This window comes from Kribbella sp. CWNU-51 (assembly GCF_054073265.1).
Genome location: NZ_JBSXMZ010000016.1, coordinates 1 through 55,573, shown reverse-complemented (window position 1 = coordinate 55,573; position 55,573 = coordinate 1). Strand labels below are relative to the sequence as shown.

Below are 55,573 nucleotides of genomic sequence, written 5' to 3'. Positions count from 1 at the left end.
CGAGGACCGCCACGATCATGCCGAGCAGAGTGCCCAGCACGACCGAGGCGGCCGCCAGGATGAGGGTGTTGACCAGTCCCACCTTGAGCATCTCGGGCAGGACGTCCTTCATCGACCCCCAGTCGAGGAAGGTGTCGTTCAGTGTGGACCAGATGTCCATCAGCCGGCTGCTGGGGTGGTGCTCGCCTTGGGCGGGGCGACGTTTCCGCTACCCGGCTTGAAGTTCGGCGGCACGGCGCGACCCGGATAGTACTGTGCGACCAGCTTGGTCCAGGTGCCGTCGGCGATCACCTCGTCGAGCGCCTTGTTCACCGTGTCGCGCAGCTTGTCGTTGCTCTTGGCCACGGCGAACGCCATCGGCGCGTCGCTCAGCTCCTTGGCGGCCAGGATGACCGTGCCGCCGCCTTGCTCCTTGGCCATCTTCTCGCCGATCTCGGCCGGGCTCACCCAGGCGTCGGCCGTACCGGCCTTGAGCTGGCCGAGCGCGGCGTTGTAGTTCGGCACGCGGACCGGGTTCAGGTTCTTGGTCGTGGCGTAGTCGTCCTGGACGGTGCCCTGGACCACGACCACGCGCTTGCCCTGGAGCTGGTCGAACGACGTGATCCCGGAGTCCTTGGTGGTGTTCAGGCCGAGGTAGCCGAAGTCGTACCCGTTGCTGAAGGCAACTGTCTTCTTGCGCGCCTCGGTGACCGTGATCGACGAGCTGCCGAGGTCGAACTGACCGCCGTTGACCTGCGAGAGCAGCGCGGAGAAGTCGGTCCCGACGAACTCAGGTTTCAGGTTCAGCTTCTCCGCCACCGCGGTGATCAGGTCGTTGTCGAACCCGGTGAACTTGCCGTCCTTCACGTACACGTTCGGCGGCGCGTCGGTCAGCGTCCCGATCCGCAACGTCCCGGCCTTCATCAGCCCGAGATCCGGACCACCACCCGCGGCCGAGTCCTCATTGCTGCCACAGGCAACCATCGAGACAGCCAACGTGACCACGACCCCAACTGCAACAACCCGCCGAACAGCGCCCAACGCGCGCACAAGCCTCTCCTCACAACGTCAACGAACGCAGGGCAATCCACCCCGCCGACGCCACCCAACACCACCCGCGAACCCGGCATTCCACCCCGACATCCACTGAGATGCCGCCACAATATCCACCCGGCTTGTGCTATATCAACGCCCAGCTCCACGCAAAGCCCGGCCGTCCTAGGCCCCTCAACCGTGCCCAACCTCACACAAAGCCGTTGCCCTAGGCCCCTCAACCGTGGCTTGTGCCCGCAGTGGGACCATCGACGGCGGCTCCTCAGCCGTGGTGTTTCTCATAGTGGGCGAGGGCGTCGGCTGTGCGTCCGGTCCCGTAGGCGAGCAGTAACTCGGCCACGGCCGGCGAATGCTCCGCAGCCGCGGCGGCCGCCGCCTGGATCTCCTCGGCGGAAGCGACCGCGCGGAAGAGGTCTTGGATCTCGCGCACGACAGCCCGCGCGGGCTGTGACGTGTTCGCGGTCAGGTCGTGCGGGACAGCCGGCGCGGGCTGACTCGTCGGTGCCGGCAATCCGGCGGGCGCCGCGAACGGTGTCGCCGAGTCCGTGACCTGTCCTGGCAGGTGGGCGGACGATCGCGGCAGGTGTGTGGTGGTGGGGTCGTAGGCGCCGGTGGCAGCGCGGATCCGGTCCAGGTCGCCGGGAATGTCTTCGGGATCGATCTCACCGGCCACCGCCAGGTCGGCGAGCTGCGAAACGGCGCGAAGGCGCGACACCACCGCGGGGTTGCCGATCTTCACCCGCTGCGCGCTCATCAGCTGCGACAGCATCGGCGCGGACAGTCCGATCACCTGCGCGAGGGCGCTCTGGTTCAACCCGAGCGGCCCGGCCACCCGCCGCACGACCTCACCGAGCGGTTCGCCGTACAGGTCGATCTGCTGCTGGATGTTGTGTGCTGTCTGGTCCATCGGTGAGCTCCCCTCTCGCCGGCCGCCGTCCGTGGTCGACTGCAAACATCTTCGCAGTTGCGAACGCAAATTTCCAGTCCCAGTGTTTGCAGTTGTGGATTTCAGGCGTGGGACACCTGACTTGACATTTGCGATCGCAAACTGCCAAGGTTTGCGGCAGCGAATCTCACTGGAGGAAACGATGACGGCTCTGCAGGGACACCGCCGCCCCGCGGTGTGGGCGCTCCTCGCCATCACACTGACCGCCATACTGGCCGGTCTGACGACCGGGACCGCCCTGGCCGACCCCGATCCAGCCAGCGGCAAGCTCGTCCTGGTGCTCGACTCGTCCGGCTCGATGAAGGAGCCGGCCGGCGACGGTCAGACGAAGATCGCCGCGGCTCGGACCGCGCTGACCCAAGTGGTGACCAAGCTGCCGCCGACCGCGGAGGTGGGCCTGCGGGTGTACGGCGCGACCGTGTTCAAGCGCACCGAGCCCGGCGCGTGCACCGACACCCAGTTGACGGTCCCGATCGGCACGAGCAACCGGCCGCAGCTGCAGGCCGCGATCACAAAGTACAAGCCGTACGGTGAGACTCCGATCGGCTACGCGCTTCAGCAGGCGGCCAAAGACCTCGGCCCGAGCGGCCAGCGCACCATTGTGCTGGTCTCCGACGGCGAGGCCACGTGCGCGCCGGATCCCTGTGTGGTGGCGCAGTCGATCGCCAAGCAGGGCATCGACCTGAAGATCGATGTGGTCGGGTTCCGCGTCGGCGGGAAGGCCCGGACCCAGCTGCAGTGCGTCGCTCGCGAAGGCCGGGGTGACTACTACGACGCCGACTCGACCATCGACCTCGAGGCCGGGCTGGATCGCCTGTCCACCCGAGCCTTCCGCCCGTTCCGGATCTCCGGTACGCCGGTCCAGGGTGCGCCGCAGCAGGATGGTGCCCCGGTGCTTGCCCCGGGCCACTATTCCGACACGTTCGGGGTGGACAACACCTCGAAGCACTACCTGATCAAGCGGACCATGACCGGTTCGACGCTGCGGGCCGGGGTGAGCTTCCGGCGTCCGTCAGGTGGCAGCTTCGTCATCCAGACCGAGGTGAAGCTCAACACACTCACCGGTGAGCAATGCGGCTGGAGCTACCCGAGAGCGTTCGACGGCGACCAGGGCCTCGCCACAGGGACCGCCGCAAGCTGGTCGAAGTACAAGAAGAAGGACGATGAGTGCGCCGAGTCCGACCAGTTGGTGCTCACTGTGAACCCGGGCAAGGACTTCCGGGAGATCAAGGGAGTGCCGTACGAACTGCGGATCGACGAGGAGCCGCCGGTGGATTCGACCACCAGCCTCCCGGCGCCGGCCGCTGACCCGGTCTGGGTTCCGATGGCCGGTTCGACCCCGCGCGAGATCGTTCCCGGCTCCAGCTTCCCGGATGCACCGCTGCTCCAGCCCGGCAGCTACAAGACGACGCTGATGCCGGGGGAGCTGCAGCTCTACAAGGTCAAGGCCGACTGGGGTCAGCGGATCCAGGCGCAGATCACCGTGCCGGAGATGGCCGGTGCCATGGCTGAGGCCATCGATGGGATCCGCTACCTGGACACCGCGCTGATCTCGCCCATCGGTGAGGACGTGTACGCCGTCTTCGCCAAGAAGGTGCCCGGTGGTTCGTACACGAAGGCTGTGCTCACCAAGCGTGGCCTCGTGAAGGCAGTGACGACCAAGGAGATCCGCTACCTGAACCGGAACGGAGCCAACAACCAGGACACCGGCACCTCGACCCCGGGCGAGTACTACATCGCGGTCTCGCTGACCCGGAAGACCGACGACAAGGCCTTCGCGATCCCGCTGACCCTGACCGTCGGCCTGCAGGGCACCGCCGGCACCGGAAAACCGGAGTACGTCGACGGCGCAACGCCGGTCTCCGGTGACTCGATCACCCCGTCGCCAACCGCATCCCCCTCAGAGACCCCGAGCAACGGCTCTGGTGACGGCAACAACACCGAGGCCGGCGGCCCGGTCCAGGGCAGCGCCGACTCGGGCGACGGCACTCCGGTCGGCCTGATCGCGGGTCTCGGCGGAGGCGGCCTACTCCTCCTGCTGCTCGGGGCGTTCGCGGTACTCCGCCTCCGCAAGAAGCCGGCCGCCGCCCACCCAGCCGCACCCTGGCAGCCCGCCCAACAGCCCTACCCGAACCAGCCCCCGCCCCAGTACCCGAACCAAGCCCCACCGCAATACCCGAACCAGGGCGGCCAGCAACCGCCGCACCACTAACACCCGCACACGGCCCGGATCACCCCCAGTGATCCGGGCCCTGCCATCTCCAAACCAGCACGACCACCCGCCCCACCCAACGCCGTCCACCCACATCGGCGCACCGGCGATGGCCGCCGCAGACCCGGCCGAGGCTGGACTGCGGCCGTCCCGCTGACCGGTCGCTGGAGCTCCATCTGCTCATCGCGGCGGGGCGGTGGGCTGGGGGTGGTGGGCGGGTGGGGCGGTAGGTTCTGGCTGGTGGAGGCGTTTGCGGGAAGGTATCGGCTGATCGACCTGATCGGGACCGGCGGGATGGGGTCGGTCTGGCGGGCGTGGGATCTGCGGCGGTCGGCGTACGTGGCTGCGAAGGTTCTCGGTCAGCATGATGCGGTGACGTTGCTGCGGTTCGTCCGGGAGCAGTCGTTGCGGATCGAGCACCCACATCTTGTCGCGCCCCACGGCTGGGCTGCTGACGACGACAAGGTCGTGTTCGCGATGGATTTGGTGCGTGGCGGGTCGGTCGCCACGTTGCTCGGTGATCACGGTCCTCTTCCGCCGTCGTACGTCGCTGTCCTGCTCGATCAACTCCTGCATGGGCTCTCCGCAGTCCACGCCGCGGGCGTCGTGCACCGTGATGTGAAACCCGCCAACCTCCTGCTCGACGTGACGGGTACGGGGCGACCGCACCTTCGGCTGTCCGACTTCGGTGTCGCGGGCCTGCTCGACGAACCGCGAATGACGCGCCACAGCACAGTCCTCGGCACTCCGGGCTACCTCGCACCCGAGCAGCTGGCCGGTGCCGACCCGGACCCACGCCAAGACCTGTACGCCGTCGGCGCCGTCGCAGCCGAACTCCTCACCGGCGAACGCCCCGGCACAGACGGCAAGGTCCCTGCTGTGGACGGTCCGCTCGCCGACTTCATCCGCCGGAGTACGGCGTGTGATCCGTCCGACCGCCCCGACTCCGCGACGAGCGCCGGCCGCCTACTCGCCGCCACCGGCGTACTCCCACCGGCCGGCACCACACCCTGGTCCGCCGACCCCGACTCACCCGAAGTCTTCGACCAACTCCCGCCCCTTCCACCCGCGTGGACCCCAACAGGCCCAGCCCCACACCCGACGCCCTCCCGCCCCGCAACCCCACGGCCCACTCCACCCGCGCCCGAAGTCCCGCGCCCGGCCCCCGCCGCGCAGGCATCACCCGCCTCTGGAGGACAGGCACCTGTCTCCCGTGGACACTTGGCACCGTCCGGCGGGCGGGCGGCGCTCGGAGCCGGCGGGGGTGCGGGGACGGGCGGACCGGCGGCACTCAAGGCTGGCGGGGATGTGGGGTCGGATGGCCGGGCGGGGCGGGTGCTTCGGTGGACGGCTGGTGTGAGTTTTGTGGGGGCGGCCGGGTTGCTCGGGGCCGCGGCTTGGCTGCTTCTGCGGTGAGCGTCGAATTCCAGTTGCGGTCGATCGGTGGAGTGAAAGACTGCGGGTGATGAATTCGACGACGGTCAGCGCGCGTGTGGCGGGTGGTGATCGGGTTCGGGTTCGGCGGCTGGTTGCCGCGCTTGCGGTGACGACGACGGTTGGGTACGGCGTACTCACGTATGCGTTCAGCGTGTTGCTCGGGCCGATGAGTCATGAGCTGGGGATCTCAACCACCACCGCGGTCGGTGCGTCGACGACCGCCGTACTGATGAGTGGTCTGATGTCGATCCCGGTCGGGCGGTGGCTCGATGTGCGGGGTGGGCGTGGGCTGATGACGTCGGGTTCGGTGCTGGCGTCCGTGGCCGTGCTGGGCTGGTCGCAGGTGCAGAACAGTGTCCAGTTGTACGGCGTCTTCGTGGCGATCGGGATGGCGTCGGCGATGGTGCTGTACCCGCCGGCGTTCGCGGTGGTGGTTGCGGCCGCCGCTCCGGCATCGCGGACGAACGCCATTCTCGGCATCACGTTGGTCGGTGGTCTGGCCAGCTCGATCTTCCTGCCGTTGACCGGTCGGCTCGTCCACGGGTACGGCTGGCGTACCACCCTCATCCTGCTGGCCGGTGTGCTCGCCGTGACCACGATCCCGCTGCACGTGGTCGCCGTACGACGGATCAAGCCCCAGGCCACTCCGCGGACGGAGTTGGCTGAGAGGAGAGGGGCACCCGCCAGAGTGCTGCGTGATCCGGGGTTTTGGCTGCTTGCGGGGGCGTTTGTCGTGCACAGTGCGGCACTTGCCGTGATCTCGGTGCACCTGGTCCTGTACCTGGTGAGTCTCGGGCATCCGCCGGCGCGGGCGGCTGCGCTGGCCGGGTTGCTTGGGTTGTTGTCGGTGACCGGGCGGTTGGTGACGAGTTTGTCGGCTCGGTGGTTGCCGATGGCGACGATTACGGCGGGGATTCTGTTCGTGCAAGGGGTGGCGATCTCGCTGTTGCCGCTGGTCGGGCGGCAGGTGGCGGGGGCGGTCGGGTGTCTGGTGCTGTTCGGGCTTGGGTTCGGGGTGTCGTCGATCGCGACGCCGGCGATCCTGCTGGACCGGTACGGCGCCACCGGGTTCGGCACCATCTCCGGGCTGCTCACGACGCCGACCACGATCGCGAAGGCGCTCGGGCCGCTCGGCGGCGCGGGGCTGGCGAACGCGTTCGGGTACCGCCCGCTGATCCTGACGGTCGCCGGTGGGTGCGCCGTCGCGGCCGTCGCGCTCGCGCTCACCCGGCGGCTCACACCCCGGCGGGGGCCCAGGATGTGACCGTCGCGCCCGCGGCTCACAACCCCGGCGGAGACCAGGATGTGATCTAGGTCGTAGTGGGAGTTGCCGGGGAGGGCATACTTGAATCACGAGTGAACCCACTCGCGTGCTCCGGGGTCGGTGTAATTCCGAGCCGGCGGTGACAGTCCGCGACCCGGCCGCTGCGGTATGGCGGCCGGTTGACCTGGTGGAATTCCAGGACCGACGGTGAAAGTCCGGATGGGAGGCGCACGCGATCGGCGGGTGCGCTCTGGCGTCCGGTAACGCGGCCCGCGATGGGCGGCGGAACCCGAGTCCGAAATGGACCCCCCCGGACGGCAGTGCGTGAGCGCCGGTTGTCATGGCCCCGGAGTTCGTCCGTGACGACGAGGGGCCGTAGTGAGCAAGACTTCGCCGATTGACGTCGCCTGGATGCGGCGTGCGATCGAGTTGGCCGCGAAAGGTGTCGGCAGTACCCACCCGAACCCGGTGGTGGGCTGCGTGATCACCGGCCCGGACGGGCATCCGGTCGGTGAGGGGTTCCATGCCGTTGCCGGTGGCCCCCATGCCGAGGTCGAGGCGCTCCGGATGGCGGGACCACGAGCCCGCGGCGGTACGGCGTACGTGACCTTGGAGCCCTGTAATCACACCGGCCGGACCGGGCCGTGTGCCGACGCGCTGATCGAGGCCGGGATCACCCGCGTGGTGTACGCCGTACCCGACCCGAACAACGAGGCCGCCGGTGGCGCCGAGAAGCTGAGCCGCAAGAACATCCAGGTCGAGCAGGGCGTCCTGGAAGCCGAGGCCGAGGCGGTCAACCACGTCTGGCTGCACAGCGTGCGGATGGGGCGGCCGTTCGTCACCTGGAAGTTCGCCACCACACTCGACGGGCGCAGTGCGGCGCCGGACCGGAGCAGCCGGTGGATCACCGGCCCGATCGCGCGCGCCGACGTGCACCGGCACCGGGCCGAGTGCGACGCCATCGTCGTCGGCACCCAGACCGTGCTGGACGACGACCCCGAACTCACGGTCCGCGACGAGAACGACGTACCGGCAGCTCGGCAGCCGCTCCGCGTCGTGGTCGGCGACCGTGAGATCCCGCCGACCGCGAAGGTCCGCAACGACCGCGCGGAGACCTTGCTCCTGCCCACCCACGATCCCGCCGAAGTGCTCCGGCAGCTGGACGACCGGCAGATCCGGCACCTCTGGCTCGAAGGCGGCCCGACGCTGGCCGCTGCGTTCCTGCGCGCCCAGCTCGTCGACCAGATCGTCGCCTACATCGCCCCGGCGGTGCTGGGCTCCGGGTACGCCGCGATCGGGGACCTGGGCGCGGAATCGATCGACCACCTGCGGCGGTTCAAGTTAGCGGACGTCACCCGCCTCGGCGACGACGTCCGGCTGATCCTGACGCCGCTCGAACCGCAAAGGACACCCTGAATGTTCACCGGAATCGTCGAGGAGCTCGGCACCATCGAAGCCCTCGACCTGCTCGAAGGTGACGCCGCCCGGCTCACCATTCGCGGCCCGTTGGTGACCGAGGACGCCGGCCACGGCGACTCGATCGCGGTCAACGGCTGCTGCCTGACCGTCGTCGAGACCGGCGACGGCACGTTCACGGCCGACGTGATGCGCGAGACGTTGCAGCGCACCAGCCTCGGCCAGGCCGCCAAGGGTTCGCGCGTCAACCTGGAGCGGGCCGTCGCCGCGCACGCCCGGCTCGGCGGGCACATCGTCCAGGGCCACGTCGACGGCGTCGGCACGATCGCGAGCCGGACGCCGTCCGAGCACTGGGAAGACGTCCGGATCGCCGCGCCCGCGGACATCCTCAAGTACGTCGCCGAGAAGGGCTCGATCGCGATCGACGGGGTCTCGCTGACCGTCACCGACGTGGACGACGCGACCGGGACGTTCGGGGTCAGCCTGATCCCCACCACGCTCGAACTCACCGTGCTGGGCGCCAACCAGGTCGGTGACACCGTCAATCTCGAGGTCGACGTGATCGCCAAGTACGTCGAACGACTGCTCAACGGAGGCACCAAGTGAACCCGATCGACTGGCTACTGCATTCGCAGGTGGTGATCGCCGGTTCGGCAGTCCTGGTCCGGGAGATCGTCGGCAACGGCTTCGGTCTCGCCAGCGCCCTGTTCGGCATGCGCCGGCGCGTCGCGGCCTGGCCGATCGGCATCGTCGGCAACGTCTTGCTGTTCACCGTCTTCGTCGGCGGGGTCTTCGACACACCGCAGGACAAGGACCTCTGGGGTCAGGCCGGCCGCCAGGTGTTCTTCGCGATCATCAGCGTCTACGGCTGGTATCGCTGGTACCAGACCCGGCACCACGGCGCGACCACGGGCGTGCAGCCGCGCTGGGCGACGACGCGGGAGCGGCTCGAGTTGCTCGGCATCGCGGTGGTCCTCTACGCGATCGCGTACGTCGTCCTCCGCGAACTGGGCTCGTGGGGTCCGCAGTGGGACGCGTGGATCCTGACCGGCTCGATCCTGGCGACGTACGGGATGGCTCGCGGATTCGTGGAGTTCTGGCTGATCTGGATCGCAGTGGACGTGGTGGGCGTACCGCTGCTGGTGCAGGCGAAGTTCTACCCGTCGGCGACGATGTACGTCGTCTACGGACTGTTCTGCGTGCTCGGCTTCGCGTCCTGGTGGAAGATCCAGAACCGCGAACGCGTCGGCACGCCCGAACCAGTGGTGGTGGGATGACATGGGTAACGTGCTGAAGCTCGACACGATCGAGCATGCGATCGACGAGATCCGGGCCGGACGGCCGGTGATCGTGGTCGACGACGAGGACCGCGAGAACGAGGGCGACCTGATCTTCGCGGCGTCCAAGGCGACTCCGGAGCTGCTGGCATTCCTGATCCGGTACAGCTCAGGCGTGGTCTGTGTGCCGATGGAGGGCGCCGAGCTCGACCGGCTCGGCGTCCCGCTGATGACGCCGCACAACCGGGAGCGGATGCGTACGGCGTACACGATCTCGGTCGACGCCCGTGACAGCATCAGCACCGGGATCTCGGCGGCCGACCGGGCCCGGACGATCCGGGTGCTGACCGACTCGGCCTCGGAGCCGTACGACCTGGTCCAGCCCGGCCACGTGTTCCCGCTGCGCGGGCGCGAGGGCGGCGTACTGGTCCGGCCCGGGCACACCGAGGCGTCGATCGACCTGGCCCGGATGGCCGGGCTGACGCCGGCCGCGGTCATTTCCGAGCTGGTGAACGACGACGGCACGATGAAGCGCGGTCCGCAGCTGCGGACGTTCGCCGACGAGCACGGGCTGGTGCTGGTGTCGATCGACGATCTGATCCGGTACCGGCGCCGTACCGAATCGCAGATCCAGCGCGTCGCGACGACCACGCTGCCGACGCAGTACGGCGATTTCGTTGCCCACGGCTACCGGAACACGGTGGACGGGTCGGAGCAGCTGGCGCTGGTTCGCGGCGAGATCGGCGACGGACCGACGCTGGTGCGGTTGCATTCGGAGTGCTTGACCGGTGATGTGTTCGGCTCGCTGCGGTGTGACTGTGGTCCGCAGCTCGATGAGGCGATGCGGCAGGTTGCGGCTGAGGGCGGCGTCGTCGTGTATCTGCGCGGTCATGAGGGACGCGGGATCGGGCTGTTGCACAAGCTGCAGGCTTATGAGCTGCAGGACGCGGGCCGGGACACGGTTGACGCGAACCTGGATCTCGGGTTGCCGGCGGATGCGCGCGACTACGGCACCGGCGCGCAGATCCTCGCGGATCTGGGCGTGAAAGAGGTGCGGTTGCTGACCAACAACCCGGACAAGCTCGCCGGGGTCCAGGGGTACGGCATCGACGTGGTCGAGCGCCGCAGCATCTCGATCGACCCGACCGAACACAACCTGCGGTACCTGCGGACGAAGCGCGACCGGATGGGTCATCACCTGCCCGGCGGCGTGCTCACGGAAGAGAACGGAGCCGGCTGATGTCGGGCAGTGGAGCACCAACCATCGAGGTCCCGCGCGCGGACGGGGCCCGGGTCGCGATCGTCGCGGCCCGGTGGCACCCGAAGGTCACCGACGCTCTGGTCGCGGGTGCGATCCGCGCGCTCGACGACTCCGGCGTCACCGACTACACGGTGGTCCGGGTGCCGGGGTCCTTCGAGCTCCCGGTCGCGTCGCTGCACGCGGCCAAGAACGGGTACGACGCTGTGGTGGCGCTGGGCGTGGTGATCCGCGGTGACACTCCGCACTTCGAGTACGTCTGCCAGGCGGCGACCGAAGGTCTCATGCAGGTCGGCGTGAGTACGGGCATCCCGATCGGCTTCGGCGTACTCACTTGCGACAACGACCCCCAGGCCCTGGACCGAGCAGGCCTCCCCGACAGCCGCGAAGACAAGGGCTACGAGGCAACCCAAGCAGCCCTCTCCACTCTGGTTGCCATCCGCGAGTTGTAGCGGTCAGTCGCGGACCGGATTGGCCGAGTCGTGGCGATTGGCGGCAGTGCGATCGATCGAGTCGTGAATCGGTGCTCGCGATGAGGCATTCTCGCCGACCCCGATCCACGACTCGTGCCCGAAAGGATGCGCGGTTGGGCGGGTAGCGCGTGGGAACGGCCACCGCTACTTGATCCGGGTGTGTTGCATTTTCCAGTTGGGGAGCCAGGTTTTGCCGCCGTCGGTGGAGAAGGATTGCTCCCAGGCGGCCTTGTCGACGCCTGGGGTCCAGCGGAAGCGGACGTCGATGGGCTGACCGTCCCAGACGTCCGGACCCTCGAAGGTCCCGGTGCCGTCCTCGGCGAAGGAGCCGATGACGGGGGTCTCCAACTGGCCGCGGAGGCTGTTGATCCAGTGGATGGCCCAGGTCTTCGACTCGGGGTTGTAGATGCGGAGGGTTGCGCCGCGGAAGCCCTCGGTCGGGAACCAGCCCTCGTCGAAGCTGATCGCTCCGTCGAAGTACGTCGTGACTTCCATCTCGGACTGCATGTCGTACCACTCGGCCGGCTCGCCCAAGACAGGCTTGCGGCGGCTGTTGTGCATGTCCCAGCGACCGACGAGGAAGTCGAAATCACCGGTCACCTTGGGGATCTTGAGGGCGGGTGGGGGCGTGGACCGGCGGGTGAAGTCCATGATCCAGTTGGTTTCCCAGGTCTCGCCGCCGTCGTTGGAGTACGCCTGCTCCCAGTGCGCGGTCTCCGCGGTGATGTCCGACCACTCGTAGCTGCAGAGGATCGGCTTCCCGTCGAGCTCGTCCTCACCGACCAGCCGGCAGGTCGAGCCGTCCTCCGACCAGCCGCCGCGCACCGGGGGATAGAGCTGCATCGTGGTGCTGTTGATCCACCAGATGCTCCACTCCTTGGCGATCGGGTCGAACAACCGCACCGACAGGCCGTACGACCCTTTCGTCGGGAAGCGCACCTCGTCGATGCTGATCGCCCCGTCGAAGTACGTGTGTGCCGTCGTCGTGCCGTCGTACTGCAGCCACTCGTCGCTCCCGGCGAAGGCTTGCTTCAAGGTTCGGTGCCGGACGTCGAAATACCCGTTGAGGAAGTCGAAGTCGCCGGTCACCTTGGTCCATGTCGTCATGCAGCCAAGCTTCGCCGCCATACCTGACAGGTCATGGCAGTGTTTGCGGCTAACCTCGGAGCATGCGTTCGAGTCGGTTGCTGTCGATCCTGCTGTTGCTGCAGACGCGGCGGCAGTTGACCGCGCGTGAGCTCGCCGAGGAACTCGAGGTGTCGCTGCGCACCATCTACCGCGACGTCGAGGCGCTCGCGGCGGCCGGCGTTCCGGTGTACGCCGATCAGGGGCGGGCCGGCGGCTATCGGCTGGTCGAGGGGTACCGGACGAGGCTGACCGGACTCACCGAGCAGGAGGCGGCCGCGCTGTTCCTGGTCGGCCTGCCCGGCGCGGCCGCGGCGTTCGGGTTGACCGCCGAGACGAGCGGGGCCGAGCTGAAGCTGCTGGCCGCGCTGGCGCCGGACCAGCGGGATCGCGCCGGGCGGCTGAAGAACCGCTTCCACCTCGACCTGCCCGCCTGGTACCAGGACGCCGAGAACTCGCCGCATCTCGCCGCCGTCGCCGACGCCGTACTGCACGACCGCCGGATCAAGGTGCTCTACCGCCGATGGGAGGAGCCGCGGGAGGTCGAACGTGTGCTGGCGCCGTACGGGCTCGTGCTCAAGAACGGCAGTTGGTACGTCGTTTCCGCGACCGCGAAGGGGATGCGCACGTACCGCGTCTCGAACATCCTCGAGCTGACGCCGACCGAGGAGGAGTTCGAGCGGACCGAAGGGTTCGACCTATCGCGGTACTGGCAGGAGCATCTCGATCAGTTCGACCAGGTCCGCTTCACCGCGTACGCCGTACTCCGGGTGTCGGCGCGGTTGGTCGGGCGCATGCACGACATCTCGTTCCCGCAGTTGGTCAAGGCGGTCGCGGCGGCTGAGCCGGCGGAGGACGGCAGTGTGACGGTCACACTGCCGATCGAGTCGGTGCCGAACGCGGCGGCTGCGTTCTGCCGGTTCGGTGATGCCGTCGAGGTGCTGGAGCCGCCGGAGTTGCGGACCGAGCTGGCGAGGCTCGGCCGCACGCTGTCCGACCTCTACTCCTGAGCCAGCTGGTCGTTGGCCCGCTCGCCCGCCTCGCTGCTGCGGCGGAGGAAGCCGGCGATCAGGTCGAGCTCGGCCTCGCTGTAGCCGGCCAGGACGTCGTCCATCGCGCCGATCATCGGCTGGTAGAGCCGGAACACCTCCATCCCGCGGTCCGGCAGGACGCGGATGGTGACGCTGCGGCGGTCCGCCCGGGCGCGGTCGCGGGCGATCCAGCCCGCCCGTTCGAGCCGGTCGAGGATGCCGGTCAGCGTGGCCGGGTGCAGTCCGGCCTGGCGGGCCAGGGCGCTCGGCGTCAGCGGGCCGCTGCGCGCCAGGACGTCGAGGCAGTCGAGGTCGACGTCCTTCAGCGCCAGCTTGCCGCCGACCTGGTGGTTCAGCAGGGCGAGCTGGATCCGCAGATCGCGGAGGGCGGCCTTGATCTCGTTCCCGGCGCGGCGACGCTGGCGCTGTGCGTGGCGCGGGTCACCTGTTTCTGTCTGTTCCATATCTTATGAGTTCCGTACTATATGAGTTACAGAGCAGATTTCACGGTAGCGCATGAAGGAGTCCGGAATGAAGATCACGGTGTTCGGGGCGACGGGCGGGATCGGCGGTCACGTCGTCCGGCAGGCTCTCGAGGCGGGGCACAAGGTGACGGCGGTGGTGCGTACGTCGTCGGCGTTCGACCTGGAGCATTCGTCGCTGGAGGTGTTCCGGGTGCCCGGGTTGGGCGAGGCGGAGCCGCTGCGGGATGCGGTGGACGGGAGCGAGGCGGTCATCTCCGGGGTGGGGGCGCGCGGGCGCAAGGACGGGCCGGTCGCGTCGGAGAGCACGCGTTCCATACTGGCCGCGCTGTCAGCGGTCGGCGTACGGCGGTTTGTCGCGGTGAGCGCCGCGCCCATCGGACCGGTGCCGGCGGATGAGAGCTTCCTCAACCGGCGGGTGGTGTACCCGGTGATCAACGCCTTCGCCGCCGATGTGTACGCCGATCTGCGCGTGATGGAGGCCGACATCATGAGCAGTTCGGCCGCGTGGACGATCGTCCGGCCGCCGAAGCTCACGAACAAGGCGCTGACCGGCACGTATCGGACGGTTGTTGGCGGGACGGTCACGCGGGGGTATCTGATCTCGCGGGCCGACGTGGCTCACCTGATGCTTGCGGTGCTCGACGATCCGGCGACGATCAACCAGCCGGTCGGGTTGGCGTACTGATGACCCCGGTCGTGCGTGGGGTGAGTCTGCTGTTCAGCGGGCTCTTCGCCGGCTTCTTGCTGTGTGTGCTGGTGCTCGAGAACTCGTTGCGCGGGTTCGATGCGTCGGTCTACACGCAGGTCCGGCTGGTCGAGCTGGACCGGCTGGACACGCTCGCGTCGGTGACCCTGATCCCGGCGATCGTGACCACGGTCGTGCTCGCAATCCGGGCCCGAGGCAACGATCGACGGCTGGTGCTCGTGGCGATCGCGCTGCTGTTGGTCGTGTTCACGACGACGCTCGCGATCAACCTGCCGATCAATGCGGACCAGTCGTCGTGGTCGGTGCAGAACCCGCCGGCCGACTGGTCCAGCGTGCGCGACCACTGGCAGCTCGCACACCTGATCCGCACCGCCGCCGCCCTGCTCGCCTTCGGCTCGCTGATCGGCTCCGCGCTCACCCACCGAACCCCCGCGAACCACCCCACCCCCCACACCGCCGTACCCGCATAGTCCCCCACCCCACGTGCCGATTCGACCTTGAGCACCCACCAACCATTTCGAGACGCCGAAAGTGGTTGGTGGGTGCTCAAGGTGGAGCCGCGGGACGGATCAGCGAAGTACGCCGGCCGACCTCAACCGCTCGATGATGAGGTCGTGGGGGACGGCTCGGGCGCTGTTGCCGCGGTGGCCGGTGGTGGTGTGGGCCATCGTCAGTGAGTTGAGGAGGGCTTCTTCGACGGACTCGGTGACGGCTTGGAACGGGCCGCGGAGGTCGCGGTCGGCGTAACTCGGCCTGCGGTTGGTGGTGAAGGCGATCGCGTAGTCGCCGCTGCCGGGGGCGTAGTCGGAGCCGACGCGGGCGAGCGCGAAGATCGCGCGGCGGGCCAGGCGGCCGAGTTGGCGGGCGTCGAGCGGGAGGTCGGTGGCGACGACGATCATGCAGGAGTTGCCGTCGGCGTCGAGCGGCCGAGCCGGGATCGGAGTGCCGAGGACCGCGAGCAGACCGGAGAAGTTGGACTGAACCAGAGCACCGACCGTGCCCACGCCAGCTCCGAGGGTGCGGGAGGCAGTGCCGATTCCGGCCTTGAAGCCGAGGGCCGACGTACCGGTGCCGGCTCCGACGCACCCCTCGGCGGGGAGGTCGGGGGAGGCCGAGTCCAGGGCGGTGTGGACGTGTTCGGGGGTGATCGGGCGGCGGCGGATGTCGGAGAGGTAGCCGTCGTTGGTCTCGCCGACGATCGGGTTGAGGCTGGTGGCGTTCGGGTCGCGGTCGAGGAGCCAGGTGAGGAAGGCGTCGGCGACGCGGAAGACACTCAACGTCCCGGTGAGCAGGATCGGGGTCTCGATCACGCCGAGTTCGTCGACCTGGGTGGAGCCGACGAGTTTGCCGTACCCGTTGCCGACCGCAACCGCCGCCGGCAGCCCCTCGACGTACCCGTCCGGCACGATCGCCGTCACCCCGGTGTTGAGATCGCCACCGGAGATCGTTGTCTGCCCGACCCGCACCCCAGGTACGTCGGTGATCGCGTTGAGCGCACCGGGTGGGAGGGTGCCGACGACGGCGCCGAGGTCACGGACTCTGCGGGGAGTGTGCATGCGCACTATCGTCGGCCAGGTGCTCGAACACTTGACCGGTCGGGTCTGGCTCTACCCCCACGACCCTGACCCCGACGCGGTCCGCCCGTCCGTAGCCGTCATCGCCGACGACCGTGGCAGCGTCCTGATCGACGCCGGCAACAGCCCCGACCATGCCCGCGACATCCAGTCAGCCATCGCGACCGCCGGGCTGCCCGCGCCGAAGTGGCTGGTCTACACCCACCACCACTGGGACCACACCTGGGGTGCCTGCGCCTGGCCGGGCGACGTGACCGTGGTTGCCCACGCCGCGTCCGTCGAGCTTCTCCGCGCCGAGGCCGATCGCCCGTGGAGCCATCGCTACCTCTACGACCAGGTCAAAGCCAACCCCAAACTTGGCCCCAGCTTCCGCGCCCGCGCCCTCGCGGTCCCCGACTGGGCGGATTTCCGCATCGTCCTCCCGCACCAGACCTTCGACGACACGCTCACGCTGCCGACAGGCGTCGTACTGCGTCATGTCGGTGGCAACCACGCACTGGACTCCCTGGTGGCGATCGATTCCGGCGTCATGGTGCTCGGCGACGCCTTCTACCCACCGCCGTTCCACCTGCGCGCGCCTGACGACACCCTCGACTACGCGATGGTCAAGGAGTTCCTGTCCGAGCGCCACTCCCACTACGTCGACGCCCACTCACCACCACGAACCCTGTCAGCCGCCCTGGTGGGGCAGTAGCGGCGACTTGTCGCCGACGAACCACAGGTGGCCGAAGGGATCCAAGAAGGTGCCCTGCCGGTGTGGGCCCCAGGGCATCGCGTGGATGCGTACCGGGTCCTTCCTCGGGTCTGCGCCGGCGTCGACGGCGCGCTGGATGAAGGTGTCCGGGTCGTCCACGAAGACCTCGACCCGCACCGTCGGGAGGCCGACCGCCTCAGGCGTCGCCCAGCCGTTGTTGCCCGGCTCGCCGAGGAAGAAGGCCGCGCCGCCGACGCTCAGCCCGATCACGCTGCCCAGGTTCCACAGCTCCACGGCGCCGAGCGCCCGCGCGTACCACTCCGCCGCGGCCGGTGCGTCCGGCACCGCCAGCATCACCGAGATCTGCACTTGTTCGTCCACGACTCCAGTAACCCACAGAACGGGTCCGCCTGCCGGACCTGAGGACGATCCCGCCGCACCGGCCCCGTAGGCTGGGCGCGCGATGAAGAGATTTGAGGAGCTGTTTGCCGAGCTGGGCGAGAAGGCGGCGACGCGGCCGGAGGGTTCCGGGACCGTGGCGGCGCTGGATGCGGGCGTGCACGCGATCGGCAAGAAGCTGGTCGAAGAGGCCGCCGAGTCCTGGATGGCTGCCGAGTACGAGAGCAAGGACCGGGCCGCGGAAGAGCTGTCACAACTGCTCTACCACGCCCAGGTGATGATGCACGCGCTCGGCCTGGACCTCGACGACGTGTACCGACATCTGTAGGAGACGCCCCACAGACCCACCGGTTCACCTCACCATCGAAAGGGCAGTGCCATGCTGCGCGTCGCAGTACCCAACAAGGGCTCGTTGAGCGAAGCCGCCATCGAGATGCTCACCGAGGCCGGCTACAAACAGCGCCGGACCACCAAGGACCTCACTCTCACCGACACGGCCAACGAGGTCGAGTTCTACTACCTGCGCCCGCGGGACATCGCCGTGTACGTCGGCGAGGGCACCCTCGACGTCGGTATCTCTGGCCGCGATCTGGTGCTCGACTCGCACGCGGACGCCGATGTGATCATGGGCCTCGGCTTCGGCTCGTCCACCTTCCGGTTCGCCGGTCGGCCGGGCGTCGCCGACTCCGTCAAGGACCTGGCCGGCAAGCGGATCGCCACGTCGTACGCCGGGGTCCTGCAGGATCACCTGGCCGAGAACGGTGTGGACGCCGCCGTGGTCCGCCTCGACGGCGCGGTCGAGTCGGCCGTCCAGTTGGGCGTCGCGGACGTGATCGCCGACGTCGTCGAAACGGGTACGACGCTGCGCCAGGCCGGACTGGAAGTGTTCGGCGACCCGATCCTGAAGTCCGAGGCCGTGCTGATCAAACGGCACGGCGTGGAGACCCCGCCGAACGGGATCCAGCAGTTGGTCCGCCGGCTCGAGGGCGTTCTGATCGCGCGCAACTACGTGATGATGGACTACGACATCCGCGCCGAGGACGTCGACGCGGCGACCGCGGTCGCGCCCGGCCTCGAGTCGCCGACGGTCTCGCCGCTGCACCGGCAGGGCTGGGTCGCCGTCCGGGTGATGGTCCAGCGGGCCGACGCGCAGCGGCTGATGGACCAGCTGTGGGAGGTGGGCGCACGTGCCATCCTCACCACCGACATCCACGCCTGCCGGATCTGACATGACCGACCGGCTGTTCACCTTCCATCCGCGGATCGTGGCGCTGATGGCCGGTCTGATGGGTCTGTCGCTGATCGCCGTGTTCGGGGTGATCTGGTTCCGGCTGCCGGCGGATGCGCGGGAGTCGTTCAGCTGGTTCCAGCGGCTCACATTGCTGGCGTTCTTCGGTGCGATCGCGTGGATCCTGTACCGGATGACGACCCTGCGGGTGACGGCGTACGCGGATCATCTGCGGATCCGCAACGTGTTCAAGTCGTACACGCTGTCGTGGGACGAGATCTCCGCCCTGCGGTTCCGCTCGGGCGACGCCTGGCTCCAGCTGTTCGATGCCGACGGCAACCGGCTCGGGATCCTCGCGGTTCAGGCCGCCGAAGGATCCCGAGCGAGCCGGGCCGCCAAGGAGCTGGCGGCGGTGGCCCGCGAACACGGCGCCGGCCCGGCCACCAGGCACCCCGAGATCTAGGCCGACACCCGGAGCGTCGTGGTGTGCGACTCACCGGGCTTCAGGACGATCAGGTCCTGCCCGGTGATGAAGGCGTTCGGCGGACAGGTCATCGGCTCGACGGCGAGCGCCGTACGTCCGATCGCGGCGCCGGTGTAGAGCTGCAGCCACGGCGTGTCACTGGTCAGGACCGCCTTGGCGCCGGTGTCCGGATCGGTCAGCCTGACCGACCACGAGCCGCCGCCCAGACCGGTGAACGCGTTGTCGATGTCCAACTCTCCGAGCACCCGGCCGGCGGCGAAGTCGAAAGGCGAGCCGGCGACCGGGGTGAGTCCGATCGGTGTCATCCGCTCGGGTGACACCTCCAGCCACTCAGCCGCGCTGAACTCCAGCACGCACTCGTCGATCCGGCGGCCCACGCTCAGGTAGGGATGGGTGCCGTACCCGTACGGTGCGTCGCTCGCTCCGACGTTGGTGGCGGTGGCGTCGACAGTCAGCCCGTCGTCGCTCAGCCGATAGGTGAGCCGGAGGTCGAGCTGATGCGGGTATCCCGGCTGGCCGTGGAGCCGGTGGCTGGCCTCGACCACGGAAGGGTCTGTCCCGTCGTCCACGCGCTCCCAGTTCGCCCAGCGAGTCAGGCCGTGGATCGCGTTCTGAAGGGTGGGCTCCGTCAGAGCGAGCTGCTGGTCGACGCCCTGGAAGGTGTACTTGCCGTCCGAGATCCGGTTCGGCCACGGGAACAGCTGCTGGCCGATCCCCGCATGCGCCGGCTCGTCCTCGCCGTACCCGAGCACCACCGGCCGCCCGTCGTACGTGAGCCCGCGCAACCCACCGCCGACGCTCACAACGGTCCCCTCGTAACCGCCGGCCCGAATCGTCCACTGCTCACCAGAAGGCAACACGCTCATGGGACCCATCCTCACAAATTTCCGGTCGACGGTGTCCATCGGAGGGGACCCCGTTCGTGGTGATGCTGTAGACACGCTGACAGGAGGTTCTGATGAAGTACATGCTCTTGATCAACGCCGGTGAGCTCGACGCGAGCGGGGGAGCGGTCGGGTGTGAGCCGGAGGACTGGATGCGGTTCGACAAGGAGATCAACGACTCGGGCGTCGTCGTGGCGTCGGAATCGCTGGCCGACCTGGTCACGGCCACCCGGGTGCAGGTCGCCAACGACGGGAAGCGGACCGTCACCGACGGGCCGTTCGCCGAGACCCGGGAGGTGCTCGGCGGGTTCTTCGTGATCGACGTACCCGATCTCGACGTCGCGCTCGACTGGGCGGCCAAATGCCCGGGATCGCGGGCCGGTGGCTCGGTGGTGGTCCGCCCGGTCGCGGAGTTCTGACGTGGACCAGGTCGAGGCGGTCTTCCGGGAGGAGCGCGGCCGGCTGCTGGCCGCGCTCGTCCGGCGGTTCGGCGACCTCGACCTGGCCGAGGAGGTCGCCTCGGAGGCGATCGAGGCGGCGCTGGTGCGCTGGCCGGTCGACGGCGTACCGCCGAACCCGGGCGGCTGGCTGATGACCACAGCCCGGCGGAAGGCGGTCGACCGGTTGCGGCGCGACCAGGTGTACGCCGCCAAACTCGCCGTCCTGCAGGTCGAGGCGGACCGGGCCGCGCCGCCGTCCGTGGACGGCCAGTTGCCGGACGAGCGGTTGGAACTGTTCTTCACCTGCGCGCATCCGGCGCTCGCGCCCGAGGACCGGGGTGCGCTGACCCTGCGCTGCCTGGCGGGGCTGACCACGCCGGAGGTTGCGCGGGCGTTCCTGGTCCCGACCGCGACGATGGCGAAGCGGATCGTCCGGGCGAAGACGAAGATCCGGGAAGCGCGGATCCCGTTCCGCGTCCCCGGCCCGGACGAGCTGCCGGAGCGCCTGCCCGGCGTCCTGCAGGTGATCTACTCGGTTTTCACTGAGGGATACGCCGCCAGCTCCGGTCCGTACCTGCAACGCCTCGACCTCGCGGAGGAGGCGATCCGGCTGGCCCGGATCCTGCACCGGCTGCTCCCGAAGGAGCGCGAGGTGACCGGGCTGCTCTCCTTGATGCTGCTGATCCACGCCCGCCGGGACGCTCGCAGCGGACCCAACGGCGAGATCATCCTGCTCGAAGACCAGGACCGCGACCGTTGGGACCGCGCCATGATCACCGAAGGCCGGGACCTGGTGGTCGCCGCCCTCACCGGCGGCTCGGCCGGCCCGTACTCCGTCCAGGCCGCGATCGCCGCCCTCCACGACGAGGCCGCGGATTTCGCCGGCACCGACTGGCCGCAGATCGTCAGGCTGTACGACGTCCTGCTCGCGATCGACCCGTCTCCGGTGATCGCGCTCAACCGCGCCGCCGCGATCGCGATGCGCGACGGACCCGAGGCCGGGCTGGCGCTGCTGGCCGAGCTCGCCGGCGAACCCCGCCTGCGCGACTACCACCCGTTCGCCCTCGCCTGCGCCGACCTGCTGCACCGGCTCGGACGCTTGCCCGAGGCAACCGCGGCGTACGAGCGGGCGTTGAGTCTGGCCGGCGCCGAACCGGAACGAGACCATGTCCGCCGCCGGCTCGCGGCGATCACGACGTCGACGGAGGAGATCCGATGACCGAACCCGACGAGCGTCTCAGCCGGACGGCGCGCGGCTGGGACGAGGCGGCCGACGGCTATCAGGCGTACTTCGTGCCCCGCTTCGCCCCCTGGGTGAAGGCTGCTGTCGAGGCGGTGGCCGAGGTGCCAGACGGGCCCATCCTGGTGCCGTGCTGCGGGACCTTCCCCGAGCTCGACCTGCTCGCACCACGGTTCCCCGGGCGGGCGATCGTCGGCATCGACCTGTCGGCGGAGATGGTGCGGCTGGCCCGGGAACGGGCAAGCCGGCTGCCGGACGTCAACGTGTTCCAGGGTGATGCCGCGGCGCTTGATCCACGATGGTCCGGCTCCTGCGCGGCGGTCGTGTCGGTGTTCGGCCTGCAGCAGCTACCGGCCCCGGCGGCGGCCATCGGCTCGTGGTTCGGCGCGCTCCGGCCCGGCGGACGGATGTGCGTTGTCTACTGGCCTGAGATGGCCGAGGAGACCGGGCCGTTCGCCCTCCTCGACACGGTCCTCGAAGCCCGCGCGGACCGCTCGTGGGAGGACGGACTCGTCGATGCCCTCGTCGACGCGGTCGTCGAGCGGGACGAGCTCGTGGCCTATCCGATGACTCACCCGAGTGCGGCGGCGTACTTCGACGCCGCGGATCGGGCCGGACCGCTGCGGGCGCTCGCCCTCGACCGGGGCGACGCCTTCATCGCGGGACTGCGCAAGCAGTACGTCGACCAGGCGCCGGCGGGAGAGTGGATCCATCATCCGCACGCCAGGCTGCTCGCCGTCCGGAAGGGGACGAGTGCAGACTGACTCCATGCAGACGGTGTACGAAGCGGCGGGTGGGGCTGATGGGATGCTGCGGCTGGCGCACGCGTGGCACGAGCGGGTGATGGCCGACGAGATCGTGAGCCACGCGTTCAGCCACGGGTTCCGGCCGGATCACAGTGAGCGGCTGGCGGCGTACTGGGGTGAGGCGCTCGGCGGACCGCTCGCGTACTCCGGGACCTACGGGGACGAGACGTCCGTCGTCCGGCTGCACAGCGGGAACGGTCAGCACGAGGAGATGGATCGCCGGGCGATCGCGTGCTTCGACGAGGCGCTCGCCGATGTCGGACTGGCCGACGACCGGCTGCGTACCGTGTTGCACGACTACTTCGCGTGGGCGACCACTGTGCCGATGGCGCAGTACCACCACTCGGCCGACGACGTGCCGTCCGGCCTGGTCATCCCGCAGTGGTCCTGGGACGGCCTTCAGGACGCGGCTGAGTCGTGAGGCGGTAGTGCCACCGACTTGGTGATGACCTCCAGCGCCGGGTCGTGCGGAATCGACGGGTTCCCGTCGACGATCACGTGGGCGCGGGAGCGGGTGGCCTGGTCGGCGAAATGGTCGCGCTCCCACCGCATCCACTCCAGCCAGTGGTCGCGCTGGGCCTCGCCGTCGCGTTCGATGCCGCGGTCCAGGCGGACCTCGTTCGACGTCTCGATCCACAGCCGCAGGGACTGCCAGTGGCCGGCGTCGCGGTCGCACGAGGTGACGCCCTCGACGATGAGCAGCTCGATCGTGACCGGTACGACGTGCAACTCGGCGTACGCGCCGAGGTGCCAGTCGTAGCGTCGGTACCGGCCTTCGCGGCCGTCGGCGATCCGCTGCAGGACGTGGTCGCGCAGCAGGCCGAAACCACGCTCGGCTCCGGACCAGCCGTCGTACAGGTCGTCCATGTGGATGACGGCGGTGTGCAGTCCACGGGCCTCGGCCCGGGCCGCGACGTTCGCCGCGAGGCTGGACTTGCCGGAGCCGGCCGGTCCGTCGATGCCGATCAGCCGGGTCCGGCCGAGGCGCGGTGGGCCGGACTGGACGTTGTCGAGCAGGGAGTCGATGGTCAGGGGGGCGAGAGTGCCGTGGTCAGCGGCGATTTCAGTTGATTCCATGGCGTTTCAAGATGTCCTCGATCTCGTCGAACTCCGACGATTCCTGCTGCTTGGCCTTGGACCCCTTGGCGGGCTTGGCAGCTTTGGCGGGAGCGGCCGACGCGGGTGCGGGACCCGTGGCGGTCAGCTCGCCCGCGGGCGAGGCGGGTTTCTTCTGTACCTTCGGGGTGTCGCCACGCCGCCCGCGGGCCACGCCGGACACGACGTACAGCACCACCGAGACGCCGAACAGCGCGACCCCGGCCCACACGGTCGGCGAGAAGATCAGGTGGGTGAGCCAGCTCACCGCCGATCTGACGATGTCCCAGACCAGCTCCAGCAGCCCGGTCAGGTACAGCGAGACCGGGAGCAGGGACCAGGCCACGCCGCGCGTGCCGGCCGCGACCCCGCGGCGCCGCCACGCGGCCCACGAGCCGATCAGGCCGAGCAGCGTGAGGCCTACGCAGAACGGCAGCAGCGTCAAATCGTTGAAGTCAGGCACACACCCAGGCTCGCACAGTCCGCGCCGGAACCAAGAGGGGAACAGCCCTGACCCCACCCTGAAACCCCGCTCCGGGGACAATGGCCGGGTGCAACCACAACGGCGACTGGCCTTCACGGGGTTCGACAACGACGACGGATCGGCCGACCCCGCGCTGGCCGAGGCGCTCGCGGAGGGTGACCACGGCGCGATGCTGGCGGCGCTGACCAAGGCGCGGCTGCTGGTGCCGGTGGTCGCGATGCTCGGCGAGGTCGAGTACGACGAGAACGGCCTGGCGCACGACAAGACGTCGGACATGGCGGTCGCGCTGCTCCAGGGCCAGGACGGCCGCAACGCCTTACTGGCCTTCACCGGAACCGAGAGCCTGGTCCGCTGGAGCCCTGACGCCCGCCCGATGCCGGCGCAGACCAAGCTGGTCGCGACCGCGGCCATCCAGGAGGGCGCCGCCGCGATCGTCCTCGACATCGCCGGCCCGGCGACCGGCGTGATCGAGACCGACGACGTACGGCGCCTGGCCGCCGGCCTCCAGGTGGTCCGCCTCGAAGACGGCGGCTACGCGTGGATCGAGCCGGCTCCCTGACGCTTTCCGGAAGAAAAGTGTCACGGAGAGCCGGCTTCTTTCCGGAAAGCCGGTCCGTAGGCCTCCCGCCCGGTGTCCGTTCCACGGGGGTGCTAGCACTCCTCTTCAGGCCGGCCGTCGTACGCGAGGATGGAGGGTATGAAGGAGGACCTGCCGCCGGGGCTGGCGTTGTCATGGGGTGTGCAGCCGGTGCAGCGGCGTGGGCCGAAGCCGGCGCTGTCGGTCGAGCGGATCGTGGCGACCGGGATCGAGTTCGGCGACCGGCATGGGTTCGAGGCGATCTCGCTGCAGAAGATCGCGGCGCATTTCGGCGTCAGCACGAACGCGATGTACCGGTACGTCCGGTCCAAGGACGAGCTGATCGTGCTGGTCCACGACACCGCGGTCGGACTACCGCCGGAGCTCCCGTCCGGTTGGCGGCCGGCGGCGACCGCGTGGGTCCACGCCCAGGTCGAGTTGTACGCCGTACGCCCCTGGCTGCTCGAGGTCCCGATCCGGGGTGCGCCCGTGACGCCGAACGTGCTGCGCTGGATCGAGGCGATTCTTGGGGCGATGGCCGGGACCGGGCTCAGCCAGCACGACAACCTTGGTTGCCTCATGCTCCTGGACGGATATGCGCGCAACTACGCGAACCTGGCGCGGCAGCTCGGGGCCAGTGACAACACGCCCGTGCAGGCCGAGCAGGTCGGCCGGTTCCTCGTGCCGCGGCTGATCGCGGGCGGCTATCCGATGCTGACCGCGCTGTACACCAACCAGGAGTACGAGGACGGTCTGGACGACGAGCTTGAGTTCGGTCTGACCCGCATCCTCGACGGCATCCAGGTCCTGATCGACCGTCAGTCCTGAGGCAGTACGATCCGGACCGGGCCGTCGGTGCGGGCCGCGACCCACTGGCGGTGGAATTCGCTGCCGGGGGCAACTTCCGGCCGCCGGTGTGGCTGGGTGCGGAGGTTGACCGGCGACGCCAGTGTGGTGGGCGCCGGTTGCGGCGGTACGCCGTTCGCCCGGACCTCCGCGATCACGTCCGCGAGGGCTCGCGCGGCCGGCTTCCGCTGATGGTCGACGGTGAACAGGCCCAGGTCGTACTCCCGATCCGGGAAGTCCAGCAGCCGCCGGTCGATGTCGTGCGACGACCACCAGGTCACACCCCACAGCGCAGGATTCGGCAGCACCGACTCGACCGTCCGCCGGGTGAACTCGGCCTGCAGTTCCACCGGAATGTCCGGCCCCGGTACGCCGATCTCCTGCAACCACACGGGTCGCGCCGGGTCGAGCGAGGTCGCTTTGGCGAGCTCGACCAGGTAGTCGGCGTGGGTGAGCGTCGCCGGCCCGAGGGGACCGTCCACTCGTGAGACCCCGTTGAAAACCCACGAGTGGACAGTGCTCAGGTCACCCAGCTCCACGACATCAACGGGGTGGAACGGGTGGCCGGCCTTGTACCAGGCGTCGTCGAACAGCGAGTGCAGCGCAAGGACGTCGGGTGCGGCCTTCTTCACAGTGGTCAGCAGGTCCTGCGCCCAGTTCGTTGACGCGGCTGGGGTCGTCGGGCTGTCCGGCCAGAGGTTGTTGACCTCGTTCCCGAGCGTGATCGCAAAGACGTTCGGCCGCGTCGCGACCGCGCGCGCCACGGTGTCGACGTACGCCGCGAGCCCGTCGCGGACCGCCGGATCCTCGAACAGGCTGGTCTTGTGCCAGGTCAGCACCCAGGACGGCAGGAAGTCGAAGCTCGACAGATGGCCCTGGATCAGGTCGACCGCGACCGTCAGCCCATGCTCGGCGGCGGCGTCGATGGTGTCGAGCAGGTCGTCGATCGCGCGCTCACGGATGATCGCCCGGTTCGGCTGGATCCAGGGCCAGACCGGGAACACCCGGACGTGGTCCAGGCCGATCTCGGCCAGGTCCGCGAAGTCCCGCCGTACCGCGTCGCCGTCGTAGTCGAGCCAGCTGTAGAACCAGCCGGCCGAGGGGACGTGGTTCGCGCCGAACCGGGGCGTGACGGGATCCAGGGGCATGCGGAGGATGCTAAAACGGTTTAGGGCACAACAGCAACCGATCCCCTCCGGCCCGCCGTGCCAGACGCGCTCCGTTTCAGGGGCCACCCCTCAGGTGGTGGGTTGCGGAAGCGAAATCAGGGTCCGCAACCCACCGCTTCGGGGGCTGACCCCTCGAACGGGGCGCCCCCGGCCGCCTCCCCCGACCCGGCCGTACGGCGTACGTGGGCGGGTCGGCGGGGAGCGGTGCGGACGGTACGCCGGACGGGACTCGGGCCGGCGGGCTAGGGGCGGTGGGGCGGGGGAGCAGTGGATTCGCGGACGGTCAGGATCGGGTCGGCGGTACGGCGGTTGATCATCTGGGTGGGGTCGGCGATCACCTCGAGCAGCACCTCGGCCGCCTGCCGGCCGAAGTCGAAGGTGTCGCGGGACAGCGCGGTCAGGGCGGGATGCATCAGCTGGGTCAGGATCGAGTCGTCGAAGGCCACGATCGACAGGTCGCCCGGCACCGAGACGCCCATCTCCATCGCGACGCCCAGGCCGGCCACCGCCATCACGTCGCTGTCGTAGACGATCGCGGTCGGCCGATCCGCCTGGGAGAGCAGCTTGCGCGTGGTCGCCGCGCCCTCGGCGTCGCTGAAGTCGGTGGTGATCGACGGTGCATCGATCAACCCGAGCCGCGGCGCGGCGTCGCGGACGGCCCGGATCCGGCGCTGAGTGTGCTGGAAGACGGGCGTACCGGCGACGTGCGCGATCCGGCGGTGACCGAGGGCGGCCAGGTACTCCACGATCGACAGCATCGCGTCCCGGTCGTCGGCCCAGACGGAGGCGAGCGCGCCCTTGCCGCCGCGGCCACCGATCACGACGGCCGGCAGCTCGAGCGCCTTGAGCTCCTCGATCCGCGGGTCCTTCACCGTCAGGTCGACGAGGATCACGCCGTCGACGCGGTGCTCCGAGGCCCACCGGCGGTACACCTCGAGCTCGGTCGCGGTGTCCTCGACGATCAGCAACTGCAGCGAGATCGACCGCGCGGACAGCCCCGATTGCACGCCCGACAGCAGGTGCGCGAAGAACGGCTCCACACCGAGCGTGCGAGCCGGCCGGGCGATCACCATGCCGACCGAGTCGACCCGGCCCTCACCCAGTGCCCGGGCCGCGCTGTGCGGCCGCCAGCTCATCTGCTCGGCGATCTTCAGGATCCGCTCCCGGGTCGCGTCGCTGACCCCCGGCCGCCCGTTCAGCGCGAACGACACCGCGCCCTTGGACACCCCGGCCCGGTTCGCGATGTCGGCGATCGTCGGTCTCGCCATCCGGCACCTCCCTTCGAGGGTGTCTCGGCACCCTCTCGCCCCTTGACAGCGGATTCTACGATGTGGATAGTGCAGGAACTATACCGGTTTATCAAACCCAGGAGATTTCCATGCGTAGACGCCGTCTGGCGCCGGTGGCAGCCCTCGCCGCCGTCGCTCTCACTCTGGCTGGTTGCGGCCTCGGATCCGGCGATTCCGGCAGTGCCGCCGCCAAGCCGACCGTCGACGCGAACGCCCAGGTGACCGGTGAGGTCAGCTTCCAGACCTGGGCCCTGAAGCCGAAGTTCACGACGTACGTCGAAGGCGTGATCAAGGCCTTCGAGACGAAGTACCCGGGCACCAAGGTCACCTGGCTGGACCAGCCGGGCGACGGCTACGACAAGAAAGTGCTGAGCCAGGCCTCGGCCGGCCAACTGCCGGACGTGACCAACCTGCCGCCGGACTTCGCGCTCTCGCTGGCCAAGCAGGACATGCTGCTCGACGTCGGCGCCGCCGACCCGAAGATCAACGACGAGTACGTCGAGGGCGGCGTCCAGGCGTACCAATACCAGGGTATGGACGGCACCTTCGGCTATCCCTGGTACCTGAACACCGACATCGACTACTGGAACGCGACCAAGTTCGCCGCGGCCGGGCTCGATGTGAAGAACCCGCCGAAGACGTTCGACGAACTGCTCGCGGCCGCCAAGGTCATGCACGACAAGACCGGCGGCAAGGAGTACCTGATGAGCCGGCTGCCCGGCATCGGCGACTTCACCAACGCCGGCGTGAAGATCCTGTCCGACGACGGCAAGAAGTTCGTCTTCAACACCCCCGAGGCCGCCGCGCTGCTGGACAAGTACCGCGACGCCTACAAGGCCGGCTACCTGCCGCGCGACATCCTGACCCAGGAGTACCTGGGCAACTCCAAGCTCTTCACCCAGGGCAAGGTCGCCTGGACCACCGGTGGCGGCAACGCGATCCAGGACTTCCAGAAGGACAACCCGTCACTGAAGGGCAAGGTCGTCCCGTCGCCCGCGCTCGACACCCCGCCGCTGTACGTGCAGGGCCTGTCGGTGTCGGCCAAGACCAAGAACCAGGCGGCCGCGATCGCGCTGGCCCGGTTCGTCACCAGTGCGGAGAACCAGGCCGCGTTCGCCAAGATTGTGAACATCTTCCCGTCCACCAAGTCGTCGGCGAGTGACCCGTACTTCTCCAAGAGCGACGGTACGCCGGAGAGTGACGCCAAGGTGCTCGCGTTCGCCTCGCTGGCCAAGGCCAAGGTGCTGCAGCCGCCGGTGATCAGTGGTGCGACCAACGACTTCATCGGGCAGCAGATCTCGCTCGCGATCGCCGGCAAGATCTCGTCCCAGGCAGCCCTCGACGCGGCGGTGGCGAAGGCCAACCAGCTCCTTACGCAGTAATGCGGTATCACCGCTGGTTCACACCGTGGGTGCTGGTGATCCCGGCACTCGCCTGGTTGCTGGTGTTCAACCTCTGGCCGTCGATCAACACCGTCATCCTGTCGTTCACCAACGCCAGGCCGATCGGCGGCGGCACCTTCGTCGGGCTGAAGAACTTCGAGACCCTTCTGCACGACGAGCAGTTGCGCTGGGCGCTGCTGAACAGCGTCATCTACATGGTGGTCTGCCTGCCATTCCTGACCGTCCTGCCGCTGCTGCTCGCCGTACTGGTGGAGAAGAAGCTGCCCGGGATCACGTTCTTCCGGACCGCCTTCTACACCCCGGTGGTGGCCTCGGCGGTCGTGGTGGCGCTGATCTGGCAGTGGATCCTCGACGATCGCGGTCTGGTCAACGGACTGGCCGAGAAGCTCGGCGTCATCTCCGGGCCGCTGCCGTTCCTGTCCGACCAGTGGCTGTTGTTGCTGAGTGCAATCAGTCTGACGATCTGGAAGGGGCTCGGGTACTACATGATCATCTACCTGGCCGCCCTCGGGAACGTCGGGCGTGAGCTGCACGAGGCCGCCGCGGTCGACGGCGCCGGGTCGTTCCGGCGGTTCGTCCACATCACCATCCCCGGGGTCCGCGGGACGATGATCCTGATCTCGATCCTGATCTCCGTGTCGGCGCTGCGGGTGTTCTCCGAGCTGTTCATCCTGAGCGGTGGCAAGGGTGGTCCGGGTGGCCGGGACAACTCGGTGGTGATGCTGATCCAGCAGTACAGCCAGGGCTTCGAGGGCAACCTCGGGTACGCGTCCGCGTTGTCGATCGTGCTGTTCTTCGTCACCGTCGTACCGATGCTGGCGCTGGCCCGCCTCAACCGCCGAGGAGCCGAAGCATGACGACTGTGACTGATCGACCTGTTGTCCGGGAGGCTTCTGGTACGGCGCCTGGGCGTCGGCGTGGTTCGTTCGGGTTCAACACCGTCTCGCCGCGCGAGAAGGTGGTCCGGTACGTGCTGCTGGTGTTCGTGCTGCTGATCACGATCGGGCCGTTCCTGTGGCAGTTGTCCACGTCGCTGAAGGGATCCGGGGAGGACATCTACACCCGGATCCCGCGGCTGCTGCCGGCCCAGCCGACGTTCGACCACTACAAGTCCGTGACCGACACGGTCCCCGCCTGGGATTATGCGCGGAACTCGCTGGTGGTCGCCGTACTCGTTGTTGGAGGCAACGTTATTGGGGCGTCGCTGGCCGGGTTCGCGTTGTCGCGGTTGCAGTTCCGCGGGCGCCGGCTGGTGCTCGGGTTGTTCCTGGCCACGCTGGTGTTGCCGGGTGAGGTCACGATCATCTCGCAGTATGTGACGGTGCGGGAGTTCGGACTGGCGAACACGCTGTTCGGAGTCGCGCTGCCCGGCATGATCGGGGCGCTGAACGTGCTGCTGATGTACAACGCGTTCCGGTCGCTGCCGATCGAGGTCGACCAGGCGGCCATCGTGGACGGCGCGAACGCGTGGCAGCGGTTCGTGCACATCGGGCTGCCGTCGGTGCGGGGGACCATCAGCGTGGTCGCGATCTTCGCGTTCATCGGCGCGTGGGACGACTTCCTCTGGCCGCTGATCGTGCTCACCGACCCGGACAAGTACACGCTGACCGTCGGCCTGCAGTACCTGTCCGGCACCTTCAGCAACAACCCCCGCCTCATCGCCGCGGGCACGATGATCGCGTTCATCCCGATCGTGATCGTCTTCGCCACCCTCCAACGCTTCTTCTTCAAAGGCGTCGAAGAGGGCGCCGTCAAGGGCTGACCCGCACGCGTCCACCCACGCGCGCTCCCGCGGCCACTCGTTTGGGGCTTGGACTGGGTGCGGGGTCGGACAGGTTATTTCGGCTCTTCTGCTCGATGCCTGGGTGGTGGCCCACCTGCCGTGTGGTGGTCATCGGGCGGACCCAGAACCGGTGACCTGAGACGGCCCGTGGTCCGGTCGCGGCCCCGGTACCCGGCATCCGGTTGGCAGCCTCCCGGCGCCGGTCCGCTGGGGTTCCGACCTGCTTGGGCCGCCGGGGGTGTTGATCGGCGCGATTGCTGCGGCCCTGGACAGGTGCCGGGGTCCTCGGACACCGCACGGCCTGTCCGAGGCCCCCAGGTGGTGTCCCAGGCTGCGCGGATCGCCACCGGCCCCACCCGCCAGCGGTCCCACCCGCCACCGGTCCCACCCGCCGCCGCGATGAACCCGTCCAGCCGCTGCACCTGCCCGCGCGTGTGCGGCCGGTGCGGCTGCGGGCGGGGGCTGCCGAGGGTGCGGACGGGGGCTGGGCGTGTCAGCGCGACAGGAGGTGTCCGCCCTGGCCCCGGCCTGGCCGGCCGGAGCCAGGCGTGAATGCTTCCTCCGACCAGCGCCCCTGGACCGACACCACCTGTCGAGCTGGCACGCCCAGCCGACCTCGCCCACACATCCAGAAGAGCCGTTGTTTCTTCTTCAAGGCCACCGTTGCTTAGTCGTGCTGCTCCTCGGCGACCCATTCGAGGAGGTCGCCGGGTTGGCAGTTGAGGGTTCGGCAGCTGGTTTCGCGGGTGCTGAAGCGGACGGCTTTGGTTCGGCCGTTCTCGAGGCCTGCCGGGCGAACTTGTTCGTAACGAACACGTTCGTTAGGCTGATCCCATGATGGATGAACCCAGGAGTCGGCGGGAGCGGCCGGCGAAGGCGGCGTTGACGCGGCGCGGGATCGTGGCGGCGGCGGTGGAGGTGATGCGCGCCGAAGGGCTGGATCGGGTGACGATGCGGCGGCTGGCGAACGAGCTCGACACCGGGCCGGCGTCCCTCTACGTGTACTTCCGGAATACGGCCCAGCTGCACGGCGCCGTACTCGATGAACTGCTCGGCGCGGTGGACTTGTCGCCGGTCGAGGCCGACGGGGACTGGCGAGAGCGGCTCGAGGCGGTGCTGGCGTCGTACACCGGGGTCCTGTTCGAGTATCCGAGTCTCGCTCAGTCCGCGGTGACCGCGCGACCGGCGGGGGAGAACTACCTCCGGTTGGTGGAGGGTGTGCTCGCGCTGCTCGACGAAGGCGGCGTACCGCCACAACAGGCTGCCTGGGGTCTCGACTTGCTGCTCCAGTTGGCGACGTCGACCGCTGCTGAACACGCGGGGGGCGACGACCCGGAGCAGTGGGACGCGTTGGGCGCCGCGTTGCGAGCTGCCCGACCGGAGACGCACCCGCGGATCGTCGCGCAGGGCGAGGACCTGCTCAGCGGGCCGGGGGAGGACCGCGCGTCCTGGGGCATCCGCGTCTTGATCAACGGAGTGCTTGCCACTCCACGTACGGGAGGACAACCGACATGACGCACCACGGAATCGCGACCATCGGCGCCGGCCTCGGTGGCTTGACGCTGGCGCGAGTACTGCACGTTAACGGCATCGAGGCCGCTGTCTACGAACTGGACGCCTCACCGACCGCCCGCACCCAGGGCGGCATGCTCGACATCCACGAGGAGTCCGGTCAGGCCGCGTTGCGGGCGGCCGAGCTGTACGACGAGTTCCGGCGCATCGTCATGCCCGGTGGCGAGGCGATGCGGATCTACGGCCGGGTCGCCGTATGGCGCTTTGCCGACGAGGGGGAAGGTCGTCCGGAGGTGCACCGCCGGGATCTGCGCGATTTGCTGATCGGCAGCCTGCCGGACGGCGTGATCCGCTGGGACTCGAAGGTCGTCGGGATCGTCGACCGTGAGGTGCGGCTGGCGGACGGCAGCACGTTCACGGCTGACTTGCTGGTCGGCGCGGACGGCGCGTGGTCGAAGGTCCGGCCACTCGTCTCCGACGCGACACCGGCGTACTCGGGGTTGTCCTTCGCGGAACTGGATCTGATCGATCCCGCCGTACGGCATCCGGAGAGCGCCGAGCTGATCGGCCCCGGCTTGATGTTCGCCCTCGGCGACGGCCGCGGCTTCCTGGCCCACCGCGAACCCGACCGCCTTCATGTGTACGCCGCTCTGCGCACCGAGGCCGAATGGTCCAGCGGTGACATCACCAAGGACGCCCTGCTGGCCGAGTTCACGGACTGGGACGACCGCTTCCTCCGCCTGGTCCGCGACGCAGACGCCGCGCCGTTCTCCCGTGCGGTCCACGCCCTGCCGATCGGTCATCAATGGAAGCGAGTCCCCGGCATCACGCTTCTGGGCGACGCCGCTCACCTCATGTCACCCTTCGCCGGTGAAGGCGCCAACCTGGCGATGCAGGACGGCGCCGAACTGGCCGCGGCCCTGATCGCCCATCCCTATGACACCGAGGCGGCGCTGGCGGCGTACGAGTCCGATCTCTTCCCCCGCGCCGAACAGTCCGCGGCCGAATCCGCCGCCAACCTCGACCTCTGCTTCGCCCCCGATGCCCCCACCGGCCTGCTGAAGTTCTTCAGCACGATTGGGTAGGACGTACCGCATCTGAGGGAGCACTGTCATGAGACCAGTCCGCATCGGTGCCCAGTTGGCGCCGCAGCGCGCCGAGTACGCCGCGATCCGCCGGGCCGCCGGCGAGGTCGAGGACCTGGGCGCGGACATCCTCTTCACCTGGGACCACTTCTTCCCGCTCGGCAAGGTGGCCGAGGGCAAGCACTTCGAGGGCTGGACGATTCTCGCGGCGTGGGCCGAGCAGACCTCCCGGATCGACCTCGGGGTCCTGGTCAGCTGCAACAGCTACCGCAACCCCGACCTGCTGGCGGACATGGCCAGGACCGTCGACCACATCAGCGGTGGGCGGGTCGTGTTCGGGATCGGCGCCGGCTTCAAGGAGCGGGAGTTCCTCGAGTACGGGTACGAGTTCCCCTCACCCGGCCGCCGGGTGGCCGAACTCGCCGACGCCCTGCCGCGGATCGAGAAGCGCCTCGCCGCGCTGAACCCACCGCCGATCGGCCCGATGCCGATCCTGATCGCCGGCGGTGGCGAGCAGAAGATGCTCCGCGTCGTCGCCCGGCACGCCGACATCTGGAACACCTTCGCCGAGGGCGAGGACCTGGTGCGGAAGCTCGGCCTGCTCGAGCGGTACTGCGCCGAGATCGGCCGCGACCCGTCGACGATCGAACGCTCCGTCCATGTCGGAGGCGATCCCTGGCAGAACGGACCGGCCCTTCGCGAGCTCGGTGTCAGCCTGTTCACGGTCTCCACCAGCGGCCCCGAGTACGACCTCGACACCCTCCGTCGCTGGATCGCCTGGCGCGACGAACAGAACGCCTGACGCTGTCAAGGATCGCCGGCCTCTTCATCCTCGCCCCCGAGGTCCCGTAGAGGGGTTACCTGCGGGCGGCGGTTGGGTGGACGGGGCCGGTGTACTTCTCGCCAGGCCCTGCGCCGGGCTCGTCGGGGATGGTGGAGGACTCCTTGAAGGCCAGCTGCAGGGAGCGGAGGCCGTCGCGGAGGGGGGCGGCGTGGTGGTGGCCGAGGGACGGGGCGGAGGCGTCGAGGAGGCCGGCGAGGGCGTCGATCAGGGAGCGGGCCTCGTCGAGGTCCTGGTGGTCGGGGAGGTCTTCGGCCAGGCCGAGGTGGACGGCGGCGGCGCTCATCAGGTGGAGGGCGGCGGTCGAGATGATCTCCACGCTGGGTACGTCGGCGATGTCGCGAGACACCGTGGACAGCGGATCCGGGCGGCTGTCGTCCGCGGCCGCCGGCTGAGCGTCGTCCGGCGGTGAAGTGGCACCTGAGTCGTTCATGCTGTTACTCTTACATGGCGACCGACCCGGTCCGTTGGTGACCCCTGAGCGGAATACTCGAGGGCCTCCGGTGGTTCGAGTCTAAGCGGAGGGCCACCTCCCACCCAGTCGATGCAGAGTCGGCGGGTCCCGGTCACGCTGAGAGGTTCTGGAGGATATCCGGAGAATCACAGCGGTCGTACGGCGTACCACCCGGAGGGGTTGGGACGTCGTCGATCTGGGAATTGGGCCTTCGTGTGATCGCACGGAGGCCTTCGTGTTTTCCAGGGGCTTTCGGTGATCACGAGGTGGCACCAGTACGAGCACAACCCAGGAGGACCCATCACCATTGAACTGCGCGTCAACGAGCGCATCCGCGTTCCCGAGGTGCGACTGGTCGGACCGAACGGTGAGCAGGTAGGCATCGTCCGGATCGAGGACGCACTTCGGCTGGCACAGGAGGCCGATCTCGACCTCGTCGAGGTCGCGGCAACAGCCCGGCCTCCCGTCTGCAAGCTGATGGATTTCGGCAAGTACAAGTACGAGACCGCGCAGAAGGCGCGCGAGTCCCGCCGGAACCAGACCAACACGGTCATCAAAGAGATGAAGCTGCGGCCGAAGATCGACCCGCACGACTACGAGACCAAGAAGGGTCACGTCGTCCGGTTCCTGCGTGCCGGGGACAAGGTCAAGATCACCATCATGTTCCGCGGACGTGAGCAGTCCCGCCCGGAGCTCGGCTTCCGGCTGCTGCAGCGGCTGGCCGAGGACGTGAGCGAGCTCGGCTTCGTCGAGTCCTCGCCGCGGCAGGACGGCCGGAACATGATCATGGTGCTCGGACCGCACAAGAAGAAGTCCGAGGCGCGCGTGGACGTGGAGGCCGAGAAGGCGAAGAAGCAGGCCGAGCGTGACGCTGAGCACGAGGCGGAGCGCGCCGAGCGCGCCGAGCAGGTTCAGGCGCACGAGGCCGAGCGAGCCGCCGGCTCCACGAAGAAGCCGAAGGGTCCGGCAGACAACCTCGACCCGGAGTGACGTGATTGCTCCGGCCGGCCGCGAGGACAGCCGGAGCACCGCACCGAGTTCGAGTCAACGAAAGAACAACAGGAGTACATAGCCATGCCGAAGATGAAGACCCACTCGGGGATGAAGAAGCGCGTCCGGATCACGGGCACGGGCAAGGTCCGCCGCGAGCAGACCGGCATCCGCCACCTCGCCGAGGCGAAGTCGTCCAAGCGCAAGCGTCGCCTGAGCGGCACCGTCGAGGTCGCGCCGTCGTACGCGAAGAAGGCCAAGAAGCTTCTCGGCATCTGAGCACCGCCCTTAACCCCCGAACATCCCCGCCGAGTGGGCCCAGTCCGGCTCCGGCGCAGAAATACAAGGAGTAACACCTCATGGCACGCGTGAAGCGGGCAGTCAACGCCCACAAGAAGCGCCGGGTCGTCCTGGAACAGGCCAGCGGCTACCGCGGCCAGCGCTCGCGTCTGTACCGCAAGGCCAAGGAGCAGGTCACCCACTCGCTCGTCTACGCCTACCGGGACCGCAAGGCGCGCAAGGGCGACTTCCGCAAGCTGTGGATCCAGCGGATCAACGCCGCGGTCCGCGCCGAGGACCTGACCTACAACCGGTTCATCCAGGGTCTGCGGCTGGCCGAGGTCGAGGTCGACCGGAAGATCCTCGCCGACCTGGCCGTCAACGACCCGGCCGCGTTCTCCGCGCTGGTGCAGGTGGCCAAGGCCGCCCTGCCGGCCGACGTGAACGCGCCGAAGTCCGACGCCGCGGCCTGAGTAACACCCCGGACAGCACTGCAGTGGCGAGCCCTGGTCTGCTGACCGCACAGTCCGTGCGGATCAAGCAGGCCCGGCGGCTCGCCACTCGTGCGTTCCGGCGCAAGACCGGCCGCTTCCTGGTCGAGGGACCGCAGGCGGTCCGCGAAGCTCTCGAGCACCGCGAACTCGTCCTCGAGGTGTACGCCGAACCCGCCGTCGCCACCCGTCACCGGGACCTCCGCGACCTGGCCGAAGCCGCCGGTGTGCCCTGGTTCGAGGTCAACCGCGCCGCCGTGGAGGCGCTCAGTGAGACCGTCACTTCACAAGGCGTGGTCGCCGTCTGCTCCCTCGTCGACACACCGTTGGCCGAGGCGGTCCGTCGTACCGCCAAGCTGGTGGCCGTCGGCGTGCAGGTCCGGGATCCCGGCAACGTCGGCACCTTGATCCGTACGGCGGACGCCGCCGGCGCGGATGCGGTCGTCCTGTCGTCGGAGTCCGTCGACCCGCACAACCCGAAGGCGGTCCGGGCCAGTGTGGGCAGCATCTTCCACGTGCCGATCGCCGTCGACGTGGACATCACCGCGGCCGCCAAGTCCTGGCGGGACCAGGGACTGCAGGTCCTCGCCGCCGACGGGTACGGCTCCTCCGACCTGGACAGCTGCATCGAGGACGCCACCCTGACCCGGCCGACCGTCTGGCTGTTCGGCAACGAGGCTCACGGCCTCCCCGACGGCTTCGACGCCATCGTCGACCGCTCGGTGAAGGTCCCGATCTACGGCCGCGCCGAGTCCCTCAACCTCGCCACCGCCGCCGCCATCTGCCTCTACGCGTCCGCCCGGGCCCAGCGTCGTACCGGTTGACGCCGACGCGGCGGCCGTGTCAGCGTTGGCGCAGCGCGCGCCAGGGCGCCACCTCTCCGCGGCAAGCACTGAGTGCACCTGGATCGAACAGCAGGACTCGTGATGGCCGGTGAACCCTTCGGGACGGCCTGATTCAGCGGAGCGGGTTGTCCTGGAAGGACCGTTGATGTCGACCACACCGCTGCCCGCCAAAGCCAGCCTCAGCCAGCTGCGCATGCAGGCGAAGGACCTTCGCAAGGCCGTGACCAAGGGGCGTCCGGACGCGATCGAGCGGGTCCGGGCCCATCACCCCAACTACACAAATGGGTTCACCCTGCGGGACGCGCAGTTGACCATCGCCCGTGAGTACGGGCTGGCCAGCTGGCCCGAGCTGATGGCGAAGGTGGCCACCGAGCTCGTCGAGGGCCGCGAACTGCACCGCTACTTCGGCGTCGAGCTGAACAACGAGACCTGGGACCTGCTCGAGCAGATCGACGAGACCAGTCCGCTCCTCGACCAGGAGCGCGTCCTGTACGGCGCGTACGCCGCCTGCCTGCACTGGCTCGAAGCCGGCAACGAAGCGAACCATGCCCGTGGCGAGCACCTGATCGCCCGGGTCGCACTGCGGATCGGCCGCGTCGAGCTCGGCCTGGACCACGCGCGGCGTTGTCTGCAGCTCATCCGAAACCACCCGGATCAGATGGGCGACTGGGACGAACCGTTCGCCCGTGAGGCCCTTGCCCGCGCGCTTGCGGCGACCGGCTCTCCCGATCAGGCGCGGGCCGAACGACGCCGGGCGGAGGAACTCACGGCGCTGGTCGCGGATCCCAGAGACCGCGAGGTACTGCTGACCGAACTCGGCAAGGAGCCGTGGTTCGGCCTCACTTCCTGAGGCGAGCCTCGAGCCCGTCGAGCAGAGCGTCGAGGCCGAAGGCGAAGGACTCCGTGAACAGCGCGTTCACATCCCGGTCGGCGCGTCGCCGGACCGACTCCTGCATGCCGGGGAGGTCGGTGGTGAGGGCTTCGGCCCGCTGCAGCAGGTCGCCGGTCATCTGGTCCAGGGTCTGGCCGTTCTTCCGGGCCATCTCGCGGGTCGCGACCTCGGAACTCGCGGTGCCGAGGACGTAGGACATCACGCTGCCCATCGCGAAATCGACGTCCGGGCCGGAGAAGCCGGCCGCGCCGAACAGCACCAGGCCACGCGAACCGAGCGTCATGGCGTTCGGCCCGATGCTGGGCCGGACGTACATGATCTCCGGGAGCCACGGATGGCGGAGTACGGTGGCCCGCAGGCTGTGGCCGAACAGCAGCGCACCGCTCCGCCAGCCGGCCAGCTCGGGACCCGGTACGTCGACCTCGCTCCAGATCTCGTCGATGAGCAGGTCGATCAGGTCGTCCTTGGTCGGCACGTGCCAGTAGAGGCTGGTCGCGCCCGCGCCGAGCTTGGCGGCCAGCTTCCGGATGCTGAGCCCGGCCAGGCCCTCCGCGTCCAGGGTGGCCATCGCCGTCTGCACGATCTGCTCCCGGCTGAGCGTCTCGCGGGCCGGGGTGGCGGCCCGCTGCCGGGTCCAGATCGATTCCTTCATGACGCCATCCTAATAACCTCTGGAACAGTGTACGGGCTTGTCGTACAGTGTGCGAGTGACTAGTACACCGTTCGAGTCCTCCTCTGATTCTTCGGCGACCGGGCATCCGCGACGCTGGTGGATCCTGTTGATCCTCTGCCTGAGCCTGATGGTGCTGGTCGTCGACAACACCGTGCTCAACCTGGCGATCCCGTCGCTGATGCGCGACCTGGACGCGACGCCCGCGGACATCCAGTGGGTGATCGACGCGTACATCCTGGCGTTCGCCGGGCTGTTGCTGACCGCGGGCAGCCTGTCCGACCGGTTCGGGCGCCGGAAGATGCTGCTGCTCGGGCTGGTGATCTTCGGGGTGGCCTCGCTGCTGGCGACGCTGGCCCAGAGCCCGGGGCAGTTGGTCGCCTGCCGCGGGCTGATGGGTGTCGGCGGCGCGCTGCTGATGCCGAGCACGCTGTCGCTGCTGTTCACGGTGTTCCCTCCGCACGAGCAGCGCAAGGCGATGGCCGGCTGGTCGATGGTCGCGATGGTCGGCGTGGTCGCCGGTCCGACCGTGGGCGGCGTACTGCTGAACCACTTCTGGTGGGGCTCGATCTTCTGGCTGAACGTGCCGATCGCCGTCCTCGCGATCATCGGCACGCTGGCCCTGATCCCGGAGTCGAAAGGCCCGGTGCGCGACGTCGACCCGGCCGGCGCGGTGCTGTCGATCATCGGTATGGCGGCGGTCGTGTGGGCGATCATCTCGATCCCGGCCGACGGGTTCGGGTCCGCCAAGGTGCTCGGCGGGCTGACTGTCGGAGTAGTGGCGCTGAGCGGGTTCGCGTTGTGGGAGAGGCGGAGTGAGCACCCGATGGTGCCGCTCGCGCTGTTCCGGAATCGGAACTTCAGTGGGACGAGCTTCTCGATCGTGTTGCTGTCGTTCACCGCCGGCGGCCTGTTGCTGGCGCTGACGCAGTACCTGCAGTTCGTGCTCGGGTACACGCCGCTGAAGGCCGGCCTGGCGTTGATCCCGTACGCCGTGGCCGCGACGGTGTTCAACGCTCTCGGGGCGACGCTCGGCAAGAAGATGGCGGATCGCACGTTGATCGTTCTCGGGCTGGTGATCATCGCCGGCAGCTTCGGCATCCTGACCCAGGTGTCCGACTCGACCGGGTACGGCCTGCTGATCATCGGTCTGATGGTGATGGGCGTCGGCGGCGGGCTGGCCGGGCCAGCGGCGTACACGCTGCTCATGCAGGCGGTTCCGGCGGACCATCGCGGTGTCGGCTCGGCGATGAACGACACCGTCCAGCAGACCGGTGCCGCGTTGTCGGTCGCCGTACTGGGCAGTGTGCTGGCCGCGGCGTACTCCTCGTCGCTGCCGGACTCGGTTCCCGAACCGGCGCGCAAGTCGATCGCGGACACGCTCGCCCTCGGCCCGGACTTCGTGGCCTCGGCCCGGACCGCCTTCACCGACGCCATGTCGATCTCGATGACAGTCGGCTTGATCGGTGCGCTGGCCGGCGCGCTGGTCGCCCTCCTGGTGCTGCCGCGCGGGCAGGCCAAGCAGGCGACGGAGGAAGCCGTCCCGACGGTGGACGACCCGGTGCACTGACCTGATGCGGCGCGGTGTTGTCGGCTTTGCGGTAACTAATGTGCGCTAGGTGACTGGGATGTTCCACAAAGCGTGTGCTGGGGGCTTGGGACGCGGGCTGTGGACAGGCGATTCACGCTCAGGGGCGAGAGGTTCCTAGACTGCAATCCGCAGAAGTTCCGAAACCGAGAGCGAGCCATGTCCGGTCCCAACACTGATTACGACCCGGTCGAAGTGACGCCGCTGCATGCCGAAGAGGTGGAGCGGACCCGCGACGAGGCGCTGAAGGCGTTTACCGAGGCGGCCGACCTGGCCGCCCTGCAGGAGGCGAAGGGCGCGCATCTCGGCGAGAAGTCGCCGATCGCGCTGGCCAATCGGGAGATCGGCGCGCTGCCACCACAGGGCCGCAAGGAGGCCGGTCAGCGGATCGGCGCCGCCCGGAAGGCGATCAACGAGGCCTTCGCGGCCCGGCTCGCGGTCCTGGAGGCCGAGCACGAGGAGCGGATGCTGGCCACCGAGCGCGTCGACGTGACGCTGCCGTGGCACACCCCCGAGCTCGGCGCGCGGCACCCGCTCTCGCTGATCTCCGAGCAGGTCGCGGACGTCTTCACCGCGCTCGGCTGGGACGTCGCCGAAGGCCCCGAGGTCGAGGCCGAGTGGCTGAACTTCGACGCCCTGAACTTCCAGCCCGACCACCCGGCCCGGCAGATGCAGGACACCTTCTTCGTCGAGCCGGCCGGATCCGGCAAGGTGCTGCGGACCCACACGTCCCCGGTGCAGGCTCGGTCGATGCTGACCCGCAAGCCGCCGATCTACGTGATCTGCCCGGGCCGCGTGTTCCGCACCGACGAGCTGGACGCGACCCACACGCCGGTCTTCCACCAGGTCGAGGGCCTCGTGGTGGACGAAGGCATCACGCTCGCGCACCTGAAGGGCACGCTCGACCACTTCGTCGTGTCGATGTTCGGCGAGGGCCTCGAGGCGCGCCTGCGGCCGAACTTCTTCCCCTTCACCGAGCCGTCGGCCGAGGTGGACCTGAAGTGCTTCGTCTGCCGCGGAGCCTCCGTCGGCAACCCGGACCGCCCGTGCCGCACCTGTGGCAGCGAGGGCTGGATCGAGTGGGGCGGCTGCGGCGTGGTGAACCCGCGCGTCCTGCAGGCCTGCGGCATCGACACCGACCGGTACTCCGGCTTCGCGTTCGGGATGGGCCTGGAGCGGACGCTGATGTTCCGCAACGGCGTCGAGGACATGCGGGACATGGTCGAGGGTGATGTGCGGTTCAGCCGCCAGTTCGGGATGGAGATCTGATGCGGGTCCCACTGTCATGGCTTCGTGAGTACGTCGACCTCCCGGCCGGGGTCACGGGGCGCGGCGTCGCGGAGAAGCTGATCCGGGCCGGCCTCGAGGTGGAGACCGTCGAGGAGTCCGATCTGACCGGGCCGCTCGTGGTCGGCAAGGTCCTCACCTACGAGGACGAGCCGCAGAAGAACGGCAAGACCATCCGCTGGTGCTCGCTCGACATCGGCAAGGACGAGCCGCAGTGGGTCGTGTGCGGTGCGAACAACTTCGAGGTCGGTGACCTCGTGGTCGTCGTCCTCCCGGGCGCTGTGCTGCCGGGTGGGTTCGCGATCTCGGCGCGGAAGACGTACGGGCATGTCTCCAGCGGCATGATCTGCTCGAGCTCGGAGCTCGGCCTGGGTGACGACGGTACGCACGGCATCGTCGTACTCGAGCCGGGTGAGGCCGAGACGGGTGACGACGCGATCGAGCTGCTCGCGCTGCGCGACGACGTGCTCGACATCGCGGTCACCCCGGACCGCGGCTACTGCCTGTCGATCCGTGGTGTGGCTCGCGAGGCGGCCACGGCGTACGGCGTTCCGCTGAAGGATCCGGCCGATCTGGCGCTCGACGGTTCTGGCTCGGGCGGTTATCCGGTGCGGGTCGACGATGCCGAGGGGTGCAGCGTCTTCGTCACCCGGACGGTGACCGGTATCAACGCGAGGGCGCTGTCGCCGCGGTGGCTGCAGAAGCGGCTGCTGGCAGCCGGGATGCGCCCGATCTCGATCGGCGTCGACATCACCAACTACGTGATGCTCGAGCTCGGCCAGCCGATCCACGGCTACGACAAGGATCGGCTGTCCGGCGAGATCGTGGTCCGGCGGGCCCACGCCGGCGAGAAGCTGATGACGCTGGACGACCAGACGCGGGAGCTGGACGCCGAGGACCTGCTGATCACCGACGACTCCGGCCCGATCGGCATCGCCGGTGTGATGGGTGGCGCGTCGACCGAGATCTCCGACGCGACCACCGACGTGGTGATCGAGGCCGCGCACTTCGACCCGATCGTGATCGCCCGCGCGTCGCGGCGGCACAAGTTGTCGTCGGAGGCGTCGCGGCGGTTCGAGCGTGAGGTCGACCCGCTGCTGCCGCGGTACGCCGCCCAGCGTGTCGCCGACCTCCTCGCCGACCTGGCCGGTGGCACCATCCAGCCGGACGAAACCGTCGTCGACACCCACGCCCTCCCCGAGCCGGTCACCCTCCGCGCCGATCACGCCGCCCGGGTCGCGGGAGCACCGATCTCCATCGCCGAGACCGTCCTGCACCTGCAGTCGGTCGGGTGCGCGGTCGAGCGCGCCGCCGCCGACGCGGTGCCGGCACCGCTTGCGGCGGGCGTGCACGCTCCTGCGCTGGTCGTCGCCGCACCCTCGGCGCCGGCTGGCCTCGCAGCTGGGCTTGCTGGGGATGACTTGCTGACGGTGACTCCGCCTTCGTGGCGGCCCGACCTGCGGGATCCCAATGACTTTGCCGAAGAGGTTATTCGGCTGTTCGGGTTCGACAACGTGCCGTCGGTTCTGCCGCCCGCGCCGGGTGGGCAGGGGTTGACGGTGTCGCAGCGGCGGCGCCGCCGGATCGCGACCGCGCTCGTCGGCGCGGGCCTGACCGAGGTCGTGTCGTACCCGTTCGCCGGTGACGCCGACTTCGACGCGATGGGCCTGCCCGCCGACGACTCCCGCCGTACGACGGTCAAGCTGGTCAACCCGTTGTCCGACGAAGAGCCGTCGATGCAGACCACGCTGCTCGCGACCCTGCTCCGGACTGCCGAGCGCAACGTCGGCCGCGGCGCCACGGACCTGGCGATCTTCCAGACCGGCCTGGTCTTCCTGCCGAAGCCGGACGCGAAGCCCGCACCACTGCCGTCCGTCGCGCACCGCCCGAGCGACGCCGAGGTCCAGTCCCTGTACGACGCTCTGCCCGAGCAGCCGCTGCACGTCGGAGTGGTGCTGACCGGTTCACTCACGCCGACCGGTTGGTGGGGCAAGGGCCGCCCCGCGAGCTGGGCGGATGCCGTCCAGGTCGCCCGGATGATCGCGTCGGTGGTCGGCGTCGAGTTGGTCGTCAAGAACGTGGAGCTCGCGCCGTGGCATCCGGGCCGCTGCGCCGAGTTCTCCGTCGACGGCAAGGTCGTCGGTCACGCCGGCGAGCTGGATCCGAAGGTCTGCCAGGCGTTCGGTCTGCCGGCGCGGTCGAGTGCGGTCGAGCTCGACCTGGACGCCTTGATGGCGGCCGGTCCGGAGTCGATCACGGCGTCACCGTTATCGTCGTACCCGGTGGCCAAGGAGGACGTGGCGTTGATCGTCCCGGCCGAGGTGGCCGCGGCGGACGTGGAGGCGGCGCTGGCCGAGGGTGCGGGGGAGTTGCTGGAGTCGATCCGGCTCTTCGACCTGTACACCGGTGAGCAGATCGGCGTGGGGAAGAAGTCGCTGGCGTTCGCGCTGCGGTTCCGGGCGCCGGACCGCACGCTGAAGGAGAACGAGGTCGCCGACGTCCGGCAGGCCGCGGTCCAGGTCGCCGTCGACCGCTTCGGCGCCGTCCAACGGGTCGGTTGATGGCATGAGCGGGGGGCATCCGCGGGTGGCGGTGGCCGCGCCGAACCAGGCGGCGGCTGAGGCCGGCGTGCGGGTGGCCGCTGAGGGCGGGAACGCGGTGGACGCGGCGATCGCGGCCACGCTGGTGACGATGGTGAACGAGATCGGCGTGGTCTCGCCGGCCTCGGGCGGCTTCGTCACCCTGCAGGTGGCCGGCGGCGACGCAGTCACCATCGACGGCTGGGTGGAGATGCCGGGCCGCGGCGTGTCCACCGACCGGTTCGGCCGCGGCGTCTGGGACATCACCACCGACTACGGCGGCGGTACGACGACCACCGTCGGCCACGGATCCGTCGCGACCCCCGGCGGGATGAAGGCGCTCGACCTGGCCCACCGGCGATCCGGGAAGGCGCCCTGGCGTGAGGTGGTCCAGCCCGCGATCGACGTCGCCCGGAACGGGTTCGCGCTGAGCCGGACCTCGGGCTACTACCTCGGCTTCACCCACGAGATCATCTTCGGTTGGCACCAGCCGAGCCATCAGGTCGTGCACGAGGACGACGGCTCGGTGATCAAGGCCGGTACCACCGTCGTGATTCCCGAGCTCGCGGAGGCGCTCGAACTGATCGCCCGCGACGGCGCCGAGACCATGTACACCGGCCAGCTCGCCCAGTTGCTCATCCACGACATGGCCCAGAACGACGGCATCCTCACCGCGGAAGACCTTGCGGCGTACGAGGCCGTCGTACGCCCGGCCCTGATGGTCCGGCAGAACGGCTGGCGCCTGGCGACGAACCCGCCACCGGCCGTCGGCGGTGTCGCGGTCGCCGCGATGCTCGCGCTGCTCGACGGCGTACCGGCCGACGGCAGCTGGAGGCAGTCCGAGCTCGAACGGCTCGTCGAGGTGCAGCACGCCGTACTCGGGCGGCGGCTGGCCGAGCTGGACGAGGAGGACAGGCGGCAGCTCGAGGCCAACAAGCTGCTGGACCTCGCGGCGGCCGGTGATCTCCGGGCCCTGTCCTCACCCAGTACGGCGACTGTCTCGGTGGTCGACGACGAGGGCGACGCGTGCGCGATCACCGTGTCGTCCGGCTACGGCTCCGGCGTACTCACGCCAGGCACCGGCATCTGGCTCAACAACGCCCTCGGCGAGCAAGAGCTGCTGCACGGCGGTCCGCACAGCCTCGCGCCCGGCACGCGGCTCACCTCGAACATGGCCCCCAGCGTCGCGCGCCGGGACAGCGACGGCGCGGTGCTCGCGATCAGCTCGCCCGGCTCCGACCGGATCCCGACCGCGCTGGCCCAGGTCTACGCGCTCTACACGCACGGTGGGCTGCCACTGCGCGAGGCGGTCGACCATCCGCGGCTGCACGTCCGCGTCCGAGAAGACGTGGTCGTCGACTATGAAGACGACCTGCCTGTGTCCGGATCGACCGCGCTGCCGACCCGGCCGATGCCGCCGCACTCGATGTACTTCGGTGGCGTCGCGGCCGCGTTCTGGGATCCGGCCGACGGCCTGCTCGCGGTCGGCGACCCCCGCCGTACCGGAGCGGTCGCGATCTCACCGGCCCAGTAAGGTCAACTCTCTGACAACTGAGCTGGGAGGCAGCCGATGCGGGACACCGAGGACCCCGAGCTCTCCGTCGTCGTACCGATGTACGACGAGGAGGACGTGCTGCCGATCTTCTTCGACCGGATGCATCCGTTGCTCGACAGCCTCGGCATCAGCTACGAGGTGCTCGTCGTCGACGACGGCAGCCGGGACAAGACGGCCGCACTGCTGCTCGAGGCCGTGCAGGACTGGGCTCAGCTCCGTGTCGTCCGCCTGCTCCGGAACAGTGGTCACCAGGCCGCCCAGTCGGCCGGCTTCCGCCGCGCCCGCGGCCGGTACGTCGTCACCATCGACGCCGACCTGCAGGACCCGCCGGAGGTGATCGCCGAGTTCCTGACGGCCGTCCGCGAGCAGGACGTCGACGTCGTGTACGGCGTTCGCGCGGACCGCTCGAGTGATTCCTGGGCGAAGCGGACGACCGCGCGGATGTACTACCGGCTGATGTGCCGGCTGGTCGGCAAGGACATCCCGTTCGACGCGGCCGACTTCCGGCTGGTGTCGCGCCGGGTGGTGGACGCGGTGAACGCACTCCCCGAGGACGGCCGGGTGTTCCGGTTGGTGATCCCGTGGCTGGGGTTCCCGAGCACCGAGGTCCGGTACGTCCGTGCCGAGCGAGCCGCCGGGACGACGAAGTACAACCTGTCCAAGATGCTTCGGCTCGCGTTCGACAGTGTGACCGCGTTCTCGGCCGCGCCGCTGCGGCTGGCGACCTGGCTCGGCCTGCTCGGCGGTGTGATGTCCGCGCTGTTCGTGGTCGGCGCGCTGGTGATCAAGGTGAGCGGCCACAGCATTCCCGGTTGGACATCGACCGTGCTCGCGGTCAGCGTGATCGGCGCGATCCAGCTGCTGTGCCTCGGCCTGCTGGGTGAGTACGTGGCCCGGTTGTTCCAGTCCAGCCAGCGGCGCCCGCAGTTCCTCGTCGGGTACGACAGCCTCGAAGACCAAGGGCATCAGGAACCGGTCCAGCACAGATGAGGCGGTTGCTCCCGTGGCTGCTGCCGTTGCTGGTAGCGGTCCTCGGGCTCGCGTCGGTCGACGTCGGTCCCGGCCCGATCGTCAAGTACGCCGTGTACTTCGCACTGGCGATCGCACTCCCTGGGACTCTCCTGCTCCGCGCCGCGTGGCGCAGTACCGGCAACTGGGCGGAGGACCTCGGCCTCGGGTCTGTGGTCGGAGCGACCTGGCAGCTGATCGGCTGGGCATTGTTCACCGCCCTCGGCTGGCAACGCTGGTTGATCGTCTGGCCGGCTTTGGTACTGGTCGCCTTCGCGGTGTTCGGACGGAGGTTCTGGCGGATCGCCGACCTGAAGCCGTTGCCGGTCGCTTGGACCTGGGGACTGGCCGTGTCGTCGGCGGTCGTGCTCGGCGCATCGACAGTCGGCGTGATGGCGTATCACCCGATGCCTCCGGGCGGTACGGCGTACTACCCGGATCTGCTCTATCACCTGTCGATGGTGCACGAGCTGATGCGGTCGGTGCCGCCGGAGTTGCCGCAGGTAGTGGGGGAGCGGCTGGAGTACCACTGGTTCGCGAACGCCGACATGGCCGGGGCCGTGGACATCACCCGACTGTCACCGATCATCGTGGTCTTCCGGCTGTGGCTGCTGCCCTGGCTGGTCGTCGCCCTGCTCGTGTGCGCGACGCTGGCGCGGACGGTGAGTCGCACCTGGTGGACCGGCGTACTCGCGGCTCTCGCTTTGGCCGCGCCGCAGTTGTACTTGCTCGTCGACACGAGTGTGAACCTGGCCGCGCCGGTCAGCTTCCTCAGTCCGTCGCAGACATTCGGGATGGTCGCCGGTGTGACGGTGGCGGTGTTCCTGATCGAGTTGCTGTTCCGCAACGCCGGGGGCTGGTTGTGGGTGGTCGCCGTCGCAGTCGCGATCGTCGGCGGTGGGTCGAAGCCCACGGTGCTGCCGCTGCTGGTCGCGGGGGTCGGGCTGGCTGCGGTGTTCTTGCTGGTGACGACCCGGCGCGTGCCTGCGCGGATCCTCGTCGCTGGGACCGTGCTGGTGGCGGTGGGTGTGGGGACCATGCTGACGGTTGCCGGGAGCACCAATGGTTCCGGGGTGCAGTTCCTCGCCGTGCTGAAGTCGCTTCCCGTCTACACGGCCGCGACCGGGGATACGACGCAGCCCGGGGCGGGCGGTCTGATTGTGCCGGCGCTGGCACATGGTGCGGTGATCGGGACGCTGACGCTGCTGCTGGGCTTGCTGCTCACGTTGCAGGCGATGGCGCTGGTCGGCTTCGGGGTCGTCGGCCGGCGGGATCCGGTGGCGTGGTTCCTGCTGGGTGCGATAATCGCCGGCTGGGCGGGTTACCTGTTGATCGACCATCCGTCCGTGAGCGAGTCCTATTTCATCTACACGGCCGCGCCGTTCAGCCTGGCGGGAGCGGGCTGGTTCGCAGCGACCAGTGCCCGCGCGGCGCGCAGGCCGGTCTGGGTGGCGGTCGCGGCGTTCGGCCTCTCGGTGATCTACGCCGGTCTCTTCGTGTGGGCGAAGGGTGTGCCGGCCGGTCCGCCGAGCCGTCAACTGTGGGCGAGCACGCGGCTGCTGCTCGTCGTACTCGCGTTGACGGTCGTGCTGCTGGTCGTGTGGCGGCGGTTCTTGCGGCAGGCGGGTAGTGGGTTGTTCGTCGTACTGATGTTGCTGGCGATCGCGCCGATCAGCTCGTTCGTCCAGAGCGCGGTGCATGGGGATACCGAGAAGTCGCCGACGTATCGGGCGCCGCGGTGGGTGGTGTATCCGGACGAGGCCTCGGCGGCGTTGTGGCTGGGTTCGCACTCGGCGCCGACGGATGTGGTCGCCACGAACACGTGGTGCCGGCCGGCCGGACCGCAGACGCCGGGGTGTGACGCGCGGGGGTACCTCGTCAGCGGGATGGCGGGCCGGCGGACGGTGATCGAGGGCTGGGCGTACACGAACCAGGCGATGGCCGCGCAGGGCGTCGGCGGCCGCCGCTACACCGAGCAGCCGTCGCCATGGCCCGAGCGGGTCGCTCTCACCAACCAGAGCCTCGCCGCGCCGACCGCGGACGTGCTGCGGCGGCTGCAGGACGAGTACGGCGTTCGCTGGGTGTACGCCGACGCCCGCGACGGGACCGTGTCACCCGCACTCGACCGGCTGGCCGTGCTGCGACACCGCGTCGGCAAGATCAAGATCTACGAACTCGGAGAGTGATTGTCCCGTAACATTGGGTCTGCGTAGACCGTTACTTCTACGCAGGCCCGCCCGCCACGCGGCCGAAGCATGCGGCACGCGATTGCTCGGGAGGGTGGCACGTCATGCGGGCGACACGACCGAGCGCGGCCATTGTCTTGGTCGTCGGCCTCTTCACCCTGGGGACCGTCACGTCGAACGCGTACCAGGTGCCGGCCACACCCTTCAGTCAAGGCGACTCGGCGACGGCGGTCATGCCGGGGTCGGGGTTGAAGCAGACGATCACCGTCAGCGGGCAGACCGAGTTGTTCGATGCGACGACCGCGGGAGTTCGGGGGAGCGGGCCGACGACTTATCAACCGGCGATCGCGGGAACGACGCCGGCGGAAGATCTCGTCGTCAACACCGGGACCTGCGCGTCCACCGGCAGTTGTGGCGATCGCGGCACCGTGACGATCACGTTCAGCCAGCCCGTGCGCAACCCGGTGCTGCACCTCGCCGGGATCGGCGGCGGGGTCACCCAGACCGTCAGCGGCAAGCCGACCGCCCAGTCCGAGCTGCACTCGGTCCTCAAGCTCGCCACCCCGGGCCTCAGCCTGACGAAGGTCGGCCAGGGCAACAACCTCGCCGTCACCAGCGACACCATCACCGCCGCCAACCACGACGCCGGCCCGAACTGCGTCAATACCAGGACCGGCACCGGCCCCGACGCCTCCGCGAGCGCGGCCTGCGGATCGGTCCGCGTGAACGGCGTCGCCACCAAGATCACCTTCGACGTCAGCGCCTTCTTCACCAAGCACCCGAAGCTCCCGGCCTTCAACACCGAGTCCTCCGGCGACGCGTTCTCCATCCTCGCGTCCACCGGTGAGGACTTCGGCGACGCCCCCGCGTCGTACGGCGTTGCCTGGTCCGTCCTCAGCGACGTCAAGCTCGGCAAGGACGCCACCGAGGACAACGCGACCATCGCCAACGCCCACACCGGTCCGACGACACCCGACCAGGCCGACGACGGCGTCACCTTCAAGCCGCTCCGGACCACCGCGACCTCCTACACCACCGAGCTGAAGCTCACCGGCGCCTCGAAGCCAGGCCGTGCGTGTGCCTGGCTCGACCTCGATCGCGACGGTATCTTCGACCCGGCCGAACGATCCTGCACCGCCTTCGCCGCCGGCCAGGGTGCGGCCACCCTCAACTGGACGGAGCTCAGCCCCACAGCGGGAGCGTCGTACGCCCGGGTGCGGGTCGGCTACACCGACGCGCAGGTGGATCAGCCGACCGGCCCGGCCGACGCCGGCGAGGTCGAGGACTACCCCTTCGTGATCACGCCACCGCCCCCGCCGATCCTGCTCGACGACGCCGCGACGACCCCGTTCGACACCGGCACCACGGTCGATGTCCTCGGCAACGACAAGCCGGGCGATCCGGGTACGCCGCTCAAACCCGGCACCCTGTGTCTCGTCAGCGGCAACGGCTGCGTCGTGATGGTGAACGTCGTCGGCCAGGCCAAGTACGTCGCCAAGGACGGCAAGATCGACGTCGAGCCAGTGCCGAGCTTCGTCGGCCCGGGCACACCCGTCACCTACCGCGTCGCCGACGCCAACGGTACGACGGCGTCCGCGAAGCTGACCCTCACCGTCGCGCTCCCGGCCCATCCGGTCGCGACCCCCGACACGGCCACCACTCCGCAGAACGTCAGCATCGCGCTCAAACCGCTCAGCAACGACCGGGCGGCCCCCGGCGTGCAACTCGTCCCCGCCTCGGTCATGATCCGCGACTCCGCCGACGCGACCTTCAAGAAGCAGGTGGTGATCACCGGCGAGGGCGAGTACGCCGTCAAGCCGGACGGCGGCGTGGACTTCGTACCGGCCCCACGGTTCACCGGTGTCGGTACGACGGTCGGCTACCGCGTCACCGACAGCACCAAGCAGACCGCCGAGTCGACGCTCACGGTCACCGTCACCCCGGTGAAGCCCACCGCCAACGGGGACTCGGTCTCGACTGCCTTCGACACCGACATCGCCGTACCGGTGCTGGACAACGACCTCCCCGGTTCACCGGACGCGCCACTCGATCCCGCCAGCCTGCGGCTCGTCGACCCGGTCAGCCAGAAGCTCGTCGACAAGGTCACCATCGCGCGGCAGGGGACCTACCTGGTTGCCGGCGGCAAGGTGACCTTCCAGCCGGTCCACGGCTTCCAGGGCGTCGGTACGCCGCTGACCTACCAGGTGCTGGACAAGAACGGTACGTCGGCCCGCGCCGAGCTCACGGTCTCCGTCAACGCGCCCGGTCCGCCGGTCGCGAACCCGGACACGATCGCGACGCTACAAGGCGCCCCGGTGAACATCGCCGTACTCGACAACGACAAGCCCGGCCCGACCGGCGCGGCATTGCGGCCGGACAGCGTGCGACTGATCTCGCCGAGCCGCACCGAGCCGGGGACGACGCTGGTGGTGGCCGGACAGGGCAAGTACACCGTGAAGCCGACCGGCAAGGTCCTGTTCGACCCGCTGCCCGCCTTCAGCGGAGCCGCGACCGCCGTCGGCTATCAGGTTGCCGACAGCAACGGCGCCTTCGGTACGTCGACCCTGGCCGTGCAGGTGACCAAGGTCCAACCAGACGCTTCGGACGACACCGCGAGTACGGCGTACGACACGACCGCGACCGTGGCGGTGCTGGCGAACGACGAGGCCGGCGATCCGGCCGTTCCGCTGCTGCCGGGCAGTGTGCGGCTGCTGGATCCGAAGACGAAGCAGCCGAAGACGAGGGTTGCGGTCGACGGCGAGGCGACGTACACGGTGACACCCGACGGGACGGTCGACGTCGACCCGGTGCCGGCGTTCACCGGCGTCGCGACACCGATCTCCTACCAGGTGTCCGACGTCAACGGCACGCTCGCCACCGCGACGCTGACGGTGACGACCGCGCCGACCGCCAAGCCCGACACCGCCACCGGCAAGCAGAACGTCCCGCTGAAGCTCGATCCGCTCACGAACGACACGGCCGGTCAGGGCACCCGGCTCGACCCACTCAGCCTGGCGCTCCTCGATCCGGCCGACGGTTCGCTGAAGAAGCTGGTGAAGATCCCGGGCCAGGCCGGCTATCAGGTCAACCGGGACGGCACCGTCACCGTCGACCCGCTGCCGGGCTTCACCGGTACGGCGACCACGCTGACCTACCGGGTCATCGACGGCTTCGATCAGGCCACCCGGTCGACGATCACGGTCACGATCACGCCGGTCACGCCGGTGGCGGCCGACGACACTGCGAGGACGCCGTACGACAAGACCGTCACCGTGAAGGTGCTGGCGAACGACCTGCCCGGGGATCCGTCCGCGCCGCTGGTGCCGGGCAGTCTGCTGCTCACCGATCCGGGCGATGGATTGCTGAAGGCAACGGTCACAATCCCGAACGAAGGCGTCTACACGGCGGTCGGGGGAGTTGTCACCTTCGATCCCGGCGCGACCTTCCGTGGTCCCGGCACCCAGCTGACCTATCAAGTGGCCGACAGCAACGGAACGCTGACCACCGCGAAGCTGTCGATCATCGTCGGCCAACCGCCGGTGGCCGTCGCCGACAGCGCGTCGACGCTGCAGGACGTCAGCGTGACCGTGAACGTGCTGTCCAACGACAGTCCGGGGACGGACGCTCAGTTGGACCCGACGTCGGTCGGCCTGCTGGACCCGGCCGCCCGGACCGCCGGCTACGTCAAGAAGGTGATCGTCGCCAACCAGGGCACCTATGCCGTGCGGCCGAGTGGCGCGGTCGGCTTCGATCCACTCCCGACGTTCCGCGGCAAGGCGCTCGCGATCAACTACCGCGTCGCCGATTCGAACGGTAGCTACGCCGCGTCGACGTTGAGCATGACGGTCTCGCCGGTCCAGCCCGTCACTGTGGACGATTCGGCCATCACGCCGTACGGCCATCCGATCACCGTCAACGTGCTCGCCAACGACGAGCCGGGCGATCCGACCGCGCCGCTGATCCGGTCAAGTCTCCTGCTCAGGGATCCGGCCGGCGGCTACCGCAAGACCATCACGCAGTCCGGTGAAGGCACGTACGCCGCGGCCGACGACGGGACGATCACGTTCACTCCCGTGAAGGACTTTCAAGGCGTGACGACACCGGCGACGTACCGGATCACCGACGACAACGGCGCCACAGCGGAAGGCCGCCTGTTCCTCACCGTCGGCGAGGGGCCCGCGGCAGTGGCCGACGTCGTGACGACGAAGCAGAACGTCACCGTGACCGTGGGCCCGCTCGCCAACGACGAGGCGGGGACAGGCGCCGCGCTCGACAAGACCACGGTCCAGGTCTTCGGCGCGACCACTGCTCAGGAGTACGCTGCGCTCGGCTGGGCCCGGAGGGCGGTGATCCCGGGCCAGGGCGTGTTCGCGGTGAACGAGACGACCGGGAAGATCACGTTCGACCCGGAGCCGGCGTTCCGCGGGATCGTCTCGATCGCCTACCGGGTCACGGACACGAGCGGGAACACGGCGGCCTCGACCGTCGCGGTGACGGTCGCGGGCGTCACGCCCGTGATCGCGGACGACAAGGCGACGACGCCGTACGAGACCGCGGTCACCGTCAACGTGCTGGCGAACGACAAGCCCGGTGATGCCACGGCGCCACTGGTCGCCGGCCAGGTGCGCCTGGATGATCCGGCGACCGGGGATCCGGTGTCGTCGCTGACCGTGCCGGGGGAAGGGACCTTCACGGTCCAGCCGGCCGGCGGGATCCGGTTCGCGCCGGTGGACGGTTTCGTGGGCGTGGCGGTGCCGGTCGGGTATCAGGTTGCCGACCGCAACGGCACGGTCGGATCGGGCACGCTCACGGTCACGGTCCAGGCCCGCCCGGTCGCCGTACCGGACGCGACGCGGACCAAGCAGCACGTCGCCGTGACGCTCGATCCACTCGCAAACGACAAGCCCGGCCCCGGCGCGACGCTCGATCCGGCGTCCGTCCTGCTGGTCGGCCCGGACGGTGCTCTGGTCGACCAGGTCACGATCACCGGCCAAGGCGAGTACGTCGTTGCCGATGGCAAGGTGATCTTCAGCCCGGTGGCGATGTTCACGGGCACCGCCCGGCCGGCGGCGTACGAGGTGAAGGACAGCAACCAGAACTCGGCCCGCGCGACGATCAGGGTGACCGTGCTGCCGGTGCGCCCGGTCACCGTTGACGACAACGCGCAGACGGCCTTCGGTACGGCGGTGGTCGTGAAGGTGCTGGGCAACGACAAGCCCGGCGACCCGTCGGCGCCGCTTGTTGCGGGTTCCGTCGTACTGCGGGATCCGGTGGACTCTCAGGACAGGAAGGCGGTGACTGTCCCGGAGGAGGGTGCCTTCATCGTCGGCGCGGACGGTGCGATCACCTTCACCCCGGCCAAGGACTTCATCGGTACGACGCGCTCCGTCGCGTACCGGGTCACCGATGCCAACGGCACCTCCAACGCGGCGCTCCTCGACGTGACCGTCGCCGGACCGCTGCTCGCCAAGGCCTCGCCCGACACGGCCACCGGCACTCCAGGCAACGCGGTCGCCGTGAATCCGTTGCTCAACGACAGCGGCTCGATCAACCCGAGCGCGGTCTGCCTGCGCACCGGCCCGGCCACCTGCGCCAAACACGTCACCGACGCGTCCGGCACCTGGACCGTCGCCCCCGACGGCACGATCACCCTCACACCGGCAGCAGATTTCACCGGCACCGCCAAACTCGCCTACGCCCGAACGGACGCAACCGGCCAGACCGCCACCGCGCCGATCAAGATCACGGTCGGCGCCAAACCAGCAGCCCTGCGCCCGCTGAACCACACCGACCCCCCACCTCCCGGCGGCCCCCCAGCCATCCTCATCACCCTAGGCACCCTCCTCACCGCCCTAGGAGCAACCCTCGCCGCCCTCGCCCGCACCCGCCGCTGACCCGCCGCCGGAGCACCCGCCCCCGCCGCTGACCCGCCGCTGGAGTCCCCGCCCCGCCGCTGACCCGCCGCTGACCCGCCGCTGACCCGCCGCCGGAGTACTGGCCTCGCCCGCCCCCGCCGCTGACCCGCCGCCGGAGTCCCCGCCCCCGCCCACACCTCCGACCAACTCGAGGGGATATCCGGCTCTTCTGAGATATCCGTGGGTGGTTCGTTCGCCCTCCCGCGCGTCCGGGCAGTCGGCCGTGTTGTGTCGGTTGCCGCCGGGGTGGGGAGGATCTCGTCCCGGATCGGGTGGGAGATCCTCCCCAGCCTGGCCCGGCCGGCCCGCGGGTGTCGGCCTGGGCGGACGTGGGGCACT

Annotated in this window: 53 protein-coding genes, 1 pseudogene and 1 riboswitch (1 of these 55 cut by a window edge); of the genes and pseudogenes, 39 read left to right on the top strand and 15 right to left on the bottom strand. The window is 69.2% G+C overall.

Annotation, left to right across the window (positions count from 1 at the left end; translation table 11 throughout):
- From ACXC9Q_RS20280 to ACXC9Q_RS20270, 3 genes are all read right to left on the bottom strand, one after another.
- On the bottom strand, positions 1–160 hold the 5' portion of the coding sequence (locus tag ACXC9Q_RS20280; protein ID WP_457058164.1) for an amino acid ABC transporter permease. Its footprint begins 608 nt before the window's first position; 160 of the gene's 768 nt are visible here — the first part of the coding sequence; its start codon is at positions 158–160; the stop codon falls past the left edge of the window.
- Entirely contained in the window at positions 160–984 is an 825-nt protein-coding gene (locus tag ACXC9Q_RS20275; RefSeq protein WP_457058163.1) for a substrate-binding periplasmic protein, read from the bottom strand. The genes ACXC9Q_RS20280 and ACXC9Q_RS20275 overlap by 1 nt, the downstream gene beginning before the upstream one ends.
- Before the next feature lie 310 nt (positions 985–1,294).
- Positions 1,295–1,939, bottom strand: coding sequence for a helix-turn-helix domain-containing protein (locus ACXC9Q_RS20270; RefSeq protein WP_405068422.1), 645 nt, complete (start codon positions 1,937–1,939; stop codon positions 1,295–1,297).
- Between the two features lie 181 nt (positions 1,940–2,120).
- Between ACXC9Q_RS20270 and ACXC9Q_RS20265 the strand changes: the two genes are divergently transcribed.
- The 8 genes from ACXC9Q_RS20265 (at position 2,121) to ribH (ending at position 11,294) form a co-directional block, all read left to right on the top strand.
- On the top strand, positions 2,121–4,190 hold the full coding sequence (locus tag ACXC9Q_RS20265) for a vWA domain-containing protein (protein ID WP_457058162.1): 2,070 nt from the start codon (positions 2,121–2,123) through the stop codon (positions 4,188–4,190).
- A 240-nt stretch (positions 4,191–4,430) separates the two neighbouring features.
- Positions 4,431–5,606 (top strand): serine/threonine-protein kinase, encoded by a 1,176-nt coding sequence (locus ACXC9Q_RS20260; protein ID WP_457058161.1) that lies wholly within the window; start codon positions 4,431–4,433, stop codon positions 5,604–5,606.
- A 49-nt stretch (positions 5,607–5,655) separates the two neighbouring features.
- The gene (locus tag ACXC9Q_RS20255) at positions 5,656–6,891 is read left to right on the top strand and encodes an MFS transporter (protein WP_457058160.1); all 1,236 of its coding nucleotides are present in this window, start codon (positions 5,656–5,658) and stop codon (positions 6,889–6,891) included.
- A 102-nt stretch (positions 6,892–6,993) separates the two neighbouring features.
- A riboswitch (FMN riboswitch) is annotated at positions 6,994–7,127 on the top strand.
- Between the two features lie 142 nt (positions 7,128–7,269).
- Positions 7,270–8,307 (top strand): bifunctional diaminohydroxyphosphoribosylaminopyrimidine deaminase/5-amino-6-(5-phosphoribosylamino)uracil reductase RibD, encoded by a 1,038-nt coding sequence (ribD, locus tag ACXC9Q_RS20250; RefSeq protein ID WP_457058159.1) that lies wholly within the window; start codon positions 7,270–7,272, stop codon positions 8,305–8,307.
- Positions 8,308–8,913: a riboflavin synthase gene (locus ACXC9Q_RS20245; RefSeq protein WP_457058158.1), complete on the top strand. Its 606-nt coding sequence runs from the start codon at positions 8,308–8,310 to the stop codon at positions 8,911–8,913. It begins immediately after the preceding gene.
- On the top strand, positions 8,910–9,584 hold the full coding sequence (gene pnuC, locus ACXC9Q_RS20240; RefSeq protein ID WP_329480580.1) for a nicotinamide riboside transporter PnuC: 675 nt from the start codon (positions 8,910–8,912) through the stop codon (positions 9,582–9,584). The genes ACXC9Q_RS20245 and pnuC overlap by 4 nt, the downstream gene beginning before the upstream one ends.
- A gap of 1 nt (position 9,585) precedes the next feature.
- Positions 9,586–10,824 (top strand): bifunctional 3,4-dihydroxy-2-butanone-4-phosphate synthase/GTP cyclohydrolase II, encoded by a 1,239-nt coding sequence (locus ACXC9Q_RS20235; RefSeq protein ID WP_457058157.1) that lies wholly within the window; start codon positions 9,586–9,588, stop codon positions 10,822–10,824.
- Positions 10,824–11,294, top strand: coding sequence for a 6,7-dimethyl-8-ribityllumazine synthase (ribH, locus tag ACXC9Q_RS20230; protein WP_457058156.1), 471 nt, complete (start codon positions 10,824–10,826; stop codon positions 11,292–11,294). Before ACXC9Q_RS20235 ends, ribH begins: the two co-directional genes overlap by 1 nt.
- 165 nt (positions 11,295–11,459) lie before the next feature.
- Here the strand turns inward: ribH and ACXC9Q_RS20225 are convergent, their stop codons facing one another.
- Positions 11,460–12,422, bottom strand: coding sequence for a hypothetical protein (locus tag ACXC9Q_RS20225; protein WP_457058155.1), 963 nt, complete (start codon positions 12,420–12,422; stop codon positions 11,460–11,462).
- Positions 12,423–12,484: 62 nt separating this feature from the next.
- On the opposite strand from ACXC9Q_RS20225, the gene ACXC9Q_RS20220 reads away from it, so the two are divergent.
- Positions 12,485–13,450, top strand: a complete 966-nt coding sequence (locus ACXC9Q_RS20220) for a helix-turn-helix transcriptional regulator (protein WP_457058154.1) — start codon at positions 12,485–12,487, stop codon at positions 13,448–13,450.
- Here ACXC9Q_RS20220 and ACXC9Q_RS20215 read toward each other — a convergent pair.
- Positions 13,441–13,935, bottom strand: coding sequence for a MarR family transcriptional regulator (locus ACXC9Q_RS20215; RefSeq protein WP_457058153.1), 495 nt, complete (start codon positions 13,933–13,935; stop codon positions 13,441–13,443). The genes ACXC9Q_RS20220 and ACXC9Q_RS20215 overlap by 10 nt on opposite strands.
- Positions 13,936–14,002: 67 nt before the next feature.
- Here ACXC9Q_RS20215 and ACXC9Q_RS20210 point away from each other — a divergent pair, with 67 nt between their 5' ends.
- Both ACXC9Q_RS20210 and ACXC9Q_RS20205 read left to right on the top strand, forming a co-directional pair.
- A complete protein-coding gene (locus ACXC9Q_RS20210; protein ID WP_457058152.1) occupies positions 14,003–14,641 on the top strand; it encodes an NAD(P)-dependent oxidoreductase in 639 nt (212 codons plus the stop codon).
- A complete protein-coding gene (locus tag ACXC9Q_RS20205; RefSeq protein WP_457058151.1) occupies positions 14,641–15,132 on the top strand; it encodes an anthrone oxygenase family protein in 492 nt (163 codons plus the stop codon). Before ACXC9Q_RS20210 ends, ACXC9Q_RS20205 begins: the two co-directional genes overlap by 1 nt.
- Positions 15,133–15,231: 99 nt before the next feature.
- Here ACXC9Q_RS20205 and ACXC9Q_RS20200 read toward each other — a convergent pair whose 3' ends face one another.
- Positions 15,232–16,218, bottom strand: a complete 987-nt coding sequence (locus ACXC9Q_RS20200; RefSeq protein WP_457058150.1) for a P1 family peptidase — start codon at positions 16,216–16,218, stop codon at positions 15,232–15,234.
- On the opposite strand from ACXC9Q_RS20200, the gene ACXC9Q_RS20195 reads away from it, so the two are divergent.
- Positions 16,217–16,930, top strand: a complete 714-nt coding sequence (locus ACXC9Q_RS20195) for an MBL fold metallo-hydrolase (protein ID WP_457058149.1) — start codon at positions 16,217–16,219, stop codon at positions 16,928–16,930. The genes ACXC9Q_RS20200 and ACXC9Q_RS20195 overlap by 2 nt on opposite strands.
- On the opposite strand, the gene ACXC9Q_RS20190 is transcribed toward ACXC9Q_RS20195, so the two are convergent.
- Positions 16,907–17,311, bottom strand: a complete 405-nt coding sequence (locus ACXC9Q_RS20190) for a VOC family protein (protein ID WP_328518884.1) — start codon at positions 17,309–17,311, stop codon at positions 16,907–16,909. The genes ACXC9Q_RS20195 and ACXC9Q_RS20190 overlap by 24 nt on opposite strands.
- 82 nt (positions 17,312–17,393) lie before the next feature.
- On the opposite strand from ACXC9Q_RS20190, the gene ACXC9Q_RS20185 reads away from it, so the two are divergent.
- From ACXC9Q_RS20185 to ACXC9Q_RS20175, 3 genes are read left to right on the top strand one after another with little or no spacing between them, the layout of a single operon-like run.
- On the top strand, positions 17,394–17,657 hold the full coding sequence (locus ACXC9Q_RS20185; protein ID WP_328518885.1) for a phosphoribosyl-ATP diphosphatase: 264 nt from the start codon (positions 17,394–17,396) through the stop codon (positions 17,655–17,657).
- 51 nt (positions 17,658–17,708) lie between these two features.
- Positions 17,709–18,557, top strand: coding sequence for an ATP phosphoribosyltransferase (hisG, locus tag ACXC9Q_RS20180; protein WP_457058148.1), 849 nt, complete (start codon positions 17,709–17,711; stop codon positions 18,555–18,557).
- A 1-nt stretch (position 18,558) separates the two neighbouring features.
- Positions 18,559–19,020, top strand: coding sequence for a PH domain-containing protein (locus ACXC9Q_RS20175; protein WP_457058147.1), 462 nt, complete (start codon positions 18,559–18,561; stop codon positions 19,018–19,020).
- Here ACXC9Q_RS20175 and ACXC9Q_RS20170 read toward each other — a convergent pair.
- Complete coding sequence (locus tag ACXC9Q_RS20170; protein WP_457058146.1) at positions 19,017–19,907, bottom strand: aldose 1-epimerase family protein; 891 nt, start codon at positions 19,905–19,907, stop codon at positions 19,017–19,019. The two genes, ACXC9Q_RS20175 and ACXC9Q_RS20170, sit on opposite strands and share 4 nt — an antisense overlap.
- Positions 19,908–19,999: 92 nt before the next feature.
- On the opposite strand from ACXC9Q_RS20170, the gene ACXC9Q_RS20165 reads away from it, so the two are divergent.
- Genes ACXC9Q_RS20165 through ACXC9Q_RS20150 form a run of 4 tightly spaced genes read left to right on the top strand, consistent with a single transcriptional unit; the run spans position 20,000 to position 22,832 of the window.
- The gene (locus tag ACXC9Q_RS20165; protein WP_405068409.1) at positions 20,000–20,344 is read left to right on the top strand and encodes a YciI family protein; all 345 of its coding nucleotides are present in this window, start codon (positions 20,000–20,002) and stop codon (positions 20,342–20,344) included.
- A 1-nt stretch (position 20,345) separates the two neighbouring features.
- On the top strand, positions 20,346–21,584 hold the full coding sequence (locus ACXC9Q_RS20160) for an RNA polymerase sigma factor (protein WP_457058144.1): 1,239 nt from the start codon (positions 20,346–20,348) through the stop codon (positions 21,582–21,584).
- Positions 21,581–22,369, top strand: a complete 789-nt coding sequence (locus tag ACXC9Q_RS20155; protein WP_457058142.1) for a class I SAM-dependent methyltransferase — start codon at positions 21,581–21,583, stop codon at positions 22,367–22,369. The genes ACXC9Q_RS20160 and ACXC9Q_RS20155 overlap by 4 nt, the downstream gene beginning before the upstream one ends.
- A 4-nt stretch (positions 22,370–22,373) precedes the next feature.
- Positions 22,374–22,832, top strand: a complete 459-nt coding sequence (locus ACXC9Q_RS20150) for a group II truncated hemoglobin (protein ID WP_457058140.1) — start codon at positions 22,374–22,376, stop codon at positions 22,830–22,832.
- On the opposite strand, the gene ACXC9Q_RS20145 is transcribed toward ACXC9Q_RS20150, so the two are convergent.
- Positions 22,811–23,488, bottom strand: a complete 678-nt coding sequence (locus ACXC9Q_RS20145; protein WP_457058139.1) for a uridine kinase family protein — start codon at positions 23,486–23,488, stop codon at positions 22,811–22,813. The genes ACXC9Q_RS20150 and ACXC9Q_RS20145 overlap by 22 nt on opposite strands.
- A complete protein-coding gene (locus ACXC9Q_RS20140; protein ID WP_457058138.1) occupies positions 23,475–23,969 on the bottom strand; it encodes a hypothetical protein in 495 nt (164 codons plus the stop codon). Before ACXC9Q_RS20140 ends, ACXC9Q_RS20145 begins: the two co-directional genes overlap by 14 nt.
- 88 nt (positions 23,970–24,057) lie before the next feature.
- On the opposite strand from ACXC9Q_RS20140, the gene ACXC9Q_RS20135 reads away from it, so the two are divergent.
- Together ACXC9Q_RS20135 and ACXC9Q_RS20130 are read left to right on the top strand one after the other, a co-directional pair.
- Entirely contained in the window at positions 24,058–24,549 is a 492-nt protein-coding gene (locus ACXC9Q_RS20135) for an SseB family protein (protein WP_457058137.1), read from the top strand.
- Positions 24,550–24,687: 138 nt separating this feature from the next.
- A complete protein-coding gene (locus ACXC9Q_RS20130) occupies positions 24,688–25,395 on the top strand; it encodes a TetR/AcrR family transcriptional regulator (protein WP_457058135.1) in 708 nt (235 codons plus the stop codon).
- Here the strand turns inward: ACXC9Q_RS20130 and ACXC9Q_RS20125 are convergent.
- Both ACXC9Q_RS20125 and ACXC9Q_RS20120 read right to left on the bottom strand, forming a co-directional pair.
- Positions 25,386–26,561 carry a glycoside hydrolase 5 family protein gene (locus ACXC9Q_RS20125; RefSeq protein WP_457058134.1) on the bottom strand — a complete coding sequence of 392 codons (1,176 nt, stop codon included), beginning with the start codon at positions 26,559–26,561 and terminating at the stop codon, positions 25,386–25,388. The two genes, ACXC9Q_RS20130 and ACXC9Q_RS20125, sit on opposite strands and share 10 nt — an antisense overlap.
- A 263-nt stretch (positions 26,562–26,824) precedes the next feature.
- Positions 26,825–27,850: a LacI family DNA-binding transcriptional regulator gene (locus ACXC9Q_RS20120; RefSeq protein WP_457058133.1), complete on the bottom strand. Its 1,026-nt coding sequence runs from the start codon at positions 27,848–27,850 to the stop codon at positions 26,825–26,827.
- Positions 27,851–27,960: 110 nt separating this feature from the next.
- On the opposite strand from ACXC9Q_RS20120, the gene ACXC9Q_RS20115 reads away from it, so the two are divergent.
- From ACXC9Q_RS20115 to ACXC9Q_RS20105, 3 genes are read left to right on the top strand one after another with little or no spacing between them, the layout of a single operon-like run.
- Positions 27,961–29,253: an ABC transporter substrate-binding protein gene (locus tag ACXC9Q_RS20115; protein WP_457058132.1), complete on the top strand. Its 1,293-nt coding sequence runs from the start codon at positions 27,961–27,963 to the stop codon at positions 29,251–29,253.
- A 35-nt stretch (positions 29,254–29,288) separates the two neighbouring features.
- Complete coding sequence (locus ACXC9Q_RS20110) at positions 29,289–30,131, top strand: carbohydrate ABC transporter permease (RefSeq protein ID WP_457058131.1); 843 nt, start codon at positions 29,289–29,291, stop codon at positions 30,129–30,131.
- Positions 30,128–31,036 (top strand): carbohydrate ABC transporter permease, encoded by a 909-nt coding sequence (locus ACXC9Q_RS20105; protein WP_457058130.1) that lies wholly within the window; start codon positions 30,128–30,130, stop codon positions 31,034–31,036. Before ACXC9Q_RS20110 ends, ACXC9Q_RS20105 begins: the two co-directional genes overlap by 4 nt.
- 688 nt (positions 31,037–31,724) lie before the next feature.
- Here ACXC9Q_RS20105 and ACXC9Q_RS20100 read toward each other — a convergent pair.
- A pseudogene (locus tag ACXC9Q_RS20100) lies at positions 31,725–31,829 on the bottom strand (helix-turn-helix domain-containing protein); the annotation flags it as partial.
- 62 nt (positions 31,830–31,891) lie between these two features.
- Between ACXC9Q_RS20100 and ACXC9Q_RS20095 the strand changes: the two are divergent.
- The 3 genes from ACXC9Q_RS20095 to ACXC9Q_RS20085 are packed head-to-tail and all read left to right on the top strand — an operon-like array spanning position 31,892 to position 34,456.
- Positions 31,892–32,572, top strand: a complete 681-nt coding sequence (locus ACXC9Q_RS20095) for a TetR/AcrR family transcriptional regulator (protein ID WP_457058128.1) — start codon at positions 31,892–31,894, stop codon at positions 32,570–32,572.
- Positions 32,569–33,654, top strand: a complete 1,086-nt coding sequence (locus tag ACXC9Q_RS20090; protein ID WP_457058127.1) for an FAD-dependent oxidoreductase — start codon at positions 32,569–32,571, stop codon at positions 33,652–33,654. The genes ACXC9Q_RS20095 and ACXC9Q_RS20090 overlap by 4 nt, the downstream gene beginning before the upstream one ends.
- A gap of 28 nt (positions 33,655–33,682) precedes the next feature.
- Entirely contained in the window at positions 33,683–34,456 is a 774-nt protein-coding gene (locus tag ACXC9Q_RS20085) for an LLM class F420-dependent oxidoreductase (protein WP_457058126.1), read from the top strand.
- Positions 34,457–34,511: 55 nt separating this feature from the next.
- Here the strand turns inward: ACXC9Q_RS20085 and ACXC9Q_RS20080 are convergent, their stop codons facing one another.
- A complete protein-coding gene (locus ACXC9Q_RS20080) occupies positions 34,512–34,928 on the bottom strand; it encodes a DUF1844 domain-containing protein (protein ID WP_457058125.1) in 417 nt (138 codons plus the stop codon).
- Positions 34,929–35,204: 276 nt separating this feature from the next.
- Between ACXC9Q_RS20080 and infC the strand changes: the two genes are divergently transcribed.
- The 5 genes from infC to ACXC9Q_RS20055 all read left to right on the top strand — a co-directional run bounded on the left by infC (position 35,205) and on the right by ACXC9Q_RS20055 (position 38,404).
- The gene (infC, locus tag ACXC9Q_RS20075) at positions 35,205–35,939 is read left to right on the top strand and encodes a translation initiation factor IF-3 (protein ID WP_329480526.1); all 735 of its coding nucleotides are present in this window, start codon (positions 35,205–35,207) and stop codon (positions 35,937–35,939) included.
- 84 nt (positions 35,940–36,023) lie between these two features.
- Complete coding sequence (gene rpmI, locus ACXC9Q_RS20070; protein ID WP_328518910.1) at positions 36,024–36,218, top strand: 50S ribosomal protein L35; 195 nt, start codon at positions 36,024–36,026, stop codon at positions 36,216–36,218.
- Between the two features lie 80 nt (positions 36,219–36,298).
- Positions 36,299–36,691, top strand: coding sequence for a 50S ribosomal protein L20 (rplT, locus tag ACXC9Q_RS20065; protein WP_131367113.1), 393 nt, complete (start codon positions 36,299–36,301; stop codon positions 36,689–36,691).
- Positions 36,692–36,714: 23 nt separating this feature from the next.
- Positions 36,715–37,533, top strand: a complete 819-nt coding sequence (locus ACXC9Q_RS20060; RefSeq protein WP_457058124.1) for a TrmH family RNA methyltransferase — start codon at positions 36,715–36,717, stop codon at positions 37,531–37,533.
- Between the two features lie 166 nt (positions 37,534–37,699).
- Positions 37,700–38,404, top strand: a complete 705-nt coding sequence (locus tag ACXC9Q_RS20055; protein ID WP_457058123.1) for a hypothetical protein — start codon at positions 37,700–37,702, stop codon at positions 38,402–38,404.
- On the opposite strand, the gene ACXC9Q_RS20050 is transcribed toward ACXC9Q_RS20055, so the two are convergent.
- A complete protein-coding gene (locus ACXC9Q_RS20050; RefSeq protein WP_457058122.1) occupies positions 38,394–39,098 on the bottom strand; it encodes a TetR/AcrR family transcriptional regulator C-terminal domain-containing protein in 705 nt (234 codons plus the stop codon). The genes ACXC9Q_RS20055 and ACXC9Q_RS20050 overlap by 11 nt on opposite strands.
- Before the next feature lie 55 nt (positions 39,099–39,153).
- On the opposite strand from ACXC9Q_RS20050, the gene ACXC9Q_RS20045 reads away from it, so the two are divergent.
- From ACXC9Q_RS20045 to ACXC9Q_RS20015, 7 genes are all read left to right on the top strand, one after another.
- Entirely contained in the window at positions 39,154–40,686 is a 1,533-nt protein-coding gene (locus ACXC9Q_RS20045) for an MFS transporter (RefSeq protein WP_457058121.1), read from the top strand.
- A 177-nt stretch (positions 40,687–40,863) separates the two neighbouring features.
- Complete coding sequence (pheS, locus tag ACXC9Q_RS20040; protein ID WP_457058120.1) at positions 40,864–41,973, top strand: phenylalanine--tRNA ligase subunit alpha; 1,110 nt, start codon at positions 40,864–40,866, stop codon at positions 41,971–41,973.
- On the top strand, positions 41,973–44,552 hold the full coding sequence (locus tag ACXC9Q_RS20035) for a phenylalanine--tRNA ligase subunit beta (protein ID WP_457058119.1): 2,580 nt from the start codon (positions 41,973–41,975) through the stop codon (positions 44,550–44,552). The genes pheS and ACXC9Q_RS20035 overlap by 1 nt, the downstream gene beginning before the upstream one ends.
- Positions 44,553–44,556: 4 nt before the next feature.
- A complete protein-coding gene (locus ACXC9Q_RS20030; protein WP_457058118.1) occupies positions 44,557–46,104 on the top strand; it encodes a gamma-glutamyltransferase in 1,548 nt (515 codons plus the stop codon).
- 36 nt (positions 46,105–46,140) lie between these two features.
- Positions 46,141–47,115 carry a glycosyltransferase family 2 protein gene (locus ACXC9Q_RS20025; protein ID WP_457058117.1) on the top strand — a complete coding sequence of 325 codons (975 nt, stop codon included), beginning with the start codon at positions 46,141–46,143 and terminating at the stop codon, positions 47,113–47,115.
- Positions 47,112–49,319: a hypothetical protein gene (locus ACXC9Q_RS20020; protein WP_457058116.1), complete on the top strand. Its 2,208-nt coding sequence runs from the start codon at positions 47,112–47,114 to the stop codon at positions 49,317–49,319. Before ACXC9Q_RS20025 ends, ACXC9Q_RS20020 begins: the two co-directional genes overlap by 4 nt.
- A 104-nt stretch (positions 49,320–49,423) precedes the next feature.
- Positions 49,424–55,213: an Ig-like domain-containing protein gene (locus ACXC9Q_RS20015; RefSeq protein WP_457058115.1), complete on the top strand. Its 5,790-nt coding sequence runs from the start codon at positions 49,424–49,426 to the stop codon at positions 55,211–55,213.
- Positions 55,214–55,573: the final 360 nt, after the last annotated feature.

Excerpts from the sequence above, each read along its gene's own strand:
- ACXC9Q_RS20155 (WP_457058142.1), top strand. The coding sequence starts at position 21,581 with ATGACCGAACCCGACGAGCGTCTCAGCCGGACGGCGCGCGGCTGGGAC.
- ACXC9Q_RS20185 (WP_328518885.1), top strand. The coding sequence starts at position 17,394 with ATGAAGAGATTTGAGGAGCTGTTTGCCGAGCTGGGCGAGAAGGCGGCG.
- ACXC9Q_RS20215 (WP_457058153.1), bottom strand. The coding sequence starts at position 13,935 with ATGGAACAGACAGAAACAGGTGACCCGCGCCACGCACAGCGCCAGCGT.
- ACXC9Q_RS20130 (WP_457058135.1), top strand. The coding sequence starts at position 24,688 with ATGAAGGAGGACCTGCCGCCGGGGCTGGCGTTGTCATGGGGTGTGCAG.
- pheS (WP_457058120.1), top strand. The coding sequence starts at position 40,864 with ATGTCCGGTCCCAACACTGATTACGACCCGGTCGAAGTGACGCCGCTG.
- ACXC9Q_RS20050 (WP_457058122.1), bottom strand. The coding sequence starts at position 39,098 with ATGAAGGAATCGATCTGGACCCGGCAGCGGGCCGCCACCCCGGCCCGC.
- ACXC9Q_RS20020 (WP_457058116.1), top strand. The coding sequence starts at position 47,112 with ATGAGGCGGTTGCTCCCGTGGCTGCTGCCGTTGCTGGTAGCGGTCCTC.
- rplT (WP_131367113.1), top strand. The coding sequence starts at position 36,299 with ATGGCACGCGTGAAGCGGGCAGTCAACGCCCACAAGAAGCGCCGGGTC.
- ACXC9Q_RS20175 (WP_457058147.1), top strand. The coding sequence starts at position 18,559 with ATGACCGACCGGCTGTTCACCTTCCATCCGCGGATCGTGGCGCTGATG.
- ACXC9Q_RS20080 (WP_457058125.1), bottom strand. The coding sequence starts at position 34,928 with ATGAACGACTCAGGTGCCACTTCACCGCCGGACGACGCTCAGCCGGCG.
- ACXC9Q_RS20220 (WP_457058154.1), top strand. The coding sequence starts at position 12,485 with ATGCGTTCGAGTCGGTTGCTGTCGATCCTGCTGTTGCTGCAGACGCGG.
- ACXC9Q_RS20235 (WP_457058157.1), top strand. The coding sequence starts at position 9,586 with ATGGGTAACGTGCTGAAGCTCGACACGATCGAGCATGCGATCGACGAG.
- ACXC9Q_RS20125 (WP_457058134.1), bottom strand. The coding sequence starts at position 26,561 with ATGCCCCTGGATCCCGTCACGCCCCGGTTCGGCGCGAACCACGTCCCC.
- ACXC9Q_RS20085 (WP_457058126.1), top strand. The coding sequence starts at position 33,683 with ATGAGACCAGTCCGCATCGGTGCCCAGTTGGCGCCGCAGCGCGCCGAG.
- ACXC9Q_RS20120 (WP_457058133.1), bottom strand. The coding sequence starts at position 27,850 with ATGGCGAGACCGACGATCGCCGACATCGCGAACCGGGCCGGGGTGTCC.
- ACXC9Q_RS20195 (WP_457058149.1), top strand. The coding sequence starts at position 16,217 with ATGCGCACTATCGTCGGCCAGGTGCTCGAACACTTGACCGGTCGGGTC.
- ribH (WP_457058156.1), top strand. The coding sequence starts at position 10,824 with ATGTCGGGCAGTGGAGCACCAACCATCGAGGTCCCGCGCGCGGACGGG.
- ACXC9Q_RS20025 (WP_457058117.1), top strand. The coding sequence starts at position 46,141 with ATGCGGGACACCGAGGACCCCGAGCTCTCCGTCGTCGTACCGATGTAC.
- ACXC9Q_RS20095 (WP_457058128.1), top strand. The coding sequence starts at position 31,892 with ATGATGGATGAACCCAGGAGTCGGCGGGAGCGGCCGGCGAAGGCGGCG.
- ACXC9Q_RS20210 (WP_457058152.1), top strand. The coding sequence starts at position 14,003 with ATGAAGATCACGGTGTTCGGGGCGACGGGCGGGATCGGCGGTCACGTC.
- ACXC9Q_RS20090 (WP_457058127.1), top strand. The coding sequence starts at position 32,569 with ATGACGCACCACGGAATCGCGACCATCGGCGCCGGCCTCGGTGGCTTG.
- ACXC9Q_RS20145 (WP_457058139.1), bottom strand. The coding sequence starts at position 23,488 with ATGGAATCAACTGAAATCGCCGCTGACCACGGCACTCTCGCCCCCCTG.
- ACXC9Q_RS20055 (WP_457058123.1), top strand. The coding sequence starts at position 37,700 with ATGTCGACCACACCGCTGCCCGCCAAAGCCAGCCTCAGCCAGCTGCGC.
- ACXC9Q_RS20200 (WP_457058150.1), bottom strand. The coding sequence starts at position 16,218 with ATGCACACTCCCCGCAGAGTCCGTGACCTCGGCGCCGTCGTCGGCACC.
- ACXC9Q_RS20150 (WP_457058140.1), top strand. The coding sequence starts at position 22,374 with ATGCAGACGGTGTACGAAGCGGCGGGTGGGGCTGATGGGATGCTGCGG.
- ACXC9Q_RS20035 (WP_457058119.1), top strand. The coding sequence starts at position 41,973 with ATGCGGGTCCCACTGTCATGGCTTCGTGAGTACGTCGACCTCCCGGCC.
- ACXC9Q_RS20105 (WP_457058130.1), top strand. The coding sequence starts at position 30,128 with ATGACGACTGTGACTGATCGACCTGTTGTCCGGGAGGCTTCTGGTACG.
- ACXC9Q_RS20265 (WP_457058162.1), top strand. The coding sequence starts at position 2,121 with ATGACGGCTCTGCAGGGACACCGCCGCCCCGCGGTGTGGGCGCTCCTC.
- ACXC9Q_RS20245 (WP_457058158.1), top strand. The coding sequence starts at position 8,308 with ATGTTCACCGGAATCGTCGAGGAGCTCGGCACCATCGAAGCCCTCGAC.
- hisG (WP_457058148.1), top strand. The coding sequence starts at position 17,709 with ATGCTGCGCGTCGCAGTACCCAACAAGGGCTCGTTGAGCGAAGCCGCC.
- ACXC9Q_RS20115 (WP_457058132.1), top strand. The coding sequence starts at position 27,961 with ATGCGTAGACGCCGTCTGGCGCCGGTGGCAGCCCTCGCCGCCGTCGCT.
- ACXC9Q_RS20270 (WP_405068422.1), bottom strand. The coding sequence starts at position 1,939 with ATGGACCAGACAGCACACAACATCCAGCAGCAGATCGACCTGTACGGC.
- ACXC9Q_RS20170 (WP_457058146.1), bottom strand. The coding sequence starts at position 19,907 with ATGAGCGTGTTGCCTTCTGGTGAGCAGTGGACGATTCGGGCCGGCGGT.
- ACXC9Q_RS20015 (WP_457058115.1), top strand. The coding sequence starts at position 49,424 with ATGCGGGCGACACGACCGAGCGCGGCCATTGTCTTGGTCGTCGGCCTC.
- ACXC9Q_RS20225 (WP_457058155.1), bottom strand. The coding sequence starts at position 12,422 with ATGACGACATGGACCAAGGTGACCGGCGACTTCGACTTCCTCAACGGG.
- ACXC9Q_RS20205 (WP_457058151.1), top strand. The coding sequence starts at position 14,641 with ATGACCCCGGTCGTGCGTGGGGTGAGTCTGCTGTTCAGCGGGCTCTTC.
- ACXC9Q_RS20030 (WP_457058118.1), top strand. The coding sequence starts at position 44,557 with ATGAGCGGGGGGCATCCGCGGGTGGCGGTGGCCGCGCCGAACCAGGCG.
- rpmI (WP_328518910.1), top strand. The coding sequence starts at position 36,024 with ATGCCGAAGATGAAGACCCACTCGGGGATGAAGAAGCGCGTCCGGATC.
- ACXC9Q_RS20255 (WP_457058160.1), top strand. The coding sequence starts at position 5,656 with ATGAATTCGACGACGGTCAGCGCGCGTGTGGCGGGTGGTGATCGGGTT.
- ACXC9Q_RS20165 (WP_405068409.1), top strand. The coding sequence starts at position 20,000 with ATGAAGTACATGCTCTTGATCAACGCCGGTGAGCTCGACGCGAGCGGG.